We start from the raw sequence: 53,142 nt of genomic DNA, 5'->3' as shown, positions 1-53,142 counted from the left end.
AGCCCGCGCGGCAATGCGACCGCTCGTCCGTGATGTTCGGAAAGCGCGCGGCGTCGGCGTGCATCCCTCGACGGACGATGACACCTCATGAATTACACAAATCTCTGCGTCTCTGCGTCTCTGCGTCTCTGCGTCTCTGCGTCTCGGCGGTTCCGTCGCTCCGAAGACCGACGACGGCCGACCGACGACCGTCAACCCACCGTAAACAGCTCGATCGGCTGACGCAGTCCCGTGCGGTCCTTCGGCGGCTTGCCCGCTGCGGCGAGCCGCAGGTCGAGGCGATCGAGGCAGTCTGCGGCGTTCTGGTTTTGCACGCCGCAGACGTTGCACGGCTCCTTGTGGCAGTCGGGCGTCGTCTCCTGCCGCAGCGTCTTTACCCACTCGTTGCGCAGGTACGACTCGCTGACACCGATGTTGATGTGCGACCACGGGAACTTCTCACCGAGATCGCGCTCGCGATAGGCGAAGAACGCCGGGTCGAGGTCGCTCTCCTCGAGCGCCCGCTGCCAGCGCGGCCAGTCGTAGTGCTCGTGCCACGCGTCGAAGCGGGCGCCGGCGCGCCATGCGCGTTCGATCGCCGCGCCGAGGCGGCGGTCGCCGCGCGAGAGCACCGCTTCGAGCAGGCTGTGCTCCGGGTCCTCCCAGGTGAATGCGACGCCGGCCTTCTTCAAGTGTTCCCGCAAGTACTGGTGCCGCGGCCGCAGCACCTCCGGCCGCGCCTGCTGCGCCCACTGGAACGGCGTGTGCGCCTTGGGGATGAAGTTCGACGTGCTCACGCGCACCCGCGCCCGCCCGCCGTGGTGCCTGCGGCCGATCTCCTTCACGCGCTTCGCCAGCGTGACGATGCCCTCGACGTCTTCGTGCGTTTCGGTCGGCTGGCCGACCATGAAGTACATCTTGATGTTCGTCCAACCTTGCTTGAACGCGTTCTCGGCCGCCGCGTACAGGTCGTCGTCGGTGACGATCTTGTTGATCGTCATGCGCAGCCGCTCGGTGCCGGCCTCCGGCGCGAACGTGATGCCGTGCTTCCCGCGCGAAGCGACCGCCTCCGAGATGCGCACCGAAAAGCTGTCGACGCGCATCGAAGGGAGCGAGATGCTGAGCTTCGCGCCGAACTCGTCGCGCAGTCCGTCGACGATCTCCACGATCTGCGAGTGGTCTGTCGTGCTGAGCGATACGAGCGACAGTTCGTCGTAGCCGGTGTTGCGCTGCAGTTCCTTCGCCGCCGCGACGACTTCCTCCGGCCCGCGTTCGAGCCGCGGACGATAGATCATGCCGGCCTGGCAAAAGCGGCAGCCCTGCGTGCAGCCGCGCTGGATCTCGATCGCCATGCGGTCGTGTACGGTCTGCAGGAACGGCACGATCGGCGTTGTCAGCGGCGGCGGCAACTCCTGCACGAAGCGCTTCACCACCTTCGGCGGCGTCGCATCATCGATCGGGTCGATCGACTTGATCGTGCCGTCGGCGTTGTAGGTTGGCGCGTAGAAGCGGGGCACGTACGCGCCCCAGATCTTCGAGAGGCGCCGCAGCATCTCCTCGCGCGTGCCGCGTCCATGGCGCTTCCACTCACGTACGAAGTCCACGATCTCGACGATGATCTCCTCACCGTCGCCGAGCACGAACAGGTCGACGTGCGCCGCCAGCGCGTCGGGGTTGAGCGCGCCGGAGCCGCCGCAGATCACGAGCGGATGCGCGTCTGTGCGCTCTTCGGCGCGCACGGGCAATCCGGCCAGGTCGAGCATGTTGAGGATGTTGGTGTACGTGCCCTCGTAGCTGAGCGAGAATCCGATGACGTCGAACTCGCCGATCGGGTGGCGCGTCTCGAGGCTCCACAGCGGGATGCCCTCGGCGCGCATGATCGCTTCCATGTCCGACCACGGCGTGAAGACGCGCTCAGCGAGCATGCCCTCGCGCCGGTTGACGATGTCGTACAGGATGCCGAGCCCCATGTTCGACATGCCGATGTCGTAGAGGTCGGGGTACGCGAAGGCCACGCGGACGTCGCAGCCGTCCCAGTCCTTCACGATCGAGTTCCACTCGCCGCCGGTGTAACGCGCCGCCTTGCTGACGCGCTGGAAGACCGGCTCCATGTTCCGCAGTGCGGGCATGCGCCCCTCCATGTGTGCTGCTGTTCGATGCTCATGGTAACGGGTCTGGCGGTTGGAGGCTGATGTTGGAAGCGGGAAGCGGGAAGCGGGACGTCGGAAGTTGAAGTCGGGTCTTCGGCCAACGGGGACACCGTAGCTGCGTAGCTTTAGCTGCGCCGAGGACGGTGACGCTACGGCTGCGCTTGGACGGCGAACACCCGCACCGGATCGGCGATGCCTTTGAGGCTGTGCTCGCCGCGATCTTCGAATGCCACGCCCGCCGACGTGCGCGCGAGGTCGCGCACCGTCGCCGATACGAGGATCTCGCCGGGCTGCGACGCGTCGGAGATCCGCGACGCGATGTTCACCGCGCCGCCGTAGACGTTGCCCGGCTCGCGGATCACGTCGCCCGCGTGGATGCCGAGGTGCAGGCGCAACTCGCCGCCGTCGCTGATCCGCGCGCATTGCAGCGCCGCCTCGATCGCCTGGCGCGCCGACGTGAAGACGGCGAGCACGCCATCGCCCAGCAGCTTGCCGTCGAGCACGGTGCCGTTTGCACGCGCGATCGCTTCGCGCACCGGCGCCTCGAGCGCGCGTGCGGCAGTGCGGAAGCGCTCGTCGCCCATGCGCTCAGTGAGCGCCGTGCTGTCTGCGATATCGGCGAAGAGGATCACCGCCATGCCGTCGGTGGCCCCGGTGTCCGGTGCCGCAACTGCGGGCTGCCCGAGAAAGTCCACGATCAGGCGAATCTGCGCGTTCACCTCCGCCTCGTCGTTCGCTTCCCGCACCTGCACGAATCGAGCGTTCGGGATGAGAGAGGCCGTCTCGCGAGATCCGTCTGCTACCCGACGCGGCGCCGAGGCCTGCATCACGAGCGTCGGAGCCTGGATACCTGGCAGGGCGGAACTGATGTCGTGATCCGACGCGAACCGCAGGTATTGCGCCATAGCGCGTGGAGAAAGCGTCTGGCTGAGTTCGCGGTAAGCATCGCGCCGGACATCGAACGTCGCGTACTTCCAGCTCGTGCTGTCAACGAACGTCCTGATGGCAAGCGGCCAGTCAGTCTCGACAAGCTGCAGAAACGCGTCGCGCGCCGGGCCAGCAAGGATGCCCGTGGCTCGCGGAGGGATGTATGACAACGTCAGGCGTTCGATGCGTTCCGGATGTTGGGATGCATACGTAACAGCCACCGCGCCCCCATGCCCGTGACCCATCAGGTGGAACCGATCTATCCCCGTCGCGGCAATGACGGCCTCGAGGTCCGCAACATGGGCACCCAGAGCGACGTCTTCGACCTCGCGTTGCGAATCGCCGGTCCCGCGATGGTCGAACGTGACCAGCGACCAGCGTTTCGCGAATTCCTCGTACCACGGACGCATCGATGCCATGCGGATGCACATGCCGTTGGTCACGTACCAAGCGCCGAACTCCACGAGCGGTGTGCCCGGCCGCTCGCCGTACGTGCTGTAGGCGATGCGCGTCCCGTCGGCGCTCGTGCAATACCGGATCTCTCGCTGCATGAGCGAAGCTTAGATCAGCACTGGAAACGCTGGCTATCTACCCGACCCGGATCGTCTGCTCCTCTGCTGATTGCCTCCGCTCTCCAGCCTCCAACTTCCAGCCTCCAGTTTCCGGCATCCGGTCGCCACACTCGCTACCATCCCCGCATGGAACTGATCCGCCTCCAGAACGTGAGCCTCGGCTACGGTCACGGGCCGGTGCTGCGCGACGTCACGTTCCGCGTGCTCGCCGGGTCGAAGTGCGGGCTTATCGGGCCGAACGGCGCCGGCAAGACGTCCATACTGCGCCTCCTCACCGGCGAAGCCTCGCCCGATGCGGGCCGAATCACGCGCGGACCCCATCTGCGCACCGGCTACGTGCCGCAGCACGTCGCCTTCGACGAATCGCAAACGGTGCAGGAAATTGTGCTCGCCGACAATATGCGCGCCCGCGAGGAGCTACGTCGCCACGAGGGCCTGCTGGCGAGCGCGGCCGGCGACGGCGTGACGTCCGCATCCGACGCGTACGAGCGCGCGCGTGAGGACTACGAGCGCACGGGCGGCGACCTGCTCGAACAGCGCGCCGTCGAGATGCTCGACGCACTGGGGTTGGCGGGCCGCCGGGACCACCGCGTGGCTGCGCTCTCCGGCGGCGAGCGCAACGTGCTGTCGCTCGCGCAGGCGCTGCTCGGCGACCCGGACATCCTGCTGCTCGATGAGCCGGGCAACCACCTGGACTTCGCGGGCATCGCCTGGCTCGAAGGGTTCCTGCGCGGCTTCCGCGGCGCCGTGCTCATCGTCTCGCACAACCGCTATCTGCTCGACCGCGCCGCGAGCACGATCCTGCATCTCGAGAACGGCGAAGTGAAGACCTACGCCGGCAACTACTCGGCATATCGCGCCGCCGTCCTGCGCGAGAAGATCGCGCAGCAGGCGGATTACGTCGTCAACCAGAAGCGGCTCGCGCAGCTCGAGGAGCAGGTGAAGCGCTTCGAGGAATTCGCGCGCCGCACCGGCGATCCCAAGTGGGGCCGGCGGCTCCGCGCCCGCCGATCGCTGCTCGAACGCGAGCGCGAAGACGCAGTCGAGAAGCCGGCGGCGGAGATGTCCGCGATCAACGTCGCGTTCACGGCCGAGGCCACGCGCGCCGATGTCGCGCTGCAGGTACGCCGTTACGCGAAGGCGTTCGGCGAACGCGCGCTCTTCGACAATGCGTCGCTCGATGTGGCAGTTGGCGAACGCGTGGCGCTCGTCGGGCCCAACGGCTGCGGCAAGACAACGTTCGTCCGCGATCTGGTCGAGTACGGCGCATGGGACGATGCGACGATCCGCGTCGGGCCGAGCCTGCGCGTCGGCTACTGCGCGCAGCAGCAGGAAGTGCTGGACGACAACCGCACCGTCCTCGAAGAGCTGATCTCGACCGGCGCGATCACGCGCGACCGCGCTTTTGGCGTGCTTTCGCAGTTCCTCTTCCGCACGAAGGATCTGGCGAAGCGCGTCGGCGATCTCTCGGGCGGCGAACGCAACCGGCTGCAGCTCGCGAAGCTCATGACGCTGCAGCCCGACTTTCTTGTCCTCGACGAGCCCACGAATCACCTCGATATTCCTGCGTGCGAGGCGATCGAGGAAGCGCTGGCGAACTTCAATGGCACTCTGCTCGTCGTGTCGCACGATCGCTACTTCCTGGACAAGATCGTCGGCCGCGTGATCGAAGTGCGAGATGGCGGCTTCGAGTCGTACGAGGGCAACTTCTCTGAGTACTGGCAGGAGCGCCACCCGCAGACACTGCCTGCGAGCCGCGGCCGCATCGCCACCCGCCGCCGCGAACGCGAGCGCGCACCGAGAGACGACGCCGTGCGCCGCGAGACGCCGCAGCAGGCCGAACTGCGCCAGCGCATCGAGGCGATGGAGCGCGGACGCCACGACCTGGAGCGCCAGGTCGCCGATGCCTTCACGCGCGGGGACCACAAGGAGGGCACGCGCTCAGCGACCAGGCTGGAGCAGCACAAGGCGCGCCTCGACAAGCTGTACGCGCAATGGATCGAGGTCGAAGACGCCGCGCGGTAGCATGACGCCGTGAGCAGTCGCACCTACATCTCTTCTATCATGCGCATCGGGCCAGTCGAGCTCCGATGGGGCGATCGCACGTACATCATGGGCGTCATCAACACGTCGCCGGACTCGTTCTCCGGTGATGGCCTCGCCGACGTCGATGCGGCGGTCGCGCTCGCGCGCCGCATGGTGGAAGAAGGCGCCGATATCCTCGATGTCGGCGGCCAGTCGACGCGCCCGGGCGCGAACAAGACGGACGCCGGGTTCGATGAGATCACCGCGGACGAAGAGATCGCGCGCGTCGTGCCGGTGATCGAACGCATCCATCGCGATCTGCCCGATACGCCGATCAGCGTCGATACTTACAAGCCGCAGGTCGCGCGCGCCGCGATCGATGCCGGTGCGCACATGCTCAACGACATCTGGGGCTTTCGCCGCGACCCGGAGATTGCGCGGATCGCGGCGGATGCGGGCATCCCCGCCATAGCGATGCACAATCAGCGCGGCCGTAAGGCGTCCGACGTGTTGCAGGCTGTCCTCGACGGGTTGCGCGAGTCCATGCGCATCGCGGACGAGGCGGGGTTGCCGCGCGAGCGGTTGATCGTCGATCCGGGGTTCGGGTTCGGCTGGAATGCGGAGCACAACATCGAGATGCTGCGTCGGCTGCGCGAACTGGACGTGCTCGGCCTGCCGCTGCTCATCGGCACGTCGCGCAAGTCGACGCTCGGCGCCGTGCTCGGCGGCGCGCCGGTGGAACGTCGTGCGTTTGGCACCGCCGCCAGCGTCGCGCTGTCGATCGCGGGCGGCGCCGATCTGGTGCGCGTACACGACGTACACGAGATGAAGCACGTCGCCCTCGTCGCCGATGCGATCGTGCGCGGATGGCGCGAGGGGGATGCCTGATGGCGCGCGTGTTCCTCGGTCTCGGCGCGAACGTCGGCAACCGTAAGGAGAATCTGCGACTCGCGCTAGGGTGGCTGGCTCCGGCGTGCCGCGTCGTTGGCGTGTCGTCGCTCTACCGCTCCGACGCTGTCGTGCTGGAAGGCGCGCCGCCCGGCCCCGACTACCTCAACGCCGCTTGCGAGGTCGAAACGTCCCTGTCGCCGCACGAGTTGCTGGCGCACGCGAAGTCCGTCGAGCACGCGATCGGGCGGCGGCCCGCCGAGCGCTGGTCGCCACGCCCGATCGACATCGACATCCTGCTCTACGACGACCAGGTCATCGACTCCGGCGAACTGGTCGTGCCGCATCCGCGTCTGCTCGACCGGAACTTCGTGTTGGTGCCGCTGGCTGAGCTGGCGCCCGATGTGGAGCATCCGCGCGAGCGACGCCCGATCGGCGAACTGGCCGAGCAGGTGGACTATGACGGTCTCGAGCACGTCTCGTCGCCATCGGAATGGTGGCAAGGTTGACGTCGCTGTCATTGACCGCTGACGGCTGACCGCTGACCGCTTCAGTTGACGCACGGACGCCCATGCGATGCAATGATGCGCGCTTTCGGAGGCGGGCGGAGGCTATGTTGCAAATCGACCCCATTCAGCTCGGCACACTCGAGATTGAGCACGACGTGTGGATACCGTACATCGACCTCTATGACGCCGAGTTTCTGCCAACGCGCATCAAGGTGGCCAACGACGAATACGCGTTTCAGCGCAGCGCGCCGGTGCTCGGGTACGGGGCCTTCCTCCCCGCCGATATTCGCGCGGCGCGGAGCGCCGGCAAGAAGCCGATCATCGTCGAGCGCGAGGACCGTTATTACCTGTTCCTGACGCCTCCTTGATCTGAGCCATGCCTCCCAAAAAGAAGGTCAACGAGCCACACGTAAAGCTCTACCAGGCGGACTGCTCCGCCTGCGGACGCCACTACGAGGGCAACTTTCCGATGTACGTCCGCATCGGCGAGTTCCCCTGCATCTGCGGCGCCAGGGTGCCCGCGCCCACGAGCCAGGGCGGCTGGAACGACTACCGCTACGCCGACTGACGGAGAGCATCAGTGGAGTACCGCGTCCGGGTCGAGCGCAACAAGCTGAAGTTCGCCGCCGCGCACTTCGCGACGTTCGGCGGTCAGTGCGAGCCCCTGCACGGCCACAACTACGCGATCACGATCGATGTTACCGGCACGCTCACGGATGATGCGTGGGTCGTCGACTTCTCATTGTTGAAGTCGCTCGGCAAGGCGCTGTGCGACGAGTTGGACCATAAGTTCCTCCTGCAGCGCGACAGCGCGGTGCTCGAGATCGACGAGGGCATGAGCAACTGGAAGGTGCGATTCCTGGAGCGCGGCTTCGTCTTTCCGAAGAGCGACGTCGTGGCGTTGCCGATCGACAACACGACCGCCGAGCGGCTCGCCGAGTGGTTTATCCTGCGGCTCAAGTCCGACCTTGCCGCGAAGGGCGCAGCGAACCTGACCTCGATCACCATTGGCGTCGAAGAGGCGCCAGGGCAGGCCGGTACGGCGACGGACGCATTCTGATCGGAGTGGGATGATGACGGACAGCTACGACGCGATCATCGTCGGCGGCGGGATCGGCGGTGGCGCCATGGCCACGGTGCTCGCTCGCGCCGGCCGCTCCGTGCTCGTGCTGGAGAAGGTGCGCGTCTACCGCGACCGCGTGCGCGGCGAGTGGATCGCGCCCTGGGGCGTCGTCGAAGTCAAGAAGCTCGGACTGTACGACACGCTGATGGCCGCGGGCGGTCATCACGTCACGCAACACCGCACCTACGGCGACACGCTCGACCCGGAAGCTGTCGAGTCGCTTCCGCTGACGCTCGTGGCGGACGTGCCGGGCGCCTTGTGCATGGGCCACCCCGCCATGTGCGCCACGCTGCAGGATGCCGCTCGTGCCGCCGGCGCGACGTTCCTCGTCGACGTGCCGGAGATCGCGGTGACAACCGGCGCGCAACCGGCCGTCGCGTACACGCACGACGGCACGGCGCACACAGCGCGAGCGCGGATCATCATCGGCGCCGACGGTCGCGGATCGATCGTCCGGCGCGCCGCGGGCATCAAGCTGCACAAAGATCCGACGCACCACATGTTCGGTGGCATGCTCATCGAAGGCTGCGCCGGTTTCGACGAGACGTTGCAGGTGATCGGCGCCGAGAACGACGTGCATTACCTGGTGTTCCCGCAGGGCAAGGGCCGCGCGCGGCTCTACCTGGGCTATTCGAAGCAGCACACGCAACGCTTCGCCGGCGAGGACGGCCAGCGAGCCTTCCTCGATGCGTTTCGTCTCGCCTCGCTCCCCGGCAGCGAGCACATCGCGAACGCTACGCCAGCGGGGCCGTGCAACTCGTATCCCAACGAGGATGCGTGGACGGATGTGCCATACGGCGAAGGCGTCGTGCTCGTGGCGATGCGGCAGGCTACAACGACCCGATCATCGGACAGGGGTTATCCATCACGATGACCGATGTGCGTATCGTCAGTGAAGCGTTGCTGGCGAACGGTGACTGGCGACCGGAGTTGTTCAGCGAATACGCGGCCGAACGAGCCGAGCGCATGCGACGACTGCGCATTTCGGCGGCGCTGAGTTCGCGGATCCTCAACGAGTTCGGCCCGGAGGCGGAAGCGCGCCGCCGCCGCATCGGCGAGCGCATGCGCGCCGATCCGACGTTGCAGCTCACCCAGCTCGCCGCCATCATCGGCCCGTACGCCGTGCCGGAGTTCGCGTTCACGGACGAGACGATCGAGAAGATCCTGGCGTAGCCACCCCGAAGCGGTGCGCCGCCGGCGCTCACATGTTCGGGCCGCGTGCGGTGCGCCAAGGATGGGATCCGACACACATCGAGCGACTCTGACACGCTATCCTGCTACCAATGCCGAAAGCCATGTTCCGGATTACCGGTGGCGCGCCGCTCGTAGGCAGCGTCCGTATCAGCGGCTCGAAGAACGGGAGCGACTACGCGCTCGCGGCGGCGCTGCTCACCGCGTCCGATGTCGTCCTGCACAACGTGCCTGACATCCTCGATGTGCGACAAATGGAAGAGATCCTCGAGCATTTGGGCGCGCGCGTCGAGCACATCGCACCGGGATCGCTGCGCATTAACTGTGCCGACGTCTCAAAGTTCGACGTGCCGGCGTCGCTGGCGAACCGGCTGCGCGCGAGCTTTCTCGTCATGGGCCCGCTGCTCGCGCGCTTCGGGCGTGCCGCTTGTCCGCCGCCCGGCGGTGACGCGATCGGCATCCGCCCGCTCGATGTGCACCTCGCGGGTTTTCGCGTGCTCGGCGCGAACGTCTCGCAGGAGGGCGGCCTGTTCGACGTGAACGACGGCGAATCGCTGCGCGGCGGCCGCGTCGTGCTCGACTATCCGAGCGTGATGGGCACACTCAACGTCATGCTCGCGGCGACCCTGAGCGAGGGCGTCACGTCGATCATCAACGCCGCCAGCGAGCCGGAGGTCGCCGACCTTGCGGCGATGCTCAACGAGATGGGCGCGAACATTACCGGCGCCGGCACGCACACCATCCGCATCGAAGGCGTCGATGAACTCTCCGGCACGGAGCACCGCATCGTGCCGGACCGGCTCGAAGCGGGCACGTTCGCGCTCGGCGCGGCGCTCACGCGTGGCGACGTTGTGCTCGAAGAAGCCGTGCCCGAGCACCTCGACGCACTGATCTGGAAGATGACGGAGGCGGGTGCCGTCGTCGAGCCAACCGACGCCGGCATGCGGGTGCGCGGCGGCGATGCGTATCGCGCCGTCAATGCGCAGGCGCTGCCCTATCCCGGCCTCGCGACGGACCTGCAGCCGCAGCTCGCAGCGTTCCTCACGCAGGCGCGAGGCACCAGCACGATCCACGAGCGCGTCTTCGACAACCGGCTGCTGTACGTGTCGGAGTTGCGCAAGATGGGCGCCGATGTCGTTGCGACCGGCCAGACCGCGATCATCTCCGGCCCGACGCAGCTTCGGGCGGCGCGCGTACAGGCGCTTGACGTGCGGGCCGGGACGGCATGCGTGCTCGCCGCGCTCGTCGCAGAGGGCACGACGGAGATCAGCGACATCCATCACATCGACAGGGCGCACGAGGAGCTTCATGGTAAACTCGGCGCTCTGGGCGCCTCGATCGAACGCGTGGCGATCGAATAAGCTTCCGGCACTGGTTTGAGGGCAAGCTCGCCGGCCCGCATGGCGAGCGACCAATCCACGTTATTTGACACTGGAGACACGGCAGATGCTTCTTCCGAAGCGGATTGGGGTCGATCTGGGCACCGCGAACGTCCTTGTGTACGTCAAGGGCAGAGGCATCGTCGTCAACGAGCCGTCCGTCGTCGCGCTGGCGAACCGCGATAACACCGTCGTCGCCGTGGGCCGCGAGGCGCAGAACATGATGGGGCGCGTCCCCCAGAGCATCTCCGTCATCCGCCCCATGCGCGACGGCGTGATCGCCGATTACCTGATCACCGAAGCGATGCTTCGCTACTTCATCCAGAGAGTCGTCGGGCGCTTCAACCTCGTCAAGCCGGAAGTGATGGTGTGCATTCCGGCCGGCGTCACCAGCGTCGAACAGCGCGCGGTACGCGACGCCGCCGAGCAGGCGGGCGGGCGGCGGCCAGTGCACCTGGTGCCGGAACCGCTCGCCGCGGCGATCGGCGCGCGCATCCCGATCAACTCGCCCAGCGGCAACATGGTCGTCGACATCGGCGGCGGGCGATGCGAGGCGGCTGTGATCTCGATGTACGGCATCGTCGTGAGCGAGAGCGTGCGCGTGGCCGGCGACCGGCTCGATGACGCGATCGTCGCGTACGTGAAGCGTCGTTACAACTTGCTCATCGGCGAGCGCACCGCTGAGGAGATGAAGTGGACGATCGGCGCCGCCGTGCCGCTCGAGACCGAACTGAAGATGGAGATCCGCGGGCGCGATCAGATCAGCGGCATGCCGAAGACGCTCACCGTGCAGTCGAGCGACGTCACGGCGGCGATCCAGGACTCGCTCGGCACGATCGTGTCCGTCGTGCGCAGCGTCCTGGAACGGACGCCGCCGGAACTCGCATCGGACGTCATCGATCGCGGGATCGTGCTCACGGGCGGCGGCGCCATGCTGCGGCACCTGGACATCTTGCTCACGCAGGAGACCGGCATCCCGTGCCAGGTCGCCGAAAATCCCCTCGACTGCGTCGCGATCGGCGCCGGCGTGGCGCTGGAGTACCTGGACGTGATCAAGCGCAGCCTGCCGACCGAGGAAGAAACGCTCGTCGCCAGCTACTAGCGGTAGCTCCTCGTCGGCCCGTCACACGCCCGCGCGCAGCACGCGGTTGCGTAGCGGCTTCCCCGCCGCAAGCCTGCCCAGGTTATCGATAAACACGCCCATGGCGCGTTCCATGTTCAGCGGCGAAAAGGCCGAATTGTGCGGCGTCACGATGACGTTCGGCGTATCCCAGAGCCTGCTGTCGTCGGGCAGCGGCTCCGTCGCGAAGACATCGAGGCAGGCGCCCGCGATCCAGCCTTCGTCGAGCGCCCGGATCAGCGCTGCCTCCTGCACGACGCGGCCGCGCGCGACGTTGATCAGCGTCGCTGTCGGCTTCATGGCGCGCAGCTCGTGTTCGCTGATGAGGCTCTCGGTGTCCTTCGTCAGCGGACACGCCACCACGACGAAGTCGCTCGCTTCGAGTAGAGGCGAGAGATTCGCCATCGACACCTGCTCGTCGATGTGGCGCGTCTTGCGCGTAGAGCGCCGGGCGCCGATCGTGCGCATCGCGAACGCCTTGGCGAGCCGGGCCACCTCGCCGCCGATCGCGCCCGTGCCGATGATGCCCGCGGTCTTGCCCGTCAGATCGCCGCCCCGCACCTGCGACCATTCACGCCGCCGTTGTTGCTCGCGCCACGTCTCGATCGGTTTCGTGCGATAGAGCATCATCGCCAGCACGTACTGTGCGATCGAAGGCGCCGACGCGCCGGACGAATTCGTCAGGATCGTGCCACGGTCGATGATCACCTGGAACGCCGGAGAATCGACGCCGGCGCTGAACGTGTGAAACCACCTGAGGCCGTGCAGGCGGAAGAGCGCCGGGATCAGCAGGTGACGGAGTTCGTTGTCCTGCCAGCAGTCCTCGGAGAAGCAGCATATGTCGGCCGCCGCCGGGTCGCCGTGCCAGCGCAGTTCGCCGCCTTCGACGCGCGGCACGACGAACCGCGCGCGCGGCTCCGTCTGCCGGATACGCGCCGCGTACTCATCGACGACGCGCTGCGTGGCGACGATCTGCATGGCGGTGACCTACCGGCGGCGCGCGTTAGGCGGCAGTGCCCGCCGAGGCCCGGGCCGGCTTGTCAGCTTGCGCCCGCGTGGCACGCCCTGCCGTATGATGGCGGCGGCGGCATTCAAGGGAGGAACCATGGCCCGTCACGACGTGCGGTTCACCATCCCCGAGCGGAGTCTCGGCAACAGCGATGTCGAGTTCAACGTCTACAGCGACGATGAACGGCTCGGGATCCTCAAGGTGAGCAAAGGCGCCGTCGTCTGGCGTCATGCCAATAAGCGGCTGGGCCGCGTCCTGGACTGGGATACCTTCGACCGCGTGATGCAGCGAGAAGGTCGCCGGGAGCGGGCCCGGCCGTAGTTCCCAACGTGCAATGCTACCGGCGCGTCTCGCGCGCGCGAAACGCGCGCAGCAGCGGCTCCACGTACGACGCATCGGTCGAAAGCGGCACTTCTTCGACGCCAACCGCCGAAAGCGTCCGCCGTCGCCGGTCGCGCAACTCCGCGGCGCGTCGCGCCCAGGCGGCGCGCAACTGCCCGCTCGATGTATCGATCAGCGCGCGCTCGCCGGTCTCGGCGTCTTCGACTTCCAGCAGTCCGACATGCGGCAACTCCCGCTCGCGGGCGTCGCTCAGCGTCAGCGCGACGATCTCGTGACGGAGCGCAGCCGCGCGCAACGCCGGCCCGTATCCGGTATCGAAGAAGTCTGACAGCACGAAGACGATGGCGCGGCGACGCGTCACGCGGGCCAGGTACGCCAGCGCATCGCCGATGTTCGTGCGGCGCCCCTGCGGCTGCAAGTAGAGCAGCTCGCGGATGATGCGCAGCACGTGGCGGCGGCTCTTCGCCGGCCGCACGTACTCCTCGATGCGGTCGCTGAACGCCAGCAGCCCGACGCGGTCGCCGTTGGCGATCGCCGCGAACGCCAGGGTGGCGGCGACTTCCGCCGCGAGTTCGCGTTTCGTGATGCCGGCCGTCGTGAACGCCGAGGACGCGGAGACGTCGACCACCAGCATCACCGTCAGCTCGCGCTCTTCGATGTACTTCTTGATGTACGGCGTCCCCATGCGCGCCGTGACGTTCCAGTCGATGAGACGCACGTCGTCGCCGGGCTCGTATTGCCGCACCTCGGAGAACTCGATGCCGCGCCCGCGAAACACGCTGTGGTACTCGCCCAGGAAGACGTTCGCGACGAGGCGCCGCGCGCGGATCTCGATGCGGCGTATTCGCGCGAGGAGGTCGGGTGGAAGAACATTGGGCGTAGATGCCGCCATTGCGGCCTAAGTGTAGCGGCAGGTCTTGTTGATCCGGGACCTGAGCGGAACTCATCTCAGCGGGCCGCACGCGCGACGAACGACGCGTCGTCTGGGGTCCGCGCGCTCCGTGTTGACGCCGTCCCCGTGCGCGCGGTGTGCGGCTGTCCGGAGAGCTTCCGCTAAAACACGTCAGGCGATTCGGCGATGAACTCCCATGGGATCTGCGCTTCCTCGCTGATGCGCTGTCCGAGCGCTTTGATGCCCGGCGCTTCCGTCGCCTGGTGCGTCGCGAAGATCAGGTTCATGCCGGCTTCGCGCGCGAACATGCGGGTAAACAGGCTGCCCTCACCGGTCACGTACGTATCGGCGCCCAGCGAGCGCGCCTCCTCCAGCGCCGTCGTCATGCCGCCGCCGCCCGTGACGATGGCGACGCGCGCGCACGTCTTCGCGTGCTCGTGCGCTTCGACTTCGACGCCTAGCTCGCGCTGCGTGCGGCTAATTAACTCGCCGAACGTCGCATCGTGCGCGCCGATGACGCCTGCGTGGCCGCCGTGGTACTCCTCGAACGTGGCGTCGACGCGCACGCCAAGCATCGCCGCGAGCACCCAGCCGTTGCCGAACTCCGGCGCGCAGTCCAGCGACGCGTGCGCGGCGTACAGCGACACCTGCGCCGCTTCGAGCGCCTGCAGCTTTTCGTCCCGCAGCGAAAGGTCGACCGCCGCCCACGTCGGATGATGCACGACGAGAAGCTGCGCGCCCGCCTTCGCCGCCCCGACGATCGTCGTGATCGACGTGCTCACGGCGACCGCGACCTTCGAGACGCCAGCGCCCCCGCGGACGATCAGCCCGTTCGAGTCGGGCTCCAACTCCTCGTAGCGCGGTGCGGCCAGGATGCGGTCGAGGAACGCGACGATCTCGTCGAGCGATGCCAGTGCGTGCATGCGGAGAGTGTAGCGGGACGCATGGCGGCCCCCGAGCCATGCGCCGAATCTTGCGCGGGCATCGCGTTTTTCACCTGGCTCGCTGCGGTTCGCTGGCGTTGTCCGCCCGCCCGGCCGGGAACGCGCCATCATCGAAGTGACGGTGGCATGCTGGGCGGCGATGGCATGGCATCACCCCGCTCACCTGCGCCGATTTGGTGCGTTCGTCGGCCGCGACTCACGCGCGGCTTCGTCGGGCGCCGACGCGCTCCGCGGCATCTACCAGGAGCACTTCGCCGCCGTGAACGACCTGGCGTTGCGGCTGGCGCCATCGGAGAGCGCCGCGACGAAGATCACGCGGGCGACCTTCGCGCGTCTCGTCGAAGACGATCTCGTCCGAGCGAACGCCGATGTCGCTGGCAGCCTGCTGGCCACGGCGTACCACGAGGCGGTGACACGCGGTGCGCGCGCGACGCAACCCGTCGCGGCGGGGACGCACGCGCTGTCCGGCGATCAGCTTGCGTCGGTGAACTCGCACGTAGCGCGCTGCCGCGCCTGCCGCCGCTGGGGTGCGCTGCCCTACCTGGGGCCCGCCGTCAACGCGTTGCGGCCACATCGTGCGGAGTTGAAGGATCGCGTGTGGCGCGAGATTGCGCCGCCAGTCACCGCGAGCAGACCGCCCGACACCGCCACTGAAGGACGAGGCAAACGGCGTTTCGCTACGCGTCATGTCGTCTTCGGCGCGGCTTGCGGCGTGCTGCTCGCGGCGGCGGTTGGCATCGGCGCGATGTTGATCTCGTCCGGCGGCGACGCGGGCGACGGTGTTCCGGCTGCGGTCGTCGCAGGCGCCGCTCGCGATGATTCGACGCCGCAACCATCGCGCGATACGGACGATACGACGCTGGGCGATGCGCGATCCGATGGAGCCGTGGTGCTGTCCGTCGATCCTGGTTCCTCTGACGCGCTGCAACCCGATGCTGCCAGCAACCTTACCGAGGCGATCGGCAATGCGAGGACAGAAGACGGCAGTGCGCCGGACACTCTTGCCGACGGAAACGAGTGGTCTGGCCAGTCGCCGTCGGGCGAGTCCCGCGAGTCGGACGAATCCACCCGCGCCCGTGACGATGCATCGCCGTCGGATGCCGCGCCGCCTGCGTCCGGCGCCACGACGCAATCTGGATCTGACTCGCCGGCATCGCCATCGCCTTCGGAGCCGCCGGCTGCACCCACCGCGCCGCCACGCGCATCACCAACGGCATCGCAACCGCCGCCAGTCATCGCAACCGCGACGCCGGTGCCGCAGCTCCTGCCCCTGTTGCCGACTGTGGCTTCGGCGCTGCAAACGGTGATTCCGCTCGACCTCATCGGCGACTAGCCGCGAAACTACGGTTCGGGCGATGCTTGTGCGATACGTCGCCGTTGTGAGCTGCCCGGACGTGCGGCAGGCAGATCGATGCGCGTCTCTGATAGTGGCGCTCAGGCGGGGATTTCCGGCACGATACCCCACGTATGAACGAGCTGACGCGCCGCCGCATCCACATCGCGATGGTGTTCGTGCCCATCGTGCTGGTGTTGTTCGTCGCGTGGAACGAGCGGACGGCCCTCTTCCCGTTTCTGCTGGGGGTCGCCATCGCGTACGTCATCGCCCCGGCGGTGAACTGGATCGCCTCGATCATCCCCTTCCGGCACCGCGACCCGCACCTGGCGCGCGGCCTCGCGATCCTGATCCTCTATGCGGGCGTCGCCGGCATCGGTACCGGGCTGGGATTTCTGTTCGTGCCGCAGGCGATCGATGAGATCCAGCAGTTCAGCGACGACCTGCCCGCCACGATCGACGCGGTCCAGGACCGGATCCAGGACTGGTACGACCAGGCCGTGCCACAAGAGCACCACGACGTCGTCGACGAGACGCTGACGGACTTCGGCGATGCGGCCGGCGACTGGGCGGCGGGCCTCGCGCCCGATGTCCTGACATTCGCGGGCAGCACGTTCACCATCATCATCGGCTATCTGACGATCCCGATCTGGCTGTATTTCACGATGAAGGACCACCCGCGCGGCGTGCGCTCTTTCATCGGCATGTTTCCGCCGGACTGGCGCCACGACGTGCGCAACACGCTGGGCATCGCCGATGCCGTGCTGCGCCACTACATCCGGGCGATGCTGATCCAGGGCATTATCGTCGGCACGATGGCGTACATCGCGCTCGAGATCCTCGATGTGCGCTACCCGCTGGGGCTGGCGATCATCGCCGGCATCACCGAGATGATCCCGATCATCGGCCCGATCATCGGCGCGGTCCCGGCCGTGCTCGTCGCGCTTGCCGAGGACCCCGTGAAGGCGCTGTGGGTCGCGCTGGCCTTCCTGATCATTCAGCAGATCGAGAACAACCTGATCGTCCCGAAGCTTCAGGGCGACATGCTGCGGATGCACCCGGGAGTGATTATCGTCCTGCTGGTGCTGGCCGGCGCGATCGGCGGCTTCATCCTGGTGATCTTGATCGTGCCGCTCGCGGCGTTCGTGCGCGACGTGTACCAGTACATCTACCTGCGAGTGGGCAATGTGCCGCCCGACGCGGCGCTCGACCGCGCGCTCGGCGAGTATGGCGCAGGTGCGCTGCGCACGCGCTGGAAGCTCGAAGAGGTTGTGCCCGCGGCCGAGCTTGGCAACCAGGGGTTCGGGGTCGAAATGCCGCGCAGCGCCGCCCCGGTAACGGCGCTCGCCGAAGATGAACCGCCGCCAGTCGATGCCGAAGCGGGCGCTGCCAGCTAGCGAGACGCGGCAATGGAAGGACAACGGACGTGATAACAGACCGCGTCGAAGTGCGAGCGCTTACACGGCGGGAGATCGACGCGTTGCAGATCACCATGCCCTCCATTGAGCGCATGATCGACGGAATACGAACGCACTCTCATGCCGGCCGCTTTCGCATCCAGGAAGAAGGCGCGGGCGACTACCTGATCGCGTGGGTCGATGGACAACCTGCAGGGCATGTGCTTGTCCGCTGGGCCGGTGCAAGCGATCCGCGTTTGCACGAGCGCATCGGTCGCGACCCGTACGTCGAAGGGCTCGCCGTGCGCACGGACCTGCAATCGCGCGGCGTCGGCACCGCGATCATGCTCGAAGCGGAGCGTCGCACCGTGGCGCGCGGGCACACGACGATCGGACTTGCGGTAGGCGTCGAGAACGCGAGGGCGCGGCGCCTGTACCGGCGGCTCGGCTATCGCGAGTCGGGATTCGGCGAGTTCGAGGTGACGTGGACGACTGTCGACGCCGCAGGTAACGAAGGCATCGAGGGCGAATCGTGCACGTATCTCGTCAAGGCGCTGTGAAGGCTGGCACCGTCGCCAGAGAGTTTCCATGACCGATCGCCAGCACGCCCAGCAGCGCATCACCGCGTGCTGGAACATGGCTTCGGCGTCGTACGATGCCACGCCCGGGCACGGCATCATGAGCTCAGCCGAGCGCGACGCATGGCTCGCGATGCTCCGCGACGTGCTCCCGCCGCCGCCCTGCGACGTGCTCGACGTCGGTACCGGCACCGGCTTTCTTGCGTTCCACGCGCGCCAGTTGGGGCATCGCGTCCGCGGCATCGACCTGTCGGTACAGATGCTCGCTATCCGAGGCGTGCGGCGCAGGACGTCGCAGATGCGCCGGCGTTCGCGCTCGGAGACGCGGCCGCGCCGTCGTTTCCGCCCGCGTCGTTCGATGCCGTCGTCAATCGCCATCTGCTGTGGACGCTGACTGACCCCGAACTGGCGCTGCGCAACTGGCGCACGTTGCTGCGTCACGAGGGCCGTCTCGTCATCATCGACGGCATCTGGAACGACGACGACCATGGACAGGACGGCGCGGCCGACGAAGATGCGCACGAGCATCCCGGCGACGACTCCTACACCGACGACGTGATGGCGGCGCTGCCGCTGACGCAGGCGGAGAGCGTTGACGACGTTATCCGCCTGCTGGAGTGGGCGGGATTCGGCGCCGTGCGCCGCATCGACCTCACGGCCATCGACGACGCGGAGGGCCACCTGGACAGCGTGCGCGGCCGCTACGGACTGGTCGCTGGTCGCTAGTCGTTGGTTGCTGGTCGGCTATCTCCGCTCCAGCACGAGCACGGGGATGATGCGCTCGGTCTTCGCCTGGTACTCGTCGTACGCCGGCCAGACGGCTACGGCTCGCGCCCACCATGCCGCCTTCTCATCGCCGGTGACTTCGCGTGCGCGCATCTCATAGACGGTTGCGCCGTCCTGCAGCAGGACGTCGGGATGGGCGATCGCGTTGTCGTACCACTTCGGGCTGCGTGGCGCGCCGCCCAACGATGCGACGCAGGCGTACGCCCCGTCGTGCTCGACGCGCATCAGCGCCGACTTGCGGACGAATCCGCTCTTGCGCCCGCGCGTCGTGAGGATGATGACGGGCACGCCCTGGAGCGTGTTGCCCTCGGCGCCACCTGTGCGCTCGTAGATTTCGACCTGGTCGGCGGCGAACTTCAGCGTGCTCGGTGCGTACTGTCCTTCGAGTGTCATGCGCGCATGATAAACATAGGCGCCCCATAAACGCATCGTCATTCAGAGCGAAGCGACGAATCTCCCGTCAGACGCCGAGACGGCGACGCTTCGCTGAGGTTAGAGGTTCTCGGTTCCGGCAATCGCACGCGAAAAAACAATAAGGGCCTCGTTTCGAGGCCCTCTCTTGTCTCACTGAACCGTCGACCTTAGCAGCAGCTCTTGGCCTGGCCGCCGCCGTCTTCGGTCTGGAAGCTCGAACCGCAGGCGCAGCCCTTGACCGCGTTCGGGTTGAAGATCGTGAAACCCGACTTCATGATGTCGTCCACGTAGTCGATCTCGGCGCCGCGCATCAAGGGCGCGCTCTCGGGGTCGACCAGCACGGTAACGCCGCTGTGCTCGATGACGATGTCGTCTTCTTCCTTACCCTGCGCGATCGCCATGCCGTACTGGTAGCCGGAACAGCCGCCGCCTACGACGAACACGCGCAACGCGGCGTCTTCGACGCCGCGGTCCGCAAGCAGCGCCTTCGCCTTCTCGGCAGCCTTGTCGGTGATCGTCACGACAGTTTCGATTTCCTGGACCATCTGGGACTCCTTGCCTGGGACGCCCGGCGTCTAGCCCGAGCGATGGTTTGCTAAGTACTCACTTAGTATATCGGCGGGGTAGTGCCGCTACAACTGGCCTCGAGCACTGGAGGCTGGAGGCTGGAGCGACAGTCCCGGTGCGTCAGACGAGGAACAGGCAGAACGGATGGCCGGCAGGATCGAGCATGACTCGGACGTCTTCTCGTCCCTGGTAGCCGGCCAGCCGCGCTCCTGAGGCGAGAGCGTGCGTGAGAGCAGCCTGCAGGTCATCCACCTTGATCTCCAGGTGGAGCATCTTGTCCTGCCCGTCGGGCTGCTCCGGCCAGGCGGGCGGCCGGTAGTCCGGTATTTCCTGGAAGGACAGGCCCGTGCCCCCGGCCGGGTCCCGCATCAGGAGGAAGTTGCCGTCATCAAACGTGACTTCCCATCCCAGCAGCCTGCGGTAGAAGTCCGCCATCGCCCGCGCGTCGGCGCAGTCGATGTTGACGGTCGCCAGTCGAAGTGACGGCCGGGTGGGAGCAGCTTCGGTCACGAGGCACGCCCTAACACTGACGCTTAGTATGCGGCGCCGGCCTCTGCGTCGCCCGACGGATAACTCGCGTAGATCAACAGCAACTCCTCGTACAGCGCAGCGACGGCGTCTGCGACGTTCGCCCAGCGGTAGCGCTCGACCGCCTCGCGGCCGGCGCGGCCGAACGACTGGCGCAATTCGTCGTTGTCGAGCAGCAGCTCCAAACGCTCCGCGAAGGGCTCCGGGCACCGCCACGGGATCAGGTAGCCGGTCTCGCCGTCGCTGATCGTGCTCGTCAGCCCGCCGACGCGTGACGCCACGACCGGCACGCCGCACGCCATCGCTTCGACCGCCACCAGCCCGAAGCTCTCGTAGTACGACGGCACGACGCAGACGTCCGCGGCGTTGTAGTACATCGGCAAGTCTTCGTGCGGTACGGCGCCGACAAACGAGATGTGATGGTCGATGTCGAGGCGCTCCGCCAGCGCGCGTAACTGCGCAAGCTCGGCCTCGGCGCGGCCGTCACCGCCGACGATCAGCACGCGGAAGTTCTCGTCTTCGTGCAGTTGCGCCGCCGCGCTGATCAGGATGTCGATGCCCTTCAGCGGCTCGATCCGCCCGACGAAGAGGATGATGCGGTCGCCGTCCTTCAGTTCGAGCGCGCGCCGCGCCTGTTCCTTGTCCATCGGGTAGAAGCGCTCCAGGTCGACGCCGCACGGTACGACGGCTATCCGCGATTCGTCGGCCCGGTAGAGCGTCGTCAGCAGGTGCAATTCGTGGCGGCTCGCAACGACGATGCAGTCCGCAGCCGCCGCCACTGCCGTCTCCGCTTCCATGCGCGCCGCCGGTTCGTGCTCGCTGAGGCGCGCCCGCATCTTCACTTCTCCGAGCGTGTGGAACATCGCGACGTGCGGCACGCTCCAACGCTCACAGAGCGCGAGCGCCACCTTGCCGGACATCCAGTAGTGGCTGTGCACGAGGTCGTAGACAGCGCCTTCTCGCGCCGCAAACGCCAGCACGTTGAGCTCGAACTCATCGAGGTAGTCGGCGATGCGCAGCTTGTCGATCGTATCCGTGGGGCCGGCATCGACGTTGATGACGCGCGCGTTCGGCCCGAAGGGCTGCACTTCCGGATCCGCGGCAGATGTGCGACGCGTGAACACGTCGACTTCGTATCCGCGTGCGCCCAGCTCGCGGCTCAGCTCGCGCACGTAGACGTTCATGCCGCCCGTCTCGCGGCCGCCGAGCGCCGCCAGCGGCGACGTGTGCGCGCTGATCACGGCGATGCGCCGCCCGTGCAGTGCTCCCCGCTCGTAAAGACTCGTCATCTGGTTAGTACCAGCCTGTAGACCTGCTGGTCCTTCCCTCCGAGGTCGTACTTGTAACTCTCGTCGCCGCGGAGGAAATCCACGCACGAGCGGCCGTTCTCGATCGCGTCCCTCACGAGCAGGGCCTTCGACATCAGACCGACGGCGTAGTGCGCGTATTCGGGGTCGTAGCCGCTATTGTACATGTACAGCACGCCCCCGACATCGAAGTTCAGTACGGATGCCACCGGTTGGCCGTCGAAGGTCAGGAAATAGAGCCGGAGCATGCCGGCCTCCGCCATGGTGCGGGTCATGTCGCGGAAGAACGCCATCATCCCCGGGCGGTCGAGGAACTCCTCTTTGTGGTGCGAGCTGATCCGCATCAGCCGGAACAACGTCTCGAGTTGTTCCAAAGCTTCGTCTGGCGCCGTCACGACCTGTAACTCGACGCCCCCTGCCGACATCAAACGCCGTAGTTTGCGCCGCAGTTCGTGCCGGTCCTTCTTCGAGAGCTGGCCGAGATACGCGTCCCAGTCCCCCGCAAGCTCGACACTCGGCGAGAGCGCTTCCAGCTCGCGCTGGACGCCGTAACCGATGCCTTCGGCGCAATTGCACACGCATTCGAGCGTGCTCGACCATTCGCGCACGCCGCGGAGGTCCAGCGACGTCACGCCATCGCGCGCGAGATGCTCGAGCACCCGCGCGTAAAACTCGCGCTCGTAGCCCGGCGCGACGATGGCATCCATGTAGTCGCAAATCGAGTAGTGCCCGACGAACTCTGCGAGGTCCCCATCGACCAGCAGGGGCGCCACGCCGATCAGGCGCTCGCCCTCGCGGACGCTCAGCACACGCAGCTTGCGGTCGCCCTGGAAGTGACGCAGCCAGACGCGCTGCCACTGTGGCGTCGCGAAGGGAATGGCATTCCGGCACTGGGCGACGAGTTCAGACCATTCGCCGGCGACCGCGTCGAAGGGCTCGTCGTTGACGGCGAGCTGGGTCACAGTCACGTTCCGCGCACCAACGACAGGAATTCGGCGCGCGTGACCTCGTTCTTGCGAAACAGGCCGCGCGTCGCGGAGGTCACCATCCGGCTGCCCGGCTTCTTCACCCCCCGCTGCGTCATGCACAGGTGCTCCGCCTCGATGACGACGGCGACGCCGTCCGGCTCAAGCGTCTCCATGAGCGAATCGGCGATCTGGCCGGTGAGCCGCTCCTGGATCTGCGGGCGGCGAGCGTAGCCATCGACCAGCCGCGCGAGCTTGCTCAGGCCGACCACCCGCCCATCGGGAATGTAGCCGACGGCGGCGATGCCATGGAACGGCATAAAGTGGTGCTCGCAGACGCTGTAGAAGGGGATGTCCTTCAGGATCACCATCTCCTCATGCCCCACCTCGAACCCGACGTCCACGTGGCTCTTCGGGTCAACTCGAAGCCCCTCGAACAGCTCGACGTACATCCGCGCGACGCGGTTCGGCGTGCGACGCATGCCCTCCCGATCGGGGTTTTCGCCGATCGCTTCGATGATCTCGCGAAAGGCCCGCTCGATCCGTTCGAGGTCCACTTCGGCCGGGACTGGCTTCAGGGAGTCGGGCAAGCGTTCGAGAGCCATCGTTCAGGATACCGTCCGGGGGCGCAGGGCGGGCGCGGTACGGATGCACTCGCTTTAGAAATGCTAGCAGCCTTGCTTTCGCAGGGTCAACGTGCGACGGCTCATGTTCCGATCGCGCCTTGCACGGCCAATCGAACGGGCGAGGTTGCCGAAACGGCCTCAGGCGATTTACTCGCGGCCTGATGAAGGCGCACCGCCGAGGACCCCTGACGACCGCAGACTGATGACCGACGACCGCTCCGCGTTGTACGCTGCGAGTCCGACGCGGAAACAGCCGAGGACAGCACGATGACTGTTGAGCAGGAAGCCCCGCCGCAGCACCCAAACGGCCCCCGCACGTTCGTGACGATGATCCGCGATAACGCCCCGATGCCGCAGCAGGTGCTCGACCACCTGCTGAGGCTGGAAAGCGGTCGCCACCCGACGCTCACCGAGATCCGGGCTGCGCTTGGACTCGACCTGGACATCAGCGACTGGGCACGCGTTGCGCGAGACGCCTGGCCCGAGCGCGGCCAGATCCCCGACGACGAAGACCTCGCCCGCGTCATCGATGCGATGTACGGGTCGATGCGCGCCACGCGCATGGTGCGCGTCGCTATCGGCGAAAGCGGGCCTGTCGCTACCCGCGAGCACGAGCCGATCCGCATCCGCGAGGACGAAGAGCTCATCCTGCTGGCCTTCGCGTCGAACGATACGGCGGCGGGCGTCGAGTTCTCGGCCGAGGCGCACGGCGAGGGCATCGGCGGATTCGTCGAGCCGGGCCGAACGGGCTCAGGCCTCCTGAACGCGGGACGCATGCACCGCGGCTCGTACTTGCTGCCGCTGCTCGTTACCGCAGGCGGACGCGCGACGACGATCGACCTTCCGATTGAATGCGCGCCATCCGGCATGCTGCGCGTGCGCCTGCTCGATGGCGCGACGGGCGAAGCGATCGCCGCCCGTGTCTACATCACCGACGCCATCGGTGAGCCGGCGCCGCCGGACGCGCATCTGCGCCGCGACCGCAACGAGAGCGCGTGGTTTCACGCCGACGGCGCCTTCGAGGCGCGCGTCAGCGGCCGGGCGCGCGTGCTCATCGTGCGCGGCATCGAGTACATGCCGTACGAGGAGATCATCGATGTGCCGGCGGCTGGTGAGCGCGCGCTCGACGTGCGGCTCGAACGCTGGGTCGACTCGAAGGGCGACGGCTGGCGCAGCGCCGATGTGCACGTCCACCTGCACTACGGCGGCGAACTGCTGCTGACGCCCGAGGACGCATCCCTGGCGCAGCGCGCCGAAGACGTGCACTTCATGAACATGATGGTCGCCAACCAGGGCACAGGCTGGGTGCACGACGAGCCGTACTTTGAAGGCCAGGCGAGTCCGCTGAGCACGCCCGACTACATGCTCCGTTGGGGCGAGGAGTATCGCAACAACCTGTACGGGCACATGTGCATGTACGGCATCGATGAACTCGTGCCGCCCATCTACAGCGGCTTCCCGCTCAGCGAGCACTACCACGACCTGCCGGCGAACGCCGGCGCCGCCGATCACTGTCACCGCGCCGGCGGCACGTTGAGCTATGCGCACCCGATGTTCGACACGATCGCGCTGGATCGCGTGTTCGCCGATGAGCACACCTACAGCGTCGAGGCGAAGGAACTTCCGGTCGACGCCGCGCTCGGCAAGATCGATGCTGTCGATGTGATGTCGTACCCCGGCAACGAACTGCAAACGAGCGAGCTGTGGTATCGGCTGCTGAACTGCGGCCTCCGGCTCGCCGCGACGGCTGGCACGGACACGTTCATGAACACCGTTGACCAGGGCGACTTCAGCAATCCGCCGGCGGGCGACCGCGTCTACGCGCTCATCGATGGCGATTTCACCGTCGAGTCGTGGTGCGAGGCGGTCCGCGCTGGTCGCACGTTCGTCACGAACGGGCCCATGCTCTCGCTTGAAGTCAACGGCAACATCCCCGGCGACGACGTCGCCGCGACCGCGGGCGCATCGATCGGCGTCGTGGTCGAAGCGGGATCGTACGTGCCCATAGAGCGCCTTGAATTGATCGTCAACGGCGAAGTCGTCGCCGCGGCGATGGCGGAGGAGGCGGGACAGCGCGCGATCCTGGCGCATGAATTCAAGCCCGCCGCATCGTGCTGGGTCGCCGCGCGCGCGATCGGCCCCGCGCACCGCCTCGCGCTCGATACGCATGTCTTCGCGCACACGAGCCCGGTCTACGTGAGCGTCGATGATCAGCCGGTCCGCGATGCGGAGTCCGCCGAGTACTTCGTCGACTGGATCGAACGGCTGATCGCCCTTGCGGCGCGGCGCGCAAAATATCCCGACGAAGCATCGCGCGACCGCGTGGCGGCGCTCTTTCGCGAAGGGCAGTCGTACTACAGGGCGCAGCTCGCTTGAAGACAATCGGCGTCCTCGGCGGCATCGGCCCGCAGGCGACGATGGACTTCGAGCGCCGCGTCCACGAGGTCTCGCAGCGCTTGCTCCCGCGCTCCGGGAACACCGGCTACCCCCGCATGGTGGTGTACTACCATCGCGGCCCGCCGTTCCTGTTCGATGACGATGGCGCGCCCATCGAGCCGTTTCGCGCCAACCCGGACTTCCTGGACGCCGCCCGGCGGCTGGCCGGCTGGGTCGACTTCCTCGTCATCGGCGCGAACGCCGCGCATCGCGTGCAACGCGAACTCGAGGAGACGACGGGGCTGCCGGTGCTGAGCATGATCGACGTCGTGATGGCGGAAGTGGAGCGACGTGCATGGCGGCGCGCCGGCGTCCTCGCGTACCTCGACGCCAGCGTCTACGCCGCACCGCTGGACGAGCGCGGCATCGAGTGGGCGTCGGTTGCGCCGGACATGCAGGCGCAACTCGACGAACTGATCCTGGAGTACCAGGCGGGCAACGTCACGCCGGAGTCACACGCCGTCGTCGCCGAAGCGCTGCGCAGCGTGCGGGCGCGCAATGTCGATGGCACGATCCTGGGCTGCACGGAACTGCCGCTCATGCTCGGCCGCGACGCCGAGGCGCCCGACCTGATCAACCCGCTGGCGCTGCTCGCCGAAGCCGCCGTGCGGCACGCCGTCGCGCCCTGATGACGTGAGTCCGAGAACCCAGAACTTAGAACTTTGAACTTAGAACCTAAGACTCGGAGCCGGTAGGCTCCCCCATGCACTTCAAGATCGCGCTGCTCAAGGGCGATGGCATCGGCCCGGAGATCGCCGACGAGGCGTTGCGGGTGCTCCAGGCCGTCGGTGGGCGCTTCGGGCACGAGTTCGAGTTCATCGAGACGTACGCCGGCGGCGAAGCGTGGGAGCGCTTCGGAGAGCACCTGCCGGCGTCCAGCGTCGAAGCGTGCCGCAACGCCGACGCGATCCTCAAAGGGCCCTTCGGCGGCCCGACGAGCGAACTGGATCACCCGAAATGGAAGGGCGTGGAGACGACGGCGATCCTCGGGCTGCGGCGCGAGTTCGACCTGTTCATGAACCTGCGTCCTGTCGTCGTCTATCCGGAGATCGTGTCGCTGTCGCCGCTGCGCCCGGAGATCGTCGAGGGCGTCGACATGATGATCGTGCGCGAACTGACGAGCGGCATCTACTTCGGCGAACGCGGCGAACGCGAGGTCGATGGCCAGCGCCAGGTCTGGGACACGGAGTCCTACACGGAAGGGGAGATTGCGCGCATCACGCATGTCGCGTTTACGGTCGCGCGCGGGCGTCGCAAGCACGTCACGCTCGTCGCGAAGTCCAACGTGCTGAGCAGCAGCGTGCTGTGGCGCAACGTCTTCGACAAGATCGCGCCCGAGTACCCTGACGTCACGACGGACTACCTCCACGTGGACAACGCGGCCATGCAGATCGTGCTCAGCCCGCGCCAGTTCGACGTGCTGCTCACCAACAACATCTTCGGCGACATCCTCAGTGACGAAGCGAGCGTGCTCGCGGGTTCGTTGGGGATGATGGGCTCGGCGAGCCTCAACGCGCGCGGCTTCGGCATGTACGAGCCGATCCACGGCTCGGCGCCGGACATCGCCGGCGCCGGCAAGGCGAACCCGGTCGCGATGATCCTCAGCGCAGCGATGATGCTCCGCCTGTCCTTCAAGCTCGAGGCCGAGGCCGACGCCGTCGAAGCAGCCGTCCGCCGCACGCTGGGCGCAGGTCTCCGCACGCCGGACATCGCCGGTGCCGGCGGCACCCTCGTATCGACGCAGGAGATGGGCGCCGCGATCGAGCGGGCGCTCGCGCGCGATTCCTGAGCCGGTACGGAGAGCCGCGGTACAGTGCCTCTGACGTGAATGATCGCGCGGAGTGCCTGGACATCTGCCGACAGCACGGCCTCGAGCTCCAGAGCTTCCAGGAGGGCGCGTCGGGTGCTTCACGATACATCGCGTGCGTGCGTGACCACACGGGCGCACTCTTCCTGCTCAAGCAATCGATGCCGGATCGGCAACCCGCGGAGGTCGCGGCGCTCCGCGCCTGGGACGCGACCGGCTGCGCCGTTCGCATCGTCGACGAGCTGGAGGGCGGCGCCTACCTCGCGGAATGGCTGGGCGGCAGGTCGCTCGCCGAACTGGCGCCGTCGGAACCGGCAGACTTCGTGGCGATCGGGAAGATGTTAGGCACGCTGCATGACGTGACGCCGCTCGCGTCGCTTCGCGACATTCGCGATCGGCTGAGCACCTCCGGCTGGAGGCAGTTGCCGCCTGAATTGATCGCGCTCGGCGAGGAGTCGGCCGCGCGCGCGCTCGCCGATCCGGCACCCCTTGTGATGCTGCACGGCGATCTCGTGCCGTCCAACGTCATGTTGACGGAAGCAGGGCCGAAGGTGATCGATCCGTTTCCGGGCGTCGGGCCGCCAGCCTGGGATATCGCGCAACTCGCCGCGGCGTCCGCGGGGCGGGGGCGCCGGCGCGTGATCCGCCCTCTCCTCCACGGATACGGATCGTCCCCGCCGCTTCTGTCCGATATGTACGCCTGGATGCTGCTGTTCTTCCTCGAGCGCAACCTCATTGCCGGCCGCGCGGAGTTCAGCGACAACCTCATGCCGGTCGCGCTCGAACTGCTGCGCACCGGCGATCCGGAGGCGTTCTTGCGCAGCGAGTGCGAAGCGGCCTGATCTATGCGCCAAGGCCTCCGCGTATTACGCTAACGCCATGGCTGACGTCACCGTCACCACGCTCAACATCTTCAATCGTGCCGGCGAGTGGAGCCTGCGCGCGCCGCTGCTGCTCGATCAGTTCGAGCGCCTGGCGCCCGACGTCATGCTCCGCCTGTCCTTCAAGCTCGAAGCCGAGGCCGACGCCGTCGAAGCAGCCGTCCGCCGCACGCTGGGCGCAGGTCTCCGCACGCCGGACATCGCCGGTGCCGGCGGCACCCTCGTATCGACGCAGGAGATGGGCGCCGCGATCGAGCGGGCGCTGTGATGGACCGTAGTGATGAGCCGCTGGACTAACGGCTGCCGAATCGATAGCCGAAGCCGCGTTCGGTGGTGATCAGGTCGGCGCGCAGCTTTCTGCGCAGCCGGGAAACGTACACGTGCAGGAAGTCGGTTTCGCCGACGTACTCTGCACCCCACACGCGATGGAGCAGTTCCTGGTACGAGCGGACCCGTCCGGGCGTCCTCGCCAGCTCGGCGAGCAACCGAAACTCCGTCGGCGAAAGCTCGACGCCCTGCCCGTCGAGTGTGACGACGTGCCGGTCGGAGTCGATGACGAGTGGGCCGTCGCCGTACACGCCGTTAGCTTCGCGCGGCGAAGCGCTGGTGGCATGCGCCGGATCCTCCTCCCGATACGTCTCTAGCTCACCGATCTCCTCACCGAGCAGAAACGCGAGCGAGGCGCGGTTGAATTCGGTCCAGCTCACCGCGTAGTGCCCGCCCGGCGCGGACAGGAATCGCGACCCGCGGACCCCGGCCGCGACCTCCTGGCCCAGTTCGATCGGCACCGCCATGTCGTCGCGATGGTGGAAGACGAGCGTCGACACGTCGATCTGCGCCAGGACGTCTCGCACGTCGATGTTGATCGCGCGGTCGATCAGCGCGAGTGCATCGTCCGCAGAGGCCGACGCTGTCTGGTACAGCGCGAATTGCTCGGGCGTGACGTACGAATCGTCGCCCAGGAAGATCGCTGAGAGGAGCTTCGACGCGACGCCCCACTGCGTCTTCAACACCATCCGAACGGCGTCACGCAGCTCGGGCGGGGCCATGAGCCCTTCGCCTCGTGCGTATGAGCCGTAGAGCACGAGTCTCATGATCCGTTCTGGATGGCGCGCCGCGTAGAGGATTGCCGTGGGTGCGCCTTCCGACATTCCGCCTACCGCGAATCGCTCCAGTCCGAGATGCTCGACCAAAGCTTCGAGGTCCCGCACGGTCGCCTCGAGCGAATAGCGGCGGCGACGTCACTATCGAGCTCGCCGGGCGCGTGGCTCCGGACGGCAGGGCGGTCGGCACGGACATCGACGAGATCAAGCTCGAAATGGCGCGCGCCGAGGCGATCAACAACCGCGTGATGAACGTCGAGTTCCAGCTCGCAGATGCCGCGGGCGACTCCTTCGACCGCGAGTTCGATGCCGTCTACGTGCGCTTCCTGCTCACGCACCTGCCGGAGCCAGAAGAAACGCTGCGGGCGATCTGGAAGTCGGTGCGGACCGGCGGCGTGCTGATCGTCGAGGACATCGACTTCAGCGGATCGTTCTGCTACCCGCCGAACCCGGCGTATGAGCGCTACTGCGAGCTGTACACGCGCTCAGCGCTGAAGCGCGGCGTCGACCCGAACATCGGCCCGCGGTTGCCGGGCATGCTGGCAGCGGCGGGCTGCGAGCGAGTCGACATGAACGTCGTGCAGCCCGCCGGCATCGATGGCGAAGCCAAGGTCGTAACGCCGCTGACGATGGAGAACATCGTCGACTCGGTGCTGGCAGAAGGCCTATCGGACGAGGCCGAGCTGGATCGGCTCATCGATGAGCTGTACGCCTTCGCGCGGCAACCTGGTTCGGTGCTCTCGATCCCGCGCGTCGTGCAGGCGTGGGGCTACCGCCCGGCGTAGCGGCGAGAAGCGGGAGCGCGAGGCGGGATCAGGGTCCGCGCCTCTATGCTCGCGCCACCGAACGGTCTAATCTACGCCCATGCCTGAAGTCACCGTCGCCACGCTCAACATCTTCAACCGCGCCGGAGAGTGGGGTCTGCGCGCCCCGCTCCTGATTGAGCAGTTCGAGCAGCTTACGCCCGACGTCATCGGCCTGCAGGAGATCGACCTTGTGCTGGACCAGGGCATGTGGATCAGCCGCCAGGTCAACATCCGCATGGGCCAGCGGCCGCACTATCGCATCAAGCACGCCGCGAATCCCGACACACGGGCCAGCTATCACGGCATCGCGACGATGTCACGCCTGCAGTTCGAGGAACACGAGATTCTCGACCTCATGACGTTCGAGCGCGTCGCGCAGCGCTTCGTCTTGCGCTGCGGCGACCGGCCGTTTGTCTTCGTCAACACGCACCTCCACCATCCCGTCGAAGCGCAGGAAGAGCGCGTCGAGCAGATCGAGCGCATGTTCGCGTGGCTCGACCGCGACACGCGCCGGCTGCCGCTCGTAATCGCCGGCGACTTCAACGCCTACGCCGATCCGCCCGAACCGGCCGTGACGATGATGAAGCAGCGCTATCGCTCGGCGCACGAGGCGGTGCACGGCCGCGAGCCGGAGAAGACGTGGACGACGCCCGTCAATACCTACGACGACTCACCGCACGGCACGCTCGATTACATCTGGCTGTCTTCGGAGTGGGACGTGAAGGACGCCGGCCTCGCCTTCGATCAGCCGGCGGCCTACGACCCGAAGCTCTATCCGTCCGACCACCTGGGGTTGTTCGCGCGGATCGCCCTTTAGCCGCGAGCACACCAGTGTCGTAGACCCTCGTCATCCTGAGCAAGCCGAGCGCCGCGAAGGATCCCATCCCGGCGATCACTTCTCGCCTCGACAAACGTTGGATATATGACGGGATGCTTCGCGTTCGCTCAGCATGACGGGGATTGTTGCGCTTTGCCCCGGTCGAAGGGCGCAGCGAAAGCTGCAAAAGCTCCATGCGCGCGACACTGACAGGAATCCGTCGGCTCCCCGCCGGGCTTCCGTCAGGTGCCGCGGCCCCGGTTCGACGATCCTCGCTGGCGAAGGAGGACGTATGCGGCTTCTGGCGACCACGGTTGGAGTTGTGGCTTGCGTGTTGTCGGCCCTCGCAGCGTTCTCCGAGGCGGGCGCGGCACCACTGCGCTGCAGCGTTGGGCCCGACTTCGACCCGGTCGCCGAGTCGACGTCATCATCGGCGGCCGCATCACGTCGTGGGAACGACGCGATGATATCGCTTCGGAGACGATCTTCACTCCTGTCGAACTGCACATCCAGGTCATGCATGTGTGGAAGGGCGACCTGCTCGGTGAGTCCATCATCGACACGAGGTCGATGACCTACATTCCTGGCGAGCCGGAGCCGATCTGGGGCGGTGGCGGCTCGTGCGGCGCGATTGGTGAGGATCCAACGGGCATGTTTGCGGTGCTGGGCTTGCACCGCAGTGGCGAGGCGTACCTGTCACCCAGTCTTCCGACGACGTTCTGGCTGCGAGACGAGCCGTACGACGTGGCGGCGTTGAGCGATCCGTCTCGAAGGCACTTCCGGCTCCCGGCGTTGGGTGGTGGCAACGACTCGAGTTCGTCGCACGGCGACCTGCTTCTGTTTAGCGCGATCGCCGCGGCCGCCTGCGGCGCGATGTCGTTGGTGGTGCTGCGTGGCATGGTGAGTGGAGGCCGCGGCTAAGGCGCGCCTACCGTCCAGTGACCGAGACGTGGTAGCCAACGTCGACTAGTACGTTGACTCGACGCCCACCGCACCTTGAAGAGTCAGTATCGTGATCGCGCTGTACAGCACAGCGCCGACGGCTGCGATGAAGATTACAGTCCGGGAGCGCACTGGCCGCTGAGGCCATGTGATCCGCTGCCCCAGCAGTAAGAGTGGGGGAACCAATACAAAGACGGCCGCTATGGCCAGTATCTCGTGACGTTGGCCAAAACCGAGAGCAAGGAACAACACCCAGGACAAGAAGACCCAGCCTGCCCATCCGAGCCATACAAGCCAACGACCCAAGCGGCGCACGACCGAGTATACGAAGGCAGAGGAAGACCGCGGCCAGCGACAAGCCATCGCTCTCGCCCAAAACGGACGTCCCGCAGCATAACGAGATGCTTCGCGTTCGCTCAGCATGACGAATCGCGAGACCCACCTCGGACAACAGCAATCGTTAGGTACCAGCGACCAGCGACCAGGCGACTACCGCAGTGCCCACGCAACCGATCGCTCTACGACCTGCGCCTGCACCGCCACCGCATCATCGAGCGTCTTGTGGCTCACCAGCGCCAAGCCGCCGCCGCCGTCGCTGGGCGCAACCGGCGCCCGTTCGTCCGATTCGTCGATGTTCTCGATGTTCGGCTGGTCGATCGGCACGCCATGCCAGCCTTCGTTGAGCTGGAAGAAGTTCAACACGCGCGCCTGCTGCGGCATCTCTAGCGCCACGCGGTCGTAGAGCACCGCCGAGCGATCGATGAGCACCACCAGCATGCGGTCGGCGTACTCCGCTTCGAGCGCCACGGCGACGGCCGTCGCGGTTACGCCGCCGTGGCTGTGGCCGATCAGCACGACGCGCGAGCACGGCACGTCTTCGAGCACGTTGCGCACGCGCGCGGCGAGCCACAACTCCATGCTCGTCTGCGGCGGCTCAGCCCCGAAGATCGCCGACATCGCCACCATGATCGACGCGCTGCCGCCCGCCGCTTCGATGGCGGACCGCATGTCCTTTGCGATGGCGATCAGGCCCAGGCTCTCGCCCTCGTGCGGTTGCAACAGATCACTGCCGGCGCTCGCCGCGAGCACGATCTGGACCGGCGTGGCGCCGCTGCACTCGCGCACCTCCGGCGGAAACGACGCGCCGTCGTAGAAGTCCGCGTGCTGTTCCGGCTCCACGCATGCCAGCTCGCCGTCGAGGGCGATTGTGACGCCGGACGGCAGTCCGGTCGCACTGTCGTCCGCGGTGAGCGCACCGTCTTCGTTCGAGTCGGCGCAAGAAACTAACATTGGCGGCGGTGCGTCGTCGGGCTCGCCGAGCGCTTGCAGCCACGTGGTGGCAACGGGCGTCGCCGTGGCGGTGGCAGGCGCGCTGGTCGATGTGGCGACTACGCTCGCTTCCTCGCCGGGCGCATCGCTGCCGCTGCCGGTGAAGACGAGCAGCAGCACGAGGGCGGCAAGCGTAGCGGCGAAGACGCTGATGCCGAGGCCGGCGAGCCTCATCCAGCGGCGGCCCGTCGCGGCGCCGCGGGCAGGTCAAAGGTGTACGACGGCCGTGCCCGGAGCTGGGCGCGGATCAGTTCGTGCAGCCAGGCCTTGCCGCGCTCGCCCAGGATGCCCTGCGGGTCGAGCCGCGACCCGAGCATCTGGAAGGTGACGCTCGCGCCACGGTTGCCCCGGGGATACACGCGCACACGGTTGCGTCCTGCCTCGGTCGCCTCCAGGTCGGCGAGCCAGTAGGCCGCCTCCGTGTCGACGAGCGGGTTCTGGACGAACGAGAGGAAGAAGAGCCGGTCGCTGGTCAGCACGAGCGTGCCCTCCCACCATCCGGGCGGCGCTGCCGGCGTGCGCAACCGCGCGGGCGCCTGGCGAATCAACGACTCACCGCCCAGCAATTTCTCCGCGTCGAACCAGCTCTGGCTGCGCGTGACCATGCACTAAGTATATGACGATGCAAGGGCCACCCTGCGGCAGATTATGGCACTGATATGGAAATTGAAGGCTACAGCTTGAAAACAGAAGCGAATCGATGTTAAGTCAGTGTCCGAGCGACGTCTGTTGCTCTCCCTCGCGCTGCTCGCTCGCCATGCCACCTTCGGCCTCCGGCAGCGCATAGCTTCGTCGCTTGCGTCCTTCGAAGAACGACGCGCCTTCGTAACCCGCCGCTCGCGCCCACGCGATCAGATCGCCGAAGTGCGCGCCGACGCGCTCCGGCCTATGCGCGTCCGACGCGAGCGTGATCGGCAGATCATATGCGCGTGCGCGCAGCAACAGCGGCATCGCCGGATAGATCTCGCGGCAGCGGCGGATGCCGTTGCTGTTCAGTTCGATCGCCGTGCCGGTCGCGCGCGCGCCCGCGAGGATCGCGTCGTGCAGCGGCGTCTCGTCGGGCGGACGGTGGCCATAGACCTTCGGCAGATCAGGGTGCGACAGCACATCGGCGAGTCCGCTTGCTGCGAGGTCGCGTACCAACGACGCGTACTCACCCCACGCCGTGACAACGTCGCGCCGCGTCCACTCATCGAGGAAACGATCGTCGTCGAAGCCCCACGAGCCGATGTAGTGCACGGACCCCAGGACGATGTCCCAATCGTACGGCGCGAGGAACTTGCGCAGGATGTCTTCGCGGCCTCGGATCCAGTCCATCTCCAACCCGAGGAGCACGGGCAGTCCGGCGCGCTTCGCCTCTTCGATCACGCGCACGTAGTCCGTGACGCTGCCCGAGACGTGGTCCTGCCAGTACTGGTCGACCATGCCGGCGAGCGTTGCGTCCGGATCGTCGTCCCACCAGCCGTGGAGCATCGTGTATGCCTCTTCAAAGCGGAAGAGATGCTCGGTAATGCACACGCGTTCGACGCCCCGCGACTGCGCGACGCGCACGTACTCTTCGATGCGCGCCAGCGTCATCGGCGGCGCCTCGCCGTGCGGCTGCAAGTGCGTGTGACAGTCGATCATCGCCGCAGCTCCATCTGGTCGATGATCGGCTCCATGCCGCGGATCAGCGCGACGACGCGGCCGGCCGCGTCATCGGCGAGCGCCGGTGTCAGCGACGGCGCGTCGAATGAGCGGTGCAGCCGCGTCCACTGCTTCGTCCACTCTTCCAGCTCGTACTCCGGCCCGACGGCCCTCTGCACGTCGGGGCTGCGGACCGCAAGCGCCTCGGCGCACTCGTAGTTGCGGTCGCGGTCCGGCCCTTCGAAGTGCAGACCGATTTCGAGGCGCTGCGTCTTGCGTTGCACCCACACCTCGTAGTGAAGGTCCGGCTTGCCGCGGTAGTACTGCACGTACCCGAAGCGCTGCCGCCAGTCGAATCCGTCGAGCTTCTTGCCCAGTCGCTCGGCGACGCCGTCGTGTACCAGCGCCAGGAAGTCGGCGATGCGCATCGAGGGTTCGGCGGTCGTTCGGCGTTGGCGTGCCATCGCCGCCAGCGTAGCGGACTGGGCTGTTGGAGGTCAGAGGCCGGTTAGCAGATGTTTCACCCTCGGCCAAACGCCATCTGCGTCGGCCCGAAGCACCCCGTAGATCTCGCATATCCGCATAGAGGCTGACGCACGTTGCGCGGCGTGGCACAGTGAGGGAGCAACTAGCGACCAACGACCAGCCACCAAACGCAGGAGGATCAGCATGCCACTGAACCAGCGCCGTGCCAACATCACGTGGACCGGCAACCTCATCGTAGGGTCCGGCAAGCTGCGCGTCGGCAGCAACGCCTTCCCCGAGCAGACCGTCACGTTCAGCGCCCGCACCGAAAAGCAGGAGGGCACGACGCCCGAGGAGCTGATCTCCGGCGCGCTCGCGACGTGCTACGTCATGGTGCTCGCCAACATCCTCAAGCAAGCGGGCAATCCCTCAGAGCAGCTCGATGTCGAGGCAGTGACGTCGCTCGACCGGATTGAAGGCGGGCTGAAGATCACCGACATCGCGCTGACGGTGAAAGGCAACGTCCCCGGCTTCGAGCCCGCGCAGTTCGACGAGATGGCGCGGACTGCCGAGCAGAAGTGCCCGGTCGCGAACGCGCTGCGGGGCAACGTGAACATCAGCGTCAGCGCGTCGCTCGCGTCGTAGCGAGAAGCGAGAAGCGATCGCATGCTGGTCGGCGTCATTGCGGACACGCACGGGTACGTCGATCCCCGGCTTGCGGCGGCGTTTCGCGGCGTCGACGCGATCGTGCACGGCGGCGACGTCGGCGGCACGCACGTGCTCGAAGCGTTGCGCGCGATCGCGCCGCTGCACGCCGTATACGGCAACAACGACGAGAAGCTCGGCGGGCTTGGATTGCCGTTCATCGACGACTTCGCGCTTGGCGGCGTCCGGTTTCATCTCGTGCACCAGTTGCCGCACGCGCGCCCGCCGGACGATGCGCAGATCGTGGTCTTCGGCCACTCGCACAAGACCCTGATCGATCGTCGCGTCGACGTGCTGTACGTGAATCCCGGTGCGGCAGGCCGCGCGGGCTTTCATCGTGTGCAGACTGTCGCGCTGATGCGCATCGCGCGTGGTATCGTCAGCGAGGCGCGCATCGTTGAGTTGGGGCCGCGAGAATTGCTCGCCAGGACCGGCACACGCAAGCGTCCGGCCGCCGGCTAGCCGCGCGCCATCGCGCCAGCTGCTCACACCGCTCGATCTCGACGTCATAAGCCTTGCGCGGAGGATCGTGCCATCGAGCATGACGGCGTCCGCCACCCGAAGCCCGTCTGGTGCAGACCGACGATGCCTCCCATCGCAGAGGAGCAAGAAGCGGGATCGGCGTCGATCCCGCTTCTTGCTGTGCCAGTGGTGCTATCGTGGCCGCATGAATGCAAGAGGAGGGTGGGAGCATTCCCTGCGCGCCACTCGCCTGAGCGGCACAGTGACCTCTCCAGGCTTCTTGATCGGCCTTGCGGTCCTGCTGCTCAACGACTTCATACTCAAACGCGAACTCGCCAACGAACTGACCGGCAAGCTCTCAGACTTCGCCGGTCTCTGGATCTTCCCGGCGTTTTTCGCGGCGGTGGTGCCCGCACGACGCGATCAAATCTATCTTTTGACGGCAGCGGCTTTCGTTTGGTGGAAGTCGCCGACGTCACAGGGTGTCATCGACCTGTGGAACTCTGTAGTTGTACTGGACGTGAAGCGCGTCGTTGACTGGACGGACTTGGTCGCGCTCGTTGCGTTGCCCGCCTCGTACATCTACTTCACCAGTCGGACCAGCCTCTCGACAGCCAGTTCTTGGCGGACCTTGATACTCGCCGGGGTCGCTCTATTCGCGTTCACGGCGACGACGTGCGAGCCGTCCGTTAAGAAGACCGTCGCGTACGAGCCCGGGGCCAACGTATATGCGTTCGCCGTGCCCAAGTCTGACCTCGTTGGGCTACTCGACCGCATCGACGACGATGATCGGGAGTACAGCCCGCCCCTCACGCCGTTCTTCTCATTCACTTATGACGTAGGCGTTCGCGCAAACGAGTGTGGAGCGACGTTCGGCGGCATCGACTTCCGCGCCGAGTTCGTTGACCTTCGTGAGGGGCGAAGTGAGGTGAGGCTCAATGACGCGTTCGTCGCGTGCGACAACGACCTGCAGCCGGATGAACTCAAAGCCATCTTCGAACGAGAAGTGATAGACAAGCTTCGCGAGCGCCTCCGCAACTAACTCGGCGCTTGATCCCGCTTCCCGCATCTCGCTTCTAACCCCGCATCTCGCTTCCACCCTCTGCTATCATCCCCCGGATGACCGCACACCCTGAGGCGCGCACCTCCGCGCTACATGACGAGGCCACGGGCATCCAACTCGCGCTCCCCTTCTTCGAGGGGCCGCTCGACCTCCTGCTGCACCTCATCGAACGCGAAGAACTCGACATCACGAACATCGCGCTGGTCGCCGTCGCCGATCAGTACATGGAGATCCTGCACCAATCGGAGCACATCAATCTCGATGCGCTCGCGGACTTCATTTCCATTGGCGCCCGGTTGCTGCTGCTCAAGTCGCGGGCGCTGCTGCCGCGTCCGGCGGTCGAGGGCACGGACGACGAGGACGAGGAAGATCTGGCAGGCGAGCTGACGCGCCAGCTTCTCGAGTACAAGCTCTTCAAGGAGGCCGCCGGCAGGCTGCGCGCCATCGAGACGGCCGGCCTGCACTCGTACCCGCGTATCGCCCCACCGCCCGAACTGCCGCCCCCGACCGGCCTCGATGGCGTGACCGTGGACCTGCTGCGCCAGATGGTGGAGATCGCCCTCACGCGCGAGATCGAGCACCACGAGCCGGTGCACGTCATCCGCCCGTACAAGATCACGGTGCAAGAGAAGGTCGAACTGCTGCGCGCGCGGCTCGAGACCGAAGGCACGGTGAGCTTCCGCAGCGTGATCGAAGCGTGTCGCACACGCATGGAGATCATCGTCTCGTTCATGGCCGTGCTCGAGCTGATCAAGGCGCGCGAACTCGACGCCGTCCAGGATGGTACGTTCACCGACATCTTGCTCGCGCCTTCCGGCGAAGAGGCGCTCGAAGTGGGCGACACGTCGGAGTTCGACCAGCAGGCGTGAGGCGGCTCAGTCGATTAGTCTTCGGCGATAAGCCGAAATGACTGTCATCACTCCGTATAACGTCGATCAGCCTGCATAACGCCATCAGTCCGCATAACGTCATCAGTCCGCATAACGTCATCAGTCTGCATAACGTCATCAGTCTGCGAATCACGGCATCGGTCTGCGCATAAAATCATCGGTCTGGCATAAAATCATCAGTCTGCGCATAAGGTCGTCCTGAGCGAACGCGAAGGACCTCATCACGGCGACCCGGTCCGGATCTCCACAGTCTCCGCATCACACTGCAGTAGCGAACAGAGTCCATGCCCCCACAACCCGACACGCCTACGACGCTGCCCCGCTTCCCGCGCCGCATCGCCATCATCGGGACGTCGGGGAGCGGCAAGACGACGGTTGCCGCGCGCATCGCCGCCATGACGGCGCTGCCGCACGTCGAGCTCGACGCTCTGCACTGGGAGCCGGCCTGGACGCCCGCCGCGCCCGCGGATTTTCGCGCGCGCGTGGAGGCCGCGCTCGCCGGCGATGCATGGGTCGTCGACGGCGGCTACGCGCAGGTGCGCGATCTCACGTGGGGACGCGCGGAACACGTGATCTGGCTCGACTACTCCATGCCGCGGGCGCTCTGGCAGGTCACGCTGCGGACGTTCCGCCGCCGCGCCCGCGGGGAAGTGCTCTGGGGCAATAACCGCGAGCGCCTGCGCATGTTCTTCTTCAGTCGCGAGTCGCTCCTGCTATGGATCGTGCAGTCGCACCGCAGCCGGCGGCGGCGTTATCCGGAATACCTGCGGCAACCAGAGCTGGCGCAACTGACGGTTGCGCGGGTGCGAACGCCGCGCGAACTGGAACGCCACATGCGCGAATTGCGGCGTTTATTGCCGTCCAAAGCACCTTCATCGGTTGATCCTGCTCCCTGACTTTGGGATTGCGCCGCGAAGCGACACGGTACAATCCGCCGGGACGCGGGAATGGTGATCTTGGGACGACTCTGGCGAGGCTGTGCGCTCGCGCTGCTGATGGTGCTGCCGGCGGCGTTCGCCGCGTGCGGCGGTGACGCGGGTGATCCGGGCGTCGAGCCGCCCAGCGGACCCGCACGCTCGTTCATGATGGGCTTCAGTTCCTTGCCTCGCGAACTGAACGCCGATGCGTACCAGGAGGCCATCGAGTTCGCGGATACGCATGGCGACCTGGTGCTCATCCAGCGCAGCGTGCCGTGGTCGGACTTCACGCCCGGCGCCGAGATCAGCGACGAGACGGCGCGCAATACCTCGTCGGAGATCAGGGCGATCGACGACAACGATCTGCGCTCCTTCTTCGCGATCGATCCGACGGACGGCGCGACCGGCCGCGACCGGCTCTCGAACCTTCCCGTCTCGCTCTCCGGCAAACGCTTCGACGACGGTGATGTGCGGGCGGCGTTCGTGTCGTACGCGGAGTACGTGGCATTGAACTACGAGCCCGACTACATGGCGCTCGGCGTCGAGATGAACCTCTACTACGCGCAGAACGCGGAAGACTTCGAGAACTTCAAGACGCTGTACGCCCAGGCGTACGAGGCGGTGAAGGCGAAGTCACCCAAGACCCAGATCACAGTGACGCTCCAGTACGAAGACCTGCAGGGGCTGCTGCCCCGCGAGGATCGCCATTTCGCGGACTGGCAACTCGTCACGGCATTCGAGCCGCGCACGGACTTCACGGCGATCAGCACGTATCCCAGCTTCGCTTTCCCGAACGCCGCCGCGATCCCGGAAAACTATTACTCGCAACTGCGCGCCTTCACCGACAAGCCGATCGCCATCGCCGAGATGGGGTACGCGACGACGGCCGGCGCCCAGGGCGTCAACAGCGGCACGGAGTCAGACCAGTCCGCGTTCGTCGAGCGGATCATCGACGAGGCGGAAGACCTCGCCATGCCATTCGTCGTCTGGTTCGCGATCTGGGATCCGACGTACGCGCGCGACACCGCCTTCGGCGCCTTCGAGAGCATCGGCCTGCTGCGCGACGACGACACCGAGAAACCGGCATGGCAGCACTGGGCCAACACCGCGCGAAGACCGTACGAGCCTTAGCGAAGTGGCTTGTGGGAAGTCAGAGGGCGGCGGTCGGGCCTGACGGTACGTCACGATCCAGCGCAAAGCCGGACTTCGATGCAGCGACGGTCGACGCACCGAGCGTTGCTATCATTGCCCCGCCGACTGCTGACGGCTGACCGCTAACCGCTGACCGCGGATTGCTGACTGACTGAGAGACTGACAGACTGACAGACTGCGATGGACTACGTCGAATCGCTGGAATGGCTGCTCACGCTGCCTGACTTCGAACGCACGGGCGAGTTCGCATCGCGCCCGGACGTGGAACCGATGCGCGCGCTGCTCGCGGTGCTCGGCGACCCGCATCTCGCGCGTCCGACGGTGCACATCGCCGGGTCGAAGGGGAAGGGCAGCACGGGCGCCATCGTCGAATCGATCCTCCGGGCGTCCGGCAAGCGCACCGGCTACTACATCAGCCCGCACCTGCATCGATACAACGAGCGCATCCGCATCGACGGCAAGCCGTGCGAGCAGCAGGCGTTCGCCTCGGCCATGACGCTGGCGCGGGACGCGATCGCCGGGGTCGCTGCCAACTTCCCCGCACGACAATTCCTCGCCTTCGACGCGCTGACCGCGGCGGCGTTCGTCGCCTTCCGCGAAACGGAGGTAGACCTGCAGATCGTCGAAGTGGGGCTCGGCGGCACGCTCGACTCGACCAACGTCTTCGACGCCACCGACGTCGTCATCGTCACGCCGATCAGCCTCGAACACACCGCCGTGTTGGGCGATACGATCGCGGAGATCGCGACACAAAAGGCGGGCATCATCACCCCCGGCGCGACGGTCATCGTGGCGCCGCAACGTGAGTCGGCGATCGACGTCGTGCGCGCAACGGCCGATGATCGCGGCGCGACGGTCATCGAAACGGCGAAGGCGTGTCAGCTCGCGCGCACGTCCGCTTCAAGTGAAGGACAGGACTTCAAGATGAAGACGGAGCACGCGGCGTACGCGGGCCGCCTTTCGCTCACCGGCCGCCATCAGCTCGATAACGCCGCCACGGCGATCCTCGCGTGCGAAGCGCTGGCCGCCTGTGCGGGATTCGAACTGACGCCGCAGCACGTGCGCACGGCGCTCGCCGATCTGACGTGGCCGGGACGGCTCGAAGTGCTGAAGCGGCGGCCGTATGTGATCATCGACGGCGCCCACAACGGCGATTCGGCGAAGCGCATGGTGGCGGCGCTGCGCGAGCATTTCGGCCTCTCGCACGCGACGTTTGTCTTCGGCACGCTCGCCGGCAAGGACGTCGCAGCGATGGCGGCAGCGGTCGCGGAGATCGCCGACGACGTGTTCGTGACGGGGTGGGTGAGCGCGCGCGCCGCCGACCCTCGCGAGCTTGCCGAAGCGTTCCGGCCGTACGAGGCGCCGGTGCAGACGTTCAGCAGCCTCCCGGACGCGTATGAAGCAGCCGTAGCTTCGGCAGGCGAGCGCGGCGCCGTCGTGGCGTTCGGCGCGATCGCGTTCGTTGCGGCGCTGCGCGAATACCTGCTTGGGATCGAATCAGATATGATCATGCTATCGATGAAGCAGGGGCGACCGCCCCTCGGACAGGCGCCGGGATAGCCTCGTTCCGCCTGGTTTCAGAGAGCCAGCATGGTCAACGCCACCAACGGCAACGGCCGCAGGAAGGTCGTCATCACCGGCATGGGCACGCTCAACCCGCTCGGCAACAGCGTGCCCGAGTTCTGGGAGCGCGCTCTTGCGGCGAAGTCGGGCGTCGACTGGCTGACGCAGGTCGACTCCACCGGCTACGACACGCACATCGCCGGCGAGGTGAAGAATTTCGCGCCGGAGGAGTACATCGACCGCAAGGAGGCGCGCCGCATGTCGCGCTTCTCGCAGCTTGCCCTCGCGTCCTGCGTCGAGGCGTTCAAGATGGCGAACCTCGATACGGGCGCCATCGACGACCGGTACCGCGTCGGCGTGCTGTTCGGCAACGGCATGGGCGGCTATCCCGACACGGACAAGGCCGTCAAGGACATCGTCCAGAAGGGCGGCCGCCGCGTCGACCCGTTCTACATGGTGAAGATGCTGCCCAATATGGCCGCCGCGCAGGTCGCGATGACGCACGGCTTGAAGGGCTACAACGCGACGATCTCCACCGCCTGCGCATCGGCCGGCAATGCGATGGGTGAGGCGCTGGAGATGATCCGCGCTGGCCGCGCCGACATGATGATCACCGGCGGCACCGAAGCCGGCCTCTCCGAACTCGGACTCGCCGCGTTCCAGGTGATGAAAGCGCTCTCGACGCGTAACGACCCGCCCTCCGGCGCCAGCCGCCCCTTCGACGCGCAGCGCGACGGCTTCGTGTCGTCCGAGGGCGCCGCGGTGTTCGTCATTGAGTCGGAAGAAAGCGCTAAGCAGCGCGGCGCGACGATCCTCGCGGAGCTGGCGGGCTACGGGTGCACGTCGGACGCGCACCACGTCGTCGCGCCCGTCGAAGACGGCGAGACGACCGCCGCCGCGATGACCCTCGCGCTCGCCGACGCCGGCGTGAAGCCCGAGGAGATCGACTACGTCAACGCCCACGGCACGTCGACGCAGATGAACGACAAGTACGAGACCATCGCCATGAAGCGCGCCCTCGGCGAGTACGCGTACCAGGTGCCGATCAGCTCGACGAAGTCGCAGATCGGCCACACGCTCGGCGCTTCCGCGGCGATCGAATCGGTGGTCGCCGTGCAGTCGATCCTCACCGGATGGGTGCCGCCGACGATCAACCAGGATTACCCGGATCCGGACTGCGACCTGGACTACGTGCCGAACCAGTCGCGCGAAGTCGGCGAGATCAAGGTCGTGCTCAAGAACAGCTTCGGGTTTGGCGGCCAGAACGCCTGCCTCGTCTTCAAGAAGTACGAGGCTTAGTGCGCCGCCGCCTGCGCGTCCTCGTCACGGGCGGGGCGGGATTCATCGGCTCCGCCGTCACCCGCGTCCTGCTCGAAGAACAGCACGATGTCACCGTCGTCGATAACCTGTCGAAGGGCTTTCGCGAGCTTGTGCCCGAAGGCGCGCGCTTCATCGAAGGCGACATGCGCGACGAGCGTCTCGCCGAATGGCTGCGCGGCCACGACGCCGTCATCCACATGGCGGCGTTTATCGAGGTCGCGCGCTCCGTCGAGCAGCCGCTGCTCTTCGCCGAGAACAACGTGCTGAACTCCGTGCGCCTGATGGACGCGATGCAACGCGCCGGCGTCGGCAAGCTCGTGTTTTCGTCGAGCGCGACGGTCTACGGCACGCCGCAACACCTGCCGATCGGCGAGACGGACCCGCTCGGTGCCGCGTCGAACCCGTACGGCGCGTCGAAGGTGGCGACCGAGGCGTTCGCGGAGTCCTTCCACGCCACCTACGGCATGGACGCGATCATCCTGCGCTACTTCAACCCGTACGGCCCCAACGAGATGCACGAGCCGGAGACCCACGCCATCCCGAACTTCATCACGGCGCTGCTCGCCGATGAGCCGATCCCGCTGTACTGGAAGGGCGAGCAGGTGCGCGACTTCATCTATGTCGACGACCTGGCGCGCGCGCACACCGCCGTGCTCGGACTGAGCGGCCTCGACTACTTCAACGTCGGCTCCGACACCGGCTCGAAGATGATCGACGTGATCGAACAGATCAGCGACATCGTCGGCCGCGAGCCGCAGCTCAACGACCTTGGGGAGCGTCCCGGCGACGTGCCCGCGAACTACGCCTCGTCACAGAAACTCCGCGCTGCCACCGGCTGGCGCGCGCAGGTGGGGCTGCGGGAGGGGTTAGCGCGCACGGTGGAGTGGTTTAGGGCAAGGGGCGATTAGAAATCGGATGTCGGATCTCGCGACATCCGTTGTATCATCGCATCTGCAGGGCTGACCGGAGGGATAGATGCTCGTCCCCAGTCTCCTTGCGTGCGTGATCCTGACGGTGGCGGCGCCGCTCCTGATGTCGTGTGGCGATCCCGGCCAGGATGCGCCGGCTAGCTCGGGCGAGACGGTCGTAGCGACGCAGAAGTCCGGCAGTACTCCGACGTTCCCCCCTGATCCTGCCGCTTCTGTCATCGTTTCGTCCTCGACATGCCCGGTAGAACAGGAACTATGTGATTTCGCACAGCGAGTAGAGCTGCTCGTGAGCGAAGGCCGCGCCGATGAGTTGCTTGAAGGCTCGCCGGGTGTACCGATCACCTGCCCGAACGGGGTGAACGAAGGCCTCGATCATACGTTTCCGCTTTGTGACGGAGCGATCCCGGAGGAAGTGCGGTACGGCTTCGGCGCAGGATACTTCCAGCCCGAGGCTTACACCACGGATCTTGCCGGCATCAAGGAGTTGCTTGGTGGCTGGTCATCACCCGCTCCAGTCGATGCTGAGCGGACGCGAGTCTACACGATCGGGTGTCGCTCCGAGGGGAACGTTGCAGATTGCAAGGTTATGTTCTCACTGGTGTTGAGTTCTACGGACCCGAGCGAGCTCGGTGGGTTCTTCGCCATCGTGTTCGCGCGAACGGCTGAACAGCCGGTGATTGTCAGAGTATTCGGAGGCGCAGTGGATTCCTTTCCAGAGTTCACTGCGGGTGGCACAACAGAGATCGGCGTCGATCCACAAGATCCGTCGACGGGTCCGACGCTGCTTATTCTGCTATTTGAGTAGCAGGCTCGTTTTTCTCAGTGCGCGCGGCACACGATAGTCAGCGATCCGCCGTACCCATCCCAGCGATCGGGGCAGCGCATCGAACAGTCGGTCGTCGGCGGTCCAGAACTCCGCATCAAGACTGACGGCGAGTGCGAGGTACTGGCTGTCGTATGTTGCGCGGAGTCCGTGCTGCCTTGCGAGCTCAAGGGCGTCGCCATACAGCGTGGGCGGTGAGAGAACTTCGACGGGATTGGCAAGCAACGACGCAATGGCCAGGTCGCTCTCTTTCGCGGTGATCAGCCCGAGGCGTTCGTGTTGGAAGACGGCGTTTGTGACCTCGCTCAAGAATATCGCTGGCGCGACGAGCTCATGTCCTTGTGCGAGCGTATGTCGGAGCAGGCTGCGTGCGCCATCTGAGTAGTCCTCGTTGAAGATCCACTTCAACGCGATGCTGGCGTCCACCACGATGGCGTCGCTCATAGTTGCTTGGAGCGTTCTTCTCGAGCCTCCCTGATGATCGCCGCCGAGTCGGGCAGAGGGAGTCCCTTGCGTCGAGCGCTGAACCGCTTCGCAAGTTTCTCTGCCCGCTCAAGCCAGGCAAGTGCGCGCGCCCTTTCCTCCGCCGTCCTGGGCCGCAGCGCTTCTCTGGTGTCGGTGTAGATGCGACTCATCGTGGGGACCTCGTTTTGGCGTGAAACCGGCTGAATCGCGGCTTCTACATCCTGTCGCTTGATGCGAATCGCCTTCGGTCCGACGCGGAACGCCGGAAGCTGTCCGGAGTCCACCCAGCGCCAGATAGTGGATACGCTGACGCCAAGCATCTCGGCCGCCTCCGCCACCGTGCAGAGATCCGAGACCTGCGCGTTGCGCTGCTCATTCGGGCTGCGACGCTCTCGCATATCGTTGCAATTATGCTCATTTATTGCAGATGTTGTCAAATAGCAGCCGCTAACGCGCGCTGCAATCCGCCTTCACGCCGTCGACGAAGCTCTCCGCCGTGGACTTCATGTGGTCGGTCACAAACGGCTCGCCCGACGTGATGCCCGGACCGAAGTACATCTGCACGTCCAACACCAGGTCGCCGCACGGCAGCGTCGCGACGAGCGTGCGCCCGTTGCCTGACGTCAGCCGCTTGAGCTGACCGTCGACGCCTTCGCCCGGCGTGCCCTGCGCTTGGATGATGACGATTAGCGGGCCCGTGATGCCCTCGACGGGGTCAGGCTGCGCGCTGTACGACACGCGCCCGACGCTGCGACCCTGCTCGTCGGGCGGCGTCACCGACATCACCGGCGCGTCGACCGTGGTCGCCGGCAGCGATGACGGCACGAACGGCGCGAAGCCGGCGAGATCTTCGAACTGTTGCGCGTCTTCGACCGGGATGACCACGACGAGGCCATCCGTCGCGTCGATGCCGTGCGGCGGCGCCGCGACGCCGCGCACGTCGCTCAACCCCACGTCGTCGATGACGTAGACCAGCGCGGCGGCCGCCCCGGCGACGATCAGGCTCGCCAACATGCTCAGCGCGAACAGAGAGAGCAGCCGCAGCGGATGGTTCGGCACCGAAAGTACGTTCACGCCGGGATCAACGTTCATCAGCTCCGTCTCGTATCAACCTGCGATCGGGCGGCAGTCCTCGTGGAACAGCCGGAAACGGGTGCTGTCATCCCGTGCTTGGCGCGTGACGTCCATAGCTATGTGATAGCACAGATGTTCGACTACCGTCTTGCCATCGGTCACCGGAGCATGAACGAGCACACGGCGTGTGGAAACAGACTTTGTCAACAAGCACCCTGCGCACCCTCACCGCCCCGCCGCGCCCGCGAGACCGCAGCGGCCCGAAGGCCCCGCACGGCCCGCATCGCCGGCCTCGTCCGGGCGTACGCGCGCCCCGCGCTTCCTCCCGCAGCGCGGACTGGAGCCGCCGCCTGTGAGCGCCGCCACCGTCTACCAGGGCTTCCTCGGCAACGCCTCCGCCGACATCAACCCCAGCACCGGTGGCGGCATCGCGTTCAACATGCCCGCCGGCCCCGACGTGTACAGCGCCGCAGTACAGCTGCACGCAGGCCTCGCCGAAGACCGCATCCTCTACCAGTTCCTGATCGCCGGCTCCTCCCTCAACCCCCAGTTCGGCGCCATCATCCAGTTCGGCACCGGCGCCGCCGGATCCGAGGTCTGGCTGCCCGTCGAGGTCCCCTACACGATGGGCCAGGCCTCCTCCTTCACCAACCTCACCGCCATGCAGCTCGACCTCCCCATGGGCATCCTGCTGCCCGCCGGCGTCCGCATCGCGTTCCGCGCCCGCTCCAGCCTCGCCACCATCAAGTCCGGCAGCCGCATCGTCGCCACCGGCCTCATCCCCGCCGCCGCGCTCGCCTCGGACGACATCCCCTACGGCAAGGACACGCTCGGCAGCGCATACTCGTTCGACGCCCTCGGGAGCACCGCCGTCCCGATCGCCGTCACCACGGGCGCCTCAGCCGACGCCTACGGCGCCGCCGTGCAGCTGCACGCCGCCGTCCCGAACGACCTCTGGCTCTGCACCGTCTCCGCCGCCTGGCCGGGCACCAGCGCCGGCGGCGACGTCATCGACGTCCAGCTCGGCGCCGGCGCCGCCGGCGCCGAAGTCTGGCACGCCGTCGCCCGCTTCAAGTGCATGGGCCAGGCCGCCGGCTTTCACACCGGCGTCAACCAGTTCCGCCGCCTCGACTCAGCGATCTTCGTGCCCGCCGGCACGCGCGTCGCCGCGCGTTCCAAGGGCAACAACGCAGCGCAGGCCGCCGCCGTCCTCGTCGGCGTCGCATTCTGAAGGAGCCAACCGTGCAGCTCACGTGTACGCTCATCGACTGGGATCGCCAAGACGTCATGCTCGGCACCGCCGGCGAGCCCGTCGCCGGCGCCGAATACACCGCCACCGTACGGATCGACGAGCTCGCGCATACCGCGCTCCTCGTCTTCCACGTGCGCCCGTCGCGCGACGCCTTTCTTGCGGCGCTGCGCCACGCGCTGCGCGACGCCGACGCCCCGCCCGCCATCGAACACACGTTCACCATCGACGTCTGAACGAAGCCTCGGCTCGACGCCTCGGCGATCGATGAAGGGGAGGGTCCGGGAGGGGAAACCAACTTACGCAACCGACAGCACCGGAGAGGAGCAACGCACCATCGCAGCTGACATCACCGTCATCCGCGCCGCCGTCCGCAAGGACCTCCACGACGACCCCGCCGACCGCTGGACCGACACCGTCCTCGACCGCCACATCGCGCGCGCCGCGCTCGAGTATTCGCTGCACGCCCCGCGCGAGCAGAAGGACACGCTCGCTACCGTCGCCGCATCGCGCGACGTCAGCTTAAGCACGCTAACGGGCCGCATCGCCGTCGAGGCCGTCGAGTGGCCGACGGGCGAGTTTCCGCCCAGGCGCGTCGGCTTCACGCTCTGGCAGGACACGCTGACGATGGACGTCGTGAGCGCGCCTGGCGGGGTCGAAAACGTCAACGTGTTCTGGACGAAGACGCACACGCTCGACGGCTCCACGTCGACGGTCCCGGCGCCCCACGACGACCTGATCGCCGCCGGCGCCGCCGCCTACGCCGCGCTCGACTGGACGTCGTTCGCCAGCAACCGCATCAACACCGGCGGCGACGACGTCTGGGGCCGCTACCGCTCCTTCGCCGACGAGCGCCTCGGCTACTTCCGCGCCGAGCTCGCGCGCATCGCCCGCAACAACACCGTGCGCCAACGCCGCATGTACACCACCGACGCGCCGTCGATCTTCGAACAGGACCGCGTGAAGTATTGATGCCCACCTACAACCTCAGCACCAACAAGACGCCCGACGAGACCATGAGCGAGCTCCGCTACTGCTTCGAAGGCTGGCGCGACGCCGAGCTGATCAGCGCCCGCAACCTCAAGGACGCCAACGACACGGCCGAAGTGGTCTTCGAGTTCCACGGCGAAACCGTGCGCGTGCAATACGGGCTGCAGCAACGCTACCGCGACAACCTGCGCGCGGTCTACCTCACCCTCGAAGGGCTGCGCCTCGCGTACCGCCGAGGCCTCGGCGACCTGCTCACGAACACCGTCTCGCAAATGCTCCAGCTCGGCGCCGCCGCCGTGCACCGCGACCCCTACGAGCTGCTCGGCGTGCGGCCCGACACGCCGCTCCCCGTCGCCGAGGCGGCATACAAAACCCTGGCGAAAGCGCTGCACCCCGACGCCGGCGGCAGCGATGAAGACATGCGCGAGCTCAACGACGCCATCCAACGCGTCCGCCGCGACCGCGCATGAGGACCCCGATGACGAGTGATCAGTTATCACATTTGTCACATTTGTCAGTCGCCAGTCGTCAGTCGCCGGTGGCCACCGAACGCGATCGCCAGACCTTCGCGCTTCAACACCCCCGGCGATTTCGCTACGACGTGCGGTTTGGACTCCAAAAGCAATGCACGAAATGCGAAGAGTGGTGGTCCGCGACGCCGGACTTCTTCATGTCGCAGCCCCGGGCACCTCTGGGCATGCACGTATGGTGCAAGGCCTGCATCCAGGAAGATCAGCTCCGCCGCCGCGCACCCAAGCGCCGAAACCGACTTACAACTTACGACTGAGAACTGAAAACTATGCGTAGCATCCACGCCGACCTCCTCGCCGCCCAGGTCGACGCCTCGCGCGAGCCGCACGTCGCAGTGATCGTGCACAACGACATCGGCGTCGTCCGCCGCCTCGACTTCGCGCAGCTCGACGCCACCGCCAACGCCAACGCCAAACACGACGTGGCGCTCTCGAGCAACGGCACGTTGCACCGAGTCCGCATGTCCGCCGGCGCCGTCAAGTACCAGCGCGTCACCGACCCCTCAGCCGTCGGCGCCTTCGCCGCCGCCTGGATCGACCTCGCCACCGGCATGGGCTCGAACGTCGCCGCCGCCGCCTGGGGCGCCAACGTCATCGTCATCTACAGCGACGCCGGCGGCGCCAACATCCGCTTTCGCGAATCGACGGACTCAGGCGCCACGTTCTCCGCCGACGCCGCGCTCTTCGCGTCGGCGTTCGCGATCGCCGACCTCGCCGTCGCCTACACCAACACGTCCGGCGACCTCGCCGTCGCCTGGTGTACCGCCGGCACCGCCAACACCTACCTCAACATCCGCACGGCCGGCGTGTTCGCGGGGATCCTCACCTGGCCGCACACCGCCGCGACGCTCAACGGCATAGCGCTCGTCCGCGGCCTCTTCTGGGAGATCGTGCTCACCGGCGAGGAGACGACGACGGCGAAACCGACGGTCTGGTCGTTGCACTACAACCCGACCACGCCGGCGTGGTCCGCGCTCTGGGTGCAGGTCCAGGGAGAAGCCGGCATCACCGCCTTCGGCGCGCCGTCGCTCACGTTCTCCGATACCTGGCGCGTCAACTACGTCGAGGCGCAGCTCTTCACCGGCGGCGCCACGCGCACGTACCGCACGTGGGTCCATCCGCTCGCCGGCTTCGACGCCGGCGCCTACACGTGGCGCACGCCGGTCCCGACGAGCTACGCCGGATCCAACGGCCTCGCCCACTGCCACGACGGCGACTTAAACCAGTCTTGGGTCTACCAGTCCGGCGTCGATTTGGTGCAGCGCGCGTCGACCGCCGCCGTCACGCTCGACGTGACCGCGGCCGTCCTCTCGCTCGAGGTCGACGAGGAGCCGCGCGCCATGACCGGCATCCTCGAGCTCGACAACGCCGGCGGCGCCTACGCGGGACCTCCTGCCCCGTTAACGCTCGGAGCGCGCGTCAGCGTCGCTTTCGGCTACGACACCGCCTCAGGCCTCCGCACGTCGCCGCTGCCCGACATGTGGGTCGCCGGCTGGGAGCACCGCCGCTCCGGCGGCCTCTCCGTCCTCCGGGTCCAGCTCGAAAGCGCGTGGGACCTGCTGCGCCGCTCGACGCAGCGCACCGCCCTCTCGCACACCGCCGACACCTACTCGACGATCATCGACCGCATCCTCGCCCGCGCCGGCCTCGACTTCGCCGTCACGTCCGGATCCACCAGGCTGTCGACGGTGACGCCGGCGTTCGCGGTCGACCCGGCGACCACCGGCTACCAGGCGCTGCTGCAGGCGTACGCGTTCCTCGAGGACCGCGCCCGCTTCGTCGCCGACGCCACGCTCGAAAACCTCACGCTCTCCGCCAGCCAGGGCACGACGTACGCCTACGGCCTCGACCATCCGCTGCGCGCGCTCGAGCTGCGCGCCGTCCCCGCGCCCGTCAGCGAAGCGCACGCCTTCGGCGCCGCCGCCTTCGGCGACGACCTCGACTTCACGCAGCTCGCGCAGGGCATAGGCGAGATCGTCCGCCAACGCGACCTCACGTCGGCGACCGGCGCCGCCGCCGACGCCACCGCCGCCGCGCCCCGCCGCTCGCGTCAGCTCGACGCCGGCCACGGCCGCCTGATCGCCCAGCCCAACGTCGGACTGCAGCTCTACGACGTCGTGTCGTTCGCCGACACGCTGATCAGCGCCGCAACCGAACGCCGACGCGCCACCGGCATCCGCTGGCGCTACCACAACCGCCGCGCCATCTACCAACAGGAAGTGAGGCTCGGACCACGATGACCACCAAAACGAAAGACATATGGACCAACGCGTGCAACGCCACCTGGGGAACTCACCCCCTGCACCTCTGCAAGAAACTCAAGGATCACGACGGCCCATGCATCTGCGCGTGTCGTGAGACCAGCATCCAGGAGCCCACATGACGGCCCCCGACCTCCGCGCCGGCATCCTCAAAGCCTTCGACGCCGGCGCCTACAAGGCGACCGTGCAGTTCACAGGCTCGCTGCAGCAATTCGTCGCCGGCGTCAACGTCGCGCGCGACATCGCCGCCGGCGAGATGATCGCCGAGCGCAACGTCGCCGTCGCATTCTTCGACCCCTCCAACCACACCGACGCCGTACTGTTCGCCGTATGGACGTAGATTGTCGCGGTCCGCGAGGACGGTGCGCGAGAGGTGCTCGCGGCCTGGCTATTCGCTGAATTCAATCAGCCACGACCGACGACACTTTCTCGCGACATTGCATGCCTGAAGCAGTGCCGACGAGCGCTGGGATCCGCCAAAGTACAAGTACTCCACGTGTTTGGCGTACCGTCGCAACGGCCTCCCTGCGGGCTTGAAGTCGCCGTCCGACGAGACGAGGACCGCGGTGTCGTAGCGATCCTCGAACGCGCCAGTCAACATGTCGACGACCAGAGCCACGTCGACACCTTTCTCTTCGTATAACACCTTCGCGTCGACCCGTCGGCGCTGCAGGAAACCCAATCTGAATGTCACTAGCCCGTGCTCGCGTATCCGCGCGTAGTACGCCTCCTGCCCGCGGATCTGGTCTGCCGGGCGCTCGGCTGGAGGTGATACGTTGTAATACCACGCACCGACGAAATCGCGCGCTCCCGCGAGCCGGGCACCGAACTCGCCAACGTCGATCCTTGTCGGCCAGCGGCACTGGCGGAGACGATTATAGAAATTCGCGCCATCGATGAAGACGGCGACCCGCGCAGTGTTGGCCACTCCCTGGTGGGGGGGGGGGGGGGGGGGGGGGGGGGGGGGGGGGGGGGGGGGGGGGGGG

The 53,142-nt window shown here is 66.8% G+C and carries 60 protein-coding genes and 1 pseudogene; 40 read left to right on the top strand and 21 right to left on the bottom strand.

Annotated elements, in window-relative coordinates:
- Positions 1-191 precede the first annotated feature (191 nt).
- Both WEB52_15365 and WEB52_15360 read right to left on the bottom strand, forming a co-directional pair.
- Positions 192-2,108, bottom strand: a complete 1,917-nt coding sequence (locus WEB52_15365) for a TIGR03960 family B12-binding radical SAM protein (protein ID MEX2227814.1) — start codon at positions 2,106-2,108, stop codon at positions 192-194.
- Between the two features lie 170 nt (positions 2,109-2,278).
- On the bottom strand, positions 2,279-3,607 hold the full coding sequence (locus tag WEB52_15360) for an adenylate/guanylate cyclase domain-containing protein (protein ID MEX2227813.1): 1,329 nt from the start codon (positions 3,605-3,607) through the stop codon (positions 2,279-2,281).
- A 147-nt stretch (positions 3,608-3,754) separates the two neighbouring features.
- On the opposite strand from WEB52_15360, the gene WEB52_15355 reads away from it, so the two are divergent.
- The 10 genes from WEB52_15355 to WEB52_15310 all read left to right on the top strand — a co-directional run bounded on the left by WEB52_15355 (position 3,755) and on the right by WEB52_15310 (position 11,845).
- A complete protein-coding gene (locus tag WEB52_15355) occupies positions 3,755-5,653 on the top strand; it encodes an ABC-F family ATP-binding cassette domain-containing protein (protein ID MEX2227812.1) in 1,899 nt (632 codons plus the stop codon).
- 9 nt (positions 5,654-5,662) lie between these two features.
- A complete protein-coding gene (gene folP, locus WEB52_15350) occupies positions 5,663-6,541 on the top strand; it encodes a dihydropteroate synthase (protein MEX2227811.1) in 879 nt (292 codons plus the stop codon).
- Positions 6,541-7,050 (top strand): 2-amino-4-hydroxy-6-hydroxymethyldihydropteridine diphosphokinase, encoded by a 510-nt coding sequence (folK, locus tag WEB52_15345; protein MEX2227810.1) that lies wholly within the window; start codon positions 6,541-6,543, stop codon positions 7,048-7,050. The genes folP and folK overlap by 1 nt, the downstream gene beginning before the upstream one ends.
- Before the next feature lie 107 nt (positions 7,051-7,157).
- Positions 7,158-7,418 carry a hypothetical protein gene (locus WEB52_15340; protein ID MEX2227809.1) on the top strand — a complete coding sequence of 87 codons (261 nt, stop codon included), beginning with the start codon at positions 7,158-7,160 and terminating at the stop codon, positions 7,416-7,418.
- Positions 7,419-7,426: 8 nt separating this feature from the next.
- Complete coding sequence (locus WEB52_15335) at positions 7,427-7,618, top strand: hypothetical protein (protein MEX2227808.1); 192 nt, start codon at positions 7,427-7,429, stop codon at positions 7,616-7,618.
- 12 nt (positions 7,619-7,630) lie between these two features.
- Positions 7,631-8,110 carry a 6-pyruvoyl tetrahydropterin synthase family protein gene (locus tag WEB52_15330; protein ID MEX2227807.1) on the top strand — a complete coding sequence of 160 codons (480 nt, stop codon included), beginning with the start codon at positions 7,631-7,633 and terminating at the stop codon, positions 8,108-8,110.
- Between the two features lie 13 nt (positions 8,111-8,123).
- A complete protein-coding gene (locus WEB52_15325; protein ID MEX2227806.1) occupies positions 8,124-9,047 on the top strand; it encodes an FAD-dependent monooxygenase in 924 nt (307 codons plus the stop codon).
- Positions 9,044-9,346 (top strand): hypothetical protein, encoded by a 303-nt coding sequence (locus WEB52_15320; GenBank protein MEX2227805.1) that lies wholly within the window; start codon positions 9,044-9,046, stop codon positions 9,344-9,346. The genes WEB52_15325 and WEB52_15320 overlap by 4 nt, the downstream gene beginning before the upstream one ends.
- A gap of 110 nt (positions 9,347-9,456) precedes the next feature.
- The gene (murA, locus tag WEB52_15315) at positions 9,457-10,725 is read left to right on the top strand and encodes a UDP-N-acetylglucosamine 1-carboxyvinyltransferase (GenBank protein ID MEX2227804.1); all 1,269 of its coding nucleotides are present in this window, start codon (positions 9,457-9,459) and stop codon (positions 10,723-10,725) included.
- A gap of 85 nt (positions 10,726-10,810) precedes the next feature.
- Entirely contained in the window at positions 10,811-11,845 is a 1,035-nt protein-coding gene (locus WEB52_15310) for a rod shape-determining protein (GenBank protein ID MEX2227803.1), read from the top strand.
- Positions 11,846-11,866: 21 nt separating this feature from the next.
- On the opposite strand, the gene WEB52_15305 is transcribed toward WEB52_15310, so the two are convergent.
- Positions 11,867-12,841, bottom strand: a complete 975-nt coding sequence (locus WEB52_15305; GenBank protein ID MEX2227802.1) for a D-2-hydroxyacid dehydrogenase — start codon at positions 12,839-12,841, stop codon at positions 11,867-11,869.
- On the opposite strand from WEB52_15305, the gene WEB52_15300 reads away from it, so the two are divergent.
- On the top strand, positions 12,840-13,193 hold the full coding sequence (locus WEB52_15300) for a hypothetical protein (protein MEX2227801.1): 354 nt from the start codon (positions 12,840-12,842) through the stop codon (positions 13,191-13,193). The genes WEB52_15305 and WEB52_15300 overlap by 2 nt on opposite strands.
- A 16-nt stretch (positions 13,194-13,209) precedes the next feature.
- On the opposite strand, the gene WEB52_15295 is transcribed toward WEB52_15300, so the two are convergent.
- Together WEB52_15295 and WEB52_15290 are read right to left on the bottom strand one after the other, a co-directional pair.
- Complete coding sequence (locus tag WEB52_15295; protein ID MEX2227800.1) at positions 13,210-14,106, bottom strand: DUF58 domain-containing protein; 897 nt, start codon at positions 14,104-14,106, stop codon at positions 13,210-13,212.
- A 161-nt stretch (positions 14,107-14,267) separates the two neighbouring features.
- The gene (locus tag WEB52_15290) at positions 14,268-15,029 is read right to left on the bottom strand and encodes a Nif3-like dinuclear metal center hexameric protein (protein MEX2227799.1); all 762 of its coding nucleotides are present in this window, start codon (positions 15,027-15,029) and stop codon (positions 14,268-14,270) included.
- A 160-nt stretch (positions 15,030-15,189) separates the two neighbouring features.
- Here WEB52_15290 and WEB52_15285 point away from each other — a divergent pair, with 160 nt between their 5' ends.
- The 5 genes from WEB52_15285 to WEB52_15265 all read left to right on the top strand — a co-directional run bounded on the left by WEB52_15285 (position 15,190) and on the right by WEB52_15265 (position 19,084).
- Positions 15,190-16,383, top strand: coding sequence for a hypothetical protein (locus WEB52_15285; GenBank protein ID MEX2227798.1), 1,194 nt, complete (start codon positions 15,190-15,192; stop codon positions 16,381-16,383).
- A 134-nt stretch (positions 16,384-16,517) separates the two neighbouring features.
- Positions 16,518-17,780, top strand: coding sequence for an AI-2E family transporter (locus WEB52_15280; GenBank protein ID MEX2227797.1), 1,263 nt, complete (start codon positions 16,518-16,520; stop codon positions 17,778-17,780).
- 29 nt (positions 17,781-17,809) lie between these two features.
- Complete coding sequence (locus WEB52_15275) at positions 17,810-18,340, top strand: GNAT family N-acetyltransferase (GenBank protein ID MEX2227796.1); 531 nt, start codon at positions 17,810-17,812, stop codon at positions 18,338-18,340.
- A gap of 28 nt (positions 18,341-18,368) precedes the next feature.
- Positions 18,369-18,752, top strand: a complete 384-nt coding sequence (locus tag WEB52_15270) for a methyltransferase domain-containing protein (protein MEX2227795.1) — start codon at positions 18,369-18,371, stop codon at positions 18,750-18,752.
- A 35-nt stretch (positions 18,753-18,787) separates the two neighbouring features.
- A complete protein-coding gene (locus WEB52_15265) occupies positions 18,788-19,084 on the top strand; it encodes a hypothetical protein (GenBank protein ID MEX2227794.1) in 297 nt (98 codons plus the stop codon).
- 18 nt (positions 19,085-19,102) lie between these two features.
- Here WEB52_15265 and WEB52_15260 read toward each other — a convergent pair whose 3' ends face one another.
- The 6 genes from WEB52_15260 to folE form a co-directional block, all read right to left on the bottom strand.
- Positions 19,103-19,537, bottom strand: coding sequence for a nitroreductase family deazaflavin-dependent oxidoreductase (locus WEB52_15260; protein MEX2227793.1), 435 nt, complete (start codon positions 19,535-19,537; stop codon positions 19,103-19,105).
- 188 nt (positions 19,538-19,725) lie between these two features.
- Positions 19,726-20,103 carry an iron-sulfur cluster insertion protein ErpA gene (gene erpA / locus WEB52_15255; GenBank protein MEX2227792.1) on the bottom strand — a complete coding sequence of 126 codons (378 nt, stop codon included), beginning with the start codon at positions 20,101-20,103 and terminating at the stop codon, positions 19,726-19,728.
- Between the two features lie 142 nt (positions 20,104-20,245).
- Positions 20,246-20,635, bottom strand: a complete 390-nt coding sequence (locus tag WEB52_15250) for a VOC family protein (protein MEX2227791.1) — start codon at positions 20,633-20,635, stop codon at positions 20,246-20,248.
- Positions 20,636-20,658: 23 nt separating this feature from the next.
- Positions 20,659-21,942: a glycosyltransferase gene (locus tag WEB52_15245; GenBank protein ID MEX2227790.1), complete on the bottom strand. Its 1,284-nt coding sequence runs from the start codon at positions 21,940-21,942 to the stop codon at positions 20,659-20,661.
- Positions 21,939-22,928 (bottom strand): GNAT family N-acetyltransferase, encoded by a 990-nt coding sequence (locus WEB52_15240; protein MEX2227789.1) that lies wholly within the window; start codon positions 22,926-22,928, stop codon positions 21,939-21,941. The genes WEB52_15245 and WEB52_15240 overlap by 4 nt, the downstream gene beginning before the upstream one ends.
- Positions 22,925-23,530, bottom strand: coding sequence for a GTP cyclohydrolase I FolE (gene folE, locus WEB52_15235; protein MEX2227788.1), 606 nt, complete (start codon positions 23,528-23,530; stop codon positions 22,925-22,927). Before folE ends, WEB52_15240 begins: the two co-directional genes overlap by 4 nt.
- Before the next feature lie 288 nt (positions 23,531-23,818).
- Here folE and WEB52_15230 point away from each other — a divergent pair, with 288 nt between their 5' ends.
- The 5 genes from WEB52_15230 (at position 23,819) to WEB52_15210 (ending at position 28,943) form a co-directional block, all read left to right on the top strand.
- Positions 23,819-25,927, top strand: coding sequence for a CehA/McbA family metallohydrolase (locus WEB52_15230; GenBank protein ID MEX2227787.1), 2,109 nt, complete (start codon positions 23,819-23,821; stop codon positions 25,925-25,927).
- On the top strand, positions 25,924-26,616 hold the full coding sequence (locus WEB52_15225; GenBank protein MEX2227786.1) for an amino acid racemase: 693 nt from the start codon (positions 25,924-25,926) through the stop codon (positions 26,614-26,616). The genes WEB52_15230 and WEB52_15225 overlap by 4 nt, the downstream gene beginning before the upstream one ends.
- Positions 26,617-26,690: 74 nt before the next feature.
- Positions 26,691-27,776, top strand: coding sequence for a 3-isopropylmalate dehydrogenase (leuB, locus tag WEB52_15220; protein MEX2227785.1), 1,086 nt, complete (start codon positions 26,691-26,693; stop codon positions 27,774-27,776).
- A 35-nt stretch (positions 27,777-27,811) separates the two neighbouring features.
- Positions 27,812-28,636, top strand: a complete 825-nt coding sequence (locus tag WEB52_15215) for an aminoglycoside phosphotransferase family protein (GenBank protein ID MEX2227784.1) — start codon at positions 27,812-27,814, stop codon at positions 28,634-28,636.
- 37 nt (positions 28,637-28,673) lie between these two features.
- Positions 28,674-28,943 (top strand): isocitrate/isopropylmalate family dehydrogenase, encoded by a 270-nt coding sequence (locus tag WEB52_15210; protein MEX2227783.1) that lies wholly within the window; start codon positions 28,674-28,676, stop codon positions 28,941-28,943.
- Between the two features lie 25 nt (positions 28,944-28,968).
- Here WEB52_15210 and WEB52_15205 read toward each other — a convergent pair whose 3' ends face one another.
- Both WEB52_15205 and WEB52_15200 read right to left on the bottom strand, forming a co-directional pair.
- A complete protein-coding gene (locus WEB52_15205) occupies positions 28,969-29,253 on the bottom strand; it encodes a winged helix-turn-helix domain-containing protein (protein MEX2227782.1) in 285 nt (94 codons plus the stop codon).
- Positions 29,254-29,391: 138 nt separating this feature from the next.
- Positions 29,392-29,895 (bottom strand): annotated as a pseudogene (locus WEB52_15200) (alpha/beta hydrolase).
- On the opposite strand from WEB52_15200, the gene WEB52_15195 reads away from it, so the two are divergent.
- From WEB52_15195 to WEB52_15185, 3 genes are all read left to right on the top strand, one after another.
- Positions 29,811-30,563 (top strand): methyltransferase domain-containing protein, encoded by a 753-nt coding sequence (locus WEB52_15195; protein ID MEX2227781.1) that lies wholly within the window; start codon positions 29,811-29,813, stop codon positions 30,561-30,563. The pseudogene WEB52_15200 and the gene WEB52_15195 sit on opposite strands and share 85 nt — an antisense overlap.
- A 79-nt stretch (positions 30,564-30,642) precedes the next feature.
- Positions 30,643-31,401, top strand: a complete 759-nt coding sequence (locus WEB52_15190; GenBank protein ID MEX2227780.1) for an endonuclease/exonuclease/phosphatase family protein — start codon at positions 30,643-30,645, stop codon at positions 31,399-31,401.
- A 516-nt stretch (positions 31,402-31,917) separates the two neighbouring features.
- Positions 31,918-32,322 (top strand): hypothetical protein, encoded by a 405-nt coding sequence (locus tag WEB52_15185; protein MEX2227779.1) that lies wholly within the window; start codon positions 31,918-31,920, stop codon positions 32,320-32,322.
- Positions 32,323-32,832: 510 nt separating this feature from the next.
- On the opposite strand, the gene WEB52_15180 is transcribed toward WEB52_15185, so the two are convergent.
- The 4 genes from WEB52_15180 to WEB52_15165 form a co-directional block, all read right to left on the bottom strand.
- Positions 32,833-33,846, bottom strand: a complete 1,014-nt coding sequence (locus WEB52_15180) for an alpha/beta fold hydrolase (protein ID MEX2227778.1) — start codon at positions 33,844-33,846, stop codon at positions 32,833-32,835.
- On the bottom strand, positions 33,843-34,277 hold the full coding sequence (locus tag WEB52_15175; protein MEX2227777.1) for a hypothetical protein: 435 nt from the start codon (positions 34,275-34,277) through the stop codon (positions 33,843-33,845). Before WEB52_15175 ends, WEB52_15180 begins: the two co-directional genes overlap by 4 nt.
- 103 nt (positions 34,278-34,380) lie before the next feature.
- Entirely contained in the window at positions 34,381-35,298 is a 918-nt protein-coding gene (locus WEB52_15170; protein MEX2227776.1) for a PHP domain-containing protein, read from the bottom strand.
- Positions 35,295-35,762: a hypothetical protein gene (locus WEB52_15165; GenBank protein MEX2227775.1), complete on the bottom strand. Its 468-nt coding sequence runs from the start codon at positions 35,760-35,762 to the stop codon at positions 35,295-35,297. The genes WEB52_15170 and WEB52_15165 overlap by 4 nt, the downstream gene beginning before the upstream one ends.
- A gap of 205 nt (positions 35,763-35,967) precedes the next feature.
- On the opposite strand from WEB52_15165, the gene WEB52_15160 reads away from it, so the two are divergent.
- From WEB52_15160 to WEB52_15115, 10 genes are all read left to right on the top strand, one after another.
- A complete protein-coding gene (locus tag WEB52_15160; protein MEX2227774.1) occupies positions 35,968-36,408 on the top strand; it encodes an OsmC family peroxiredoxin in 441 nt (146 codons plus the stop codon).
- A gap of 21 nt (positions 36,409-36,429) precedes the next feature.
- On the top strand, positions 36,430-36,930 hold the full coding sequence (locus WEB52_15155) for a metallophosphoesterase family protein (protein MEX2227773.1): 501 nt from the start codon (positions 36,430-36,432) through the stop codon (positions 36,928-36,930).
- Positions 36,931-37,135: 205 nt separating this feature from the next.
- A complete protein-coding gene (locus tag WEB52_15150; protein ID MEX2227772.1) occupies positions 37,136-37,972 on the top strand; it encodes a hypothetical protein in 837 nt (278 codons plus the stop codon).
- Between the two features lie 77 nt (positions 37,973-38,049).
- Positions 38,050-38,862, top strand: a complete 813-nt coding sequence (locus WEB52_15145) for a ScpA family protein (GenBank protein MEX2227771.1) — start codon at positions 38,050-38,052, stop codon at positions 38,860-38,862.
- Positions 38,863-39,167: 305 nt separating this feature from the next.
- On the top strand, positions 39,168-39,779 hold the full coding sequence (locus tag WEB52_15140; protein MEX2227770.1) for an adenylate kinase: 612 nt from the start codon (positions 39,168-39,170) through the stop codon (positions 39,777-39,779).
- A gap of 51 nt (positions 39,780-39,830) precedes the next feature.
- Positions 39,831-40,931: a hypothetical protein gene (locus WEB52_15135; GenBank protein ID MEX2227769.1), complete on the top strand. Its 1,101-nt coding sequence runs from the start codon at positions 39,831-39,833 to the stop codon at positions 40,929-40,931.
- Positions 40,932-41,132: 201 nt separating this feature from the next.
- A complete protein-coding gene (locus WEB52_15130; protein ID MEX2227768.1) occupies positions 41,133-42,512 on the top strand; it encodes a folylpolyglutamate synthase/dihydrofolate synthase family protein in 1,380 nt (459 codons plus the stop codon).
- 30 nt (positions 42,513-42,542) lie between these two features.
- Positions 42,543-43,814: a beta-ketoacyl-ACP synthase II gene (gene fabF / locus WEB52_15125; protein MEX2227767.1), complete on the top strand. Its 1,272-nt coding sequence runs from the start codon at positions 42,543-42,545 to the stop codon at positions 43,812-43,814.
- Positions 43,814-44,743: an NAD-dependent epimerase/dehydratase family protein gene (locus WEB52_15120; GenBank protein ID MEX2227766.1), complete on the top strand. Its 930-nt coding sequence runs from the start codon at positions 43,814-43,816 to the stop codon at positions 44,741-44,743. The genes fabF and WEB52_15120 overlap by 1 nt, the downstream gene beginning before the upstream one ends.
- A gap of 94 nt (positions 44,744-44,837) precedes the next feature.
- Entirely contained in the window at positions 44,838-45,569 is a 732-nt protein-coding gene (locus WEB52_15115) for a hypothetical protein (GenBank protein ID MEX2227765.1), read from the top strand.
- Here the strand turns inward: WEB52_15115 and WEB52_15110 are convergent.
- Genes WEB52_15110 through WEB52_15100 form a run of 3 tightly spaced genes read right to left on the bottom strand, consistent with a single transcriptional unit; the run spans position 45,558 to position 47,144 of the window.
- Positions 45,558-46,031 carry a type II toxin-antitoxin system VapC family toxin gene (locus WEB52_15110; GenBank protein MEX2227764.1) on the bottom strand — a complete coding sequence of 158 codons (474 nt, stop codon included), beginning with the start codon at positions 46,029-46,031 and terminating at the stop codon, positions 45,558-45,560. The genes WEB52_15115 and WEB52_15110 overlap by 12 nt on opposite strands.
- Positions 46,028-46,450: a helix-turn-helix domain-containing protein gene (locus tag WEB52_15105; protein ID MEX2227763.1), complete on the bottom strand. Its 423-nt coding sequence runs from the start codon at positions 46,448-46,450 to the stop codon at positions 46,028-46,030. The genes WEB52_15110 and WEB52_15105 overlap by 4 nt, the downstream gene beginning before the upstream one ends.
- A 49-nt stretch (positions 46,451-46,499) precedes the next feature.
- Positions 46,500-47,144 (bottom strand): hypothetical protein, encoded by a 645-nt coding sequence (locus tag WEB52_15100; protein ID MEX2227762.1) that lies wholly within the window; start codon positions 47,142-47,144, stop codon positions 46,500-46,502.
- Positions 47,145-47,478: 334 nt separating this feature from the next.
- Between WEB52_15100 and WEB52_15095 the strand changes: the two genes are divergently transcribed.
- The 6 genes from WEB52_15095 (at position 47,479) to WEB52_15070 (ending at position 52,496) form a co-directional block, all read left to right on the top strand.
- Positions 47,479-48,357, top strand: coding sequence for a hypothetical protein (locus tag WEB52_15095; protein MEX2227761.1), 879 nt, complete (start codon positions 47,479-47,481; stop codon positions 48,355-48,357).
- An 11-nt stretch (positions 48,358-48,368) separates the two neighbouring features.
- Positions 48,369-48,611, top strand: a complete 243-nt coding sequence (locus WEB52_15090; protein MEX2227760.1) for a hypothetical protein — start codon at positions 48,369-48,371, stop codon at positions 48,609-48,611.
- 31 nt (positions 48,612-48,642) lie between these two features.
- A complete protein-coding gene (locus tag WEB52_15085; GenBank protein ID MEX2227759.1) occupies positions 48,643-49,347 on the top strand; it encodes a hypothetical protein in 705 nt (234 codons plus the stop codon).
- Positions 49,347-49,835: a J domain-containing protein gene (locus tag WEB52_15080; protein MEX2227758.1), complete on the top strand. Its 489-nt coding sequence runs from the start codon at positions 49,347-49,349 to the stop codon at positions 49,833-49,835. The genes WEB52_15085 and WEB52_15080 overlap by 1 nt, the downstream gene beginning before the upstream one ends.
- Before the next feature lie 329 nt (positions 49,836-50,164).
- Positions 50,165-52,135 carry a hypothetical protein gene (locus WEB52_15075; GenBank protein MEX2227757.1) on the top strand — a complete coding sequence of 657 codons (1,971 nt, stop codon included), beginning with the start codon at positions 50,165-50,167 and terminating at the stop codon, positions 52,133-52,135.
- Between the two features lie 139 nt (positions 52,136-52,274).
- Positions 52,275-52,496: a hypothetical protein gene (locus WEB52_15070; GenBank protein MEX2227756.1), complete on the top strand. Its 222-nt coding sequence runs from the start codon at positions 52,275-52,277 to the stop codon at positions 52,494-52,496.
- 48 nt (positions 52,497-52,544) lie between these two features.
- Here WEB52_15070 and WEB52_15065 read toward each other — a convergent pair whose 3' ends face one another.
- Positions 52,545-53,084 (bottom strand): NYN domain-containing protein, encoded by a 540-nt coding sequence (locus WEB52_15065; GenBank protein ID MEX2227755.1) that lies wholly within the window; start codon positions 53,082-53,084, stop codon positions 52,545-52,547.
- Positions 53,085-53,142 lie beyond the last annotated feature (58 nt).

The organism is Dehalococcoidia bacterium (assembly GCA_040902535.1).
Lineage (GTDB): Bacteria > Chloroflexota > Dehalococcoidia > DSTF01 > JACRBR01 > JBBDXD01.
Note: the sequence above shows the minus strand (reverse complement) of the source record. Positions and strands in the feature narration are given on the sequence as shown.

Bases quoted from the DNA above. Each gene is read 5' to 3' on its own strand.
- WEB52_15365 (MEX2227814.1), bottom strand. From the start codon at position 2,108: ATGCCCGCACTGCGGAACATGGAGCCGGTCTTCCAGCGCGTCAGCAAG.
- WEB52_15360 (MEX2227813.1), bottom strand. From the start codon at position 3,607: ATGCAGCGAGAGATCCGGTATTGCACGAGCGCCGACGGGACGCGCATC.
- WEB52_15355 (MEX2227812.1), top strand. From the start codon at position 3,755: ATGGAACTGATCCGCCTCCAGAACGTGAGCCTCGGCTACGGTCACGGG.
- folK (MEX2227810.1), top strand. From the start codon at position 6,541: ATGGCGCGCGTGTTCCTCGGTCTCGGCGCGAACGTCGGCAACCGTAAG.
- WEB52_15335 (MEX2227808.1), top strand. From the start codon at position 7,427: ATGCCTCCCAAAAAGAAGGTCAACGAGCCACACGTAAAGCTCTACCAG.
- WEB52_15325 (MEX2227806.1), top strand. From the start codon at position 8,124: ATGACGGACAGCTACGACGCGATCATCGTCGGCGGCGGGATCGGCGGT.
- WEB52_15320 (MEX2227805.1), top strand. From the start codon at position 9,044: ATGACCGATGTGCGTATCGTCAGTGAAGCGTTGCTGGCGAACGGTGAC.
- murA (MEX2227804.1), top strand. From the start codon at position 9,457: ATGCCGAAAGCCATGTTCCGGATTACCGGTGGCGCGCCGCTCGTAGGC.
- WEB52_15310 (MEX2227803.1), top strand. From the start codon at position 10,811: ATGCTTCTTCCGAAGCGGATTGGGGTCGATCTGGGCACCGCGAACGTC.
- WEB52_15300 (MEX2227801.1), top strand. From the start codon at position 12,840: ATGGCGGTGACCTACCGGCGGCGCGCGTTAGGCGGCAGTGCCCGCCGA.
- WEB52_15305 (MEX2227802.1), bottom strand. From the start codon at position 12,841: ATGCAGATCGTCGCCACGCAGCGCGTCGTCGATGAGTACGCGGCGCGT.
- WEB52_15295 (MEX2227800.1), bottom strand. From the start codon at position 14,106: ATGGCGGCATCTACGCCCAATGTTCTTCCACCCGACCTCCTCGCGCGA.
- WEB52_15290 (MEX2227799.1), bottom strand. From the start codon at position 15,029: ATGCACGCACTGGCATCGCTCGACGAGATCGTCGCGTTCCTCGACCGC.
- WEB52_15285 (MEX2227798.1), top strand. From the start codon at position 15,190: ATGGCATGGCATCACCCCGCTCACCTGCGCCGATTTGGTGCGTTCGTC.
- WEB52_15280 (MEX2227797.1), top strand. From the start codon at position 16,518: ATGAACGAGCTGACGCGCCGCCGCATCCACATCGCGATGGTGTTCGTG.
- WEB52_15270 (MEX2227795.1), top strand. From the start codon at position 18,369: ATGACCGATCGCCAGCACGCCCAGCAGCGCATCACCGCGTGCTGGAAC.
- WEB52_15260 (MEX2227793.1), bottom strand. From the start codon at position 19,537: ATGACACTCGAAGGACAGTACGCACCGAGCACGCTGAAGTTCGCCGCC.
- erpA (MEX2227792.1), bottom strand. From the start codon at position 20,103: ATGGTCCAGGAAATCGAAACTGTCGTGACGATCACCGACAAGGCTGCC.
- WEB52_15245 (MEX2227790.1), bottom strand. From the start codon at position 21,942: ATGACGAGTCTTTACGAGCGGGGAGCACTGCACGGGCGGCGCATCGCC.
- folE (MEX2227788.1), bottom strand. From the start codon at position 23,530: ATGGCTCTCGAACGCTTGCCCGACTCCCTGAAGCCAGTCCCGGCCGAA.
- WEB52_15230 (MEX2227787.1), top strand. From the start codon at position 23,819: ATGACTGTTGAGCAGGAAGCCCCGCCGCAGCACCCAAACGGCCCCCGC.
- leuB (MEX2227785.1), top strand. From the start codon at position 26,691: ATGCACTTCAAGATCGCGCTGCTCAAGGGCGATGGCATCGGCCCGGAG.
- WEB52_15210 (MEX2227783.1), top strand. From the start codon at position 28,674: ATGGCTGACGTCACCGTCACCACGCTCAACATCTTCAATCGTGCCGGC.
- WEB52_15190 (MEX2227780.1), top strand. From the start codon at position 30,643: ATGCCTGAAGTCACCGTCGCCACGCTCAACATCTTCAACCGCGCCGGA.
- WEB52_15185 (MEX2227779.1), top strand. From the start codon at position 31,918: ATGCATGTGTGGAAGGGCGACCTGCTCGGTGAGTCCATCATCGACACG.
- WEB52_15180 (MEX2227778.1), bottom strand. From the start codon at position 33,846: ATGAGGCTCGCCGGCCTCGGCATCAGCGTCTTCGCCGCTACGCTTGCC.
- WEB52_15175 (MEX2227777.1), bottom strand. From the start codon at position 34,277: ATGGTCACGCGCAGCCAGAGCTGGTTCGACGCGGAGAAATTGCTGGGC.
- WEB52_15170 (MEX2227776.1), bottom strand. From the start codon at position 35,298: ATGATCGACTGTCACACGCACTTGCAGCCGCACGGCGAGGCGCCGCCG.
- WEB52_15165 (MEX2227775.1), bottom strand. From the start codon at position 35,762: ATGGCACGCCAACGCCGAACGACCGCCGAACCCTCGATGCGCATCGCC.
- WEB52_15160 (MEX2227774.1), top strand. From the start codon at position 35,968: ATGCCACTGAACCAGCGCCGTGCCAACATCACGTGGACCGGCAACCTC.
- WEB52_15155 (MEX2227773.1), top strand. From the start codon at position 36,430: ATGCTGGTCGGCGTCATTGCGGACACGCACGGGTACGTCGATCCCCGG.
- WEB52_15150 (MEX2227772.1), top strand. From the start codon at position 37,136: ATGAATGCAAGAGGAGGGTGGGAGCATTCCCTGCGCGCCACTCGCCTG.
- WEB52_15145 (MEX2227771.1), top strand. From the start codon at position 38,050: ATGACCGCACACCCTGAGGCGCGCACCTCCGCGCTACATGACGAGGCC.
- WEB52_15140 (MEX2227770.1), top strand. From the start codon at position 39,168: ATGCCCCCACAACCCGACACGCCTACGACGCTGCCCCGCTTCCCGCGC.
- WEB52_15135 (MEX2227769.1), top strand. From the start codon at position 39,831: ATGGTGATCTTGGGACGACTCTGGCGAGGCTGTGCGCTCGCGCTGCTG.
- WEB52_15130 (MEX2227768.1), top strand. From the start codon at position 41,133: ATGGACTACGTCGAATCGCTGGAATGGCTGCTCACGCTGCCTGACTTC.
- fabF (MEX2227767.1), top strand. From the start codon at position 42,543: ATGGTCAACGCCACCAACGGCAACGGCCGCAGGAAGGTCGTCATCACC.
- WEB52_15110 (MEX2227764.1), bottom strand. From the start codon at position 46,031: ATGAGCGACGCCATCGTGGTGGACGCCAGCATCGCGTTGAAGTGGATC.
- WEB52_15105 (MEX2227763.1), bottom strand. From the start codon at position 46,450: ATGCGAGAGCGTCGCAGCCCGAATGAGCAGCGCAACGCGCAGGTCTCG.
- WEB52_15100 (MEX2227762.1), bottom strand. From the start codon at position 47,144: ATGAACGTTGATCCCGGCGTGAACGTACTTTCGGTGCCGAACCATCCG.
- WEB52_15085 (MEX2227759.1), top strand. From the start codon at position 48,643: ATGAAGGGGAGGGTCCGGGAGGGGAAACCAACTTACGCAACCGACAGC.
- WEB52_15080 (MEX2227758.1), top strand. From the start codon at position 49,347: ATGCCCACCTACAACCTCAGCACCAACAAGACGCCCGACGAGACCATG.
- WEB52_15075 (MEX2227757.1), top strand. From the start codon at position 50,165: ATGCGTAGCATCCACGCCGACCTCCTCGCCGCCCAGGTCGACGCCTCG.
- WEB52_15070 (MEX2227756.1), top strand. From the start codon at position 52,275: ATGACGGCCCCCGACCTCCGCGCCGGCATCCTCAAAGCCTTCGACGCC.